The 56,727-nt window shown below is 62.4% G+C and carries 54 protein-coding genes, 1 tRNA gene and 1 other RNA gene (2 of these 56 running past the window's edge); 41 read left to right on the plus strand and 15 right to left on the minus strand.

Annotation, left to right across the window (positions count from 1 at the left end; translation table 11 throughout):
- The 3 genes from PAN31117_RS13155 to PAN31117_RS13165 form a co-directional block, all read right to left on the minus strand.
- Positions 1-728 carry the 5' portion of a phosphoethanolamine transferase gene (locus PAN31117_RS13155; protein ID WP_246189061.1) on the minus strand. It extends 922 nt beyond the left edge of the window, so the window shows 728 of its 1,650 coding nt (coding positions 1-728); the start codon lies at positions 726-728; the stop codon falls past the left edge of the window.
- Positions 729-943: 215 nt separating this feature from the next.
- Positions 944-1,309, minus strand: a complete 366-nt coding sequence (locus tag PAN31117_RS13160) for a tRNA-binding protein (protein WP_150738582.1) — start codon at positions 1,307-1,309, stop codon at positions 944-946.
- A 114-nt stretch (positions 1,310-1,423) separates the two neighbouring features.
- Positions 1,424-2,188 (minus strand): AraC family transcriptional regulator, encoded by a 765-nt coding sequence (locus PAN31117_RS13165; RefSeq protein ID WP_150738583.1) that lies wholly within the window; start codon positions 2,186-2,188, stop codon positions 1,424-1,426.
- 253 nt (positions 2,189-2,441) lie between these two features.
- Between PAN31117_RS13165 and ssuE the strand changes: the two genes are divergently transcribed.
- From ssuE to gltX, 6 genes are all read left to right on the plus strand, one after another.
- Positions 2,442-3,047: an NADPH-dependent FMN reductase gene (gene ssuE / locus PAN31117_RS13170; RefSeq protein ID WP_150738584.1), complete on the plus strand. Its 606-nt coding sequence runs from the start codon at positions 2,442-2,444 to the stop codon at positions 3,045-3,047.
- A gap of 14 nt (positions 3,048-3,061) precedes the next feature.
- Positions 3,062-4,219 carry an FMNH2-dependent alkanesulfonate monooxygenase gene (gene ssuD / locus PAN31117_RS13175; protein WP_150738585.1) on the plus strand — a complete coding sequence of 386 codons (1,158 nt, stop codon included), beginning with the start codon at positions 3,062-3,064 and terminating at the stop codon, positions 4,217-4,219.
- Between the two features lie 81 nt (positions 4,220-4,300).
- Positions 4,301-5,176 carry an aliphatic sulfonate ABC transporter permease SsuC gene (gene ssuC, locus PAN31117_RS13180; protein ID WP_150738586.1) on the plus strand — a complete coding sequence of 292 codons (876 nt, stop codon included), beginning with the start codon at positions 4,301-4,303 and terminating at the stop codon, positions 5,174-5,176.
- Positions 5,173-6,177 carry an ATP-binding cassette domain-containing protein gene (locus PAN31117_RS13185; protein WP_150738587.1) on the plus strand — a complete coding sequence of 335 codons (1,005 nt, stop codon included), beginning with the start codon at positions 5,173-5,175 and terminating at the stop codon, positions 6,175-6,177. The genes ssuC and PAN31117_RS13185 overlap by 4 nt, the downstream gene beginning before the upstream one ends.
- Before the next feature lie 75 nt (positions 6,178-6,252).
- Positions 6,253-6,468: a TOBE domain-containing protein gene (locus PAN31117_RS13190; protein ID WP_039399140.1), complete on the plus strand. Its 216-nt coding sequence runs from the start codon at positions 6,253-6,255 to the stop codon at positions 6,466-6,468.
- 229 nt (positions 6,469-6,697) lie between these two features.
- A complete protein-coding gene (gene gltX, locus PAN31117_RS13195; RefSeq protein ID WP_150738588.1) occupies positions 6,698-8,089 on the plus strand; it encodes a glutamate--tRNA ligase in 1,392 nt (463 codons plus the stop codon).
- A 138-nt stretch (positions 8,090-8,227) separates the two neighbouring features.
- Here the strand turns inward: gltX and PAN31117_RS13200 are convergent, their stop codons facing one another.
- Positions 8,228-9,091, minus strand: a complete 864-nt coding sequence (locus PAN31117_RS13200; protein WP_150738589.1) for an inositol monophosphatase family protein — start codon at positions 9,089-9,091, stop codon at positions 8,228-8,230.
- A gap of 393 nt (positions 9,092-9,484) precedes the next feature.
- Between PAN31117_RS13200 and PAN31117_RS13205 the strand changes: the two genes are divergently transcribed.
- Together PAN31117_RS13205 and cysE are read left to right on the plus strand one after the other, a co-directional pair.
- A complete protein-coding gene (locus PAN31117_RS13205; RefSeq protein WP_150738590.1) occupies positions 9,485-10,303 on the plus strand; it encodes an RNA methyltransferase in 819 nt (272 codons plus the stop codon).
- Between the two features lie 317 nt (positions 10,304-10,620).
- A complete protein-coding gene (cysE, locus tag PAN31117_RS13210) occupies positions 10,621-11,421 on the plus strand; it encodes a serine O-acetyltransferase (protein WP_150738591.1) in 801 nt (266 codons plus the stop codon).
- Positions 11,422-11,501: 80 nt separating this feature from the next.
- Here the strand turns inward: cysE and PAN31117_RS13215 are convergent, their stop codons facing one another.
- The 4 genes from PAN31117_RS13215 to PAN31117_RS13230 all read right to left on the minus strand — a co-directional run bounded on the left by PAN31117_RS13215 (position 11,502) and on the right by PAN31117_RS13230 (position 14,310).
- Positions 11,502-12,356, minus strand: a complete 855-nt coding sequence (locus PAN31117_RS13215; RefSeq protein ID WP_150738592.1) for a UDP-2,3-diacylglucosamine diphosphatase — start codon at positions 12,354-12,356, stop codon at positions 11,502-11,504.
- 27 nt (positions 12,357-12,383) lie between these two features.
- On the minus strand, positions 12,384-12,878 hold the full coding sequence (locus tag PAN31117_RS13220; protein ID WP_150738593.1) for a peptidylprolyl isomerase: 495 nt from the start codon (positions 12,876-12,878) through the stop codon (positions 12,384-12,386).
- Between the two features lie 45 nt (positions 12,879-12,923).
- Positions 12,924-13,499 (minus strand): peptidylprolyl isomerase, encoded by a 576-nt coding sequence (locus PAN31117_RS13225; RefSeq protein WP_150738695.1) that lies wholly within the window; start codon positions 13,497-13,499, stop codon positions 12,924-12,926.
- A 94-nt stretch (positions 13,500-13,593) separates the two neighbouring features.
- Positions 13,594-14,310 (minus strand): tetratricopeptide repeat protein, encoded by a 717-nt coding sequence (locus tag PAN31117_RS13230; protein WP_246189063.1) that lies wholly within the window; start codon positions 14,308-14,310, stop codon positions 13,594-13,596.
- A 256-nt stretch (positions 14,311-14,566) separates the two neighbouring features.
- Here PAN31117_RS13230 and cysS point away from each other — a divergent pair, with 256 nt between their 5' ends.
- From cysS to PAN31117_RS13270, 8 genes are all read left to right on the plus strand, one after another.
- The gene (gene cysS / locus PAN31117_RS13235) at positions 14,567-15,970 is read left to right on the plus strand and encodes a cysteine--tRNA ligase (RefSeq protein ID WP_150738595.1); all 1,404 of its coding nucleotides are present in this window, start codon (positions 14,567-14,569) and stop codon (positions 15,968-15,970) included.
- A 26-nt stretch (positions 15,971-15,996) separates the two neighbouring features.
- On the plus strand, positions 15,997-17,121 hold the full coding sequence (locus PAN31117_RS13240; protein WP_150738596.1) for an endonuclease III domain-containing protein: 1,125 nt from the start codon (positions 15,997-15,999) through the stop codon (positions 17,119-17,121).
- A gap of 177 nt (positions 17,122-17,298) precedes the next feature.
- On the plus strand, positions 17,299-18,267 hold the full coding sequence (locus PAN31117_RS13245) for an acetyl-CoA carboxylase carboxyltransferase subunit alpha (protein WP_150738597.1): 969 nt from the start codon (positions 17,299-17,301) through the stop codon (positions 18,265-18,267).
- A 49-nt stretch (positions 18,268-18,316) separates the two neighbouring features.
- A complete protein-coding gene (gene tilS / locus PAN31117_RS13250; RefSeq protein ID WP_281349173.1) occupies positions 18,317-19,831 on the plus strand; it encodes a tRNA lysidine(34) synthetase TilS in 1,515 nt (504 codons plus the stop codon).
- 429 nt (positions 19,832-20,260) lie between these two features.
- Positions 20,261-21,511: an aspartate kinase gene (locus PAN31117_RS13255; protein WP_150576832.1), complete on the plus strand. Its 1,251-nt coding sequence runs from the start codon at positions 20,261-20,263 to the stop codon at positions 21,509-21,511.
- 248 nt (positions 21,512-21,759) lie between these two features.
- Positions 21,760-21,853 (plus strand) — tRNA-Ser (locus PAN31117_RS13260).
- 121 nt (positions 21,854-21,974) lie between these two features.
- Positions 21,975-22,316 (plus strand): FKBP-type peptidyl-prolyl cis-trans isomerase, encoded by a 342-nt coding sequence (locus PAN31117_RS13265; RefSeq protein WP_039399124.1) that lies wholly within the window; start codon positions 21,975-21,977, stop codon positions 22,314-22,316.
- 193 nt (positions 22,317-22,509) lie between these two features.
- Entirely contained in the window at positions 22,510-23,721 is a 1,212-nt protein-coding gene (locus PAN31117_RS13270) for an MFS transporter (protein WP_150738599.1), read from the plus strand.
- A 121-nt stretch (positions 23,722-23,842) separates the two neighbouring features.
- Here PAN31117_RS13270 and PAN31117_RS13275 read toward each other — a convergent pair whose 3' ends face one another.
- A complete protein-coding gene (locus PAN31117_RS13275; protein ID WP_370855758.1) occupies positions 23,843-24,676 on the minus strand; it encodes an aspartyl/asparaginyl beta-hydroxylase domain-containing protein in 834 nt (277 codons plus the stop codon).
- A 279-nt stretch (positions 24,677-24,955) separates the two neighbouring features.
- Here PAN31117_RS13275 and PAN31117_RS13280 point away from each other — a divergent pair, with 279 nt between their 5' ends.
- The 5 genes from PAN31117_RS13280 to PAN31117_RS13300 all read left to right on the plus strand — a co-directional run bounded on the left by PAN31117_RS13280 (position 24,956) and on the right by PAN31117_RS13300 (position 31,807).
- A complete protein-coding gene (locus PAN31117_RS13280) occupies positions 24,956-27,037 on the plus strand; it encodes an extracellular solute-binding protein (protein ID WP_246189065.1) in 2,082 nt (693 codons plus the stop codon).
- A gap of 2 nt (positions 27,038-27,039) precedes the next feature.
- Positions 27,040-28,095, plus strand: a complete 1,056-nt coding sequence (locus PAN31117_RS13285) for a microcin C ABC transporter permease YejB (protein ID WP_046291582.1) — start codon at positions 27,040-27,042, stop codon at positions 28,093-28,095.
- Position 28,096: 1 nt separating this feature from the next.
- Positions 28,097-29,191, plus strand: a complete 1,095-nt coding sequence (locus PAN31117_RS13290; RefSeq protein ID WP_150738600.1) for an ABC transporter permease — start codon at positions 28,097-28,099, stop codon at positions 29,189-29,191.
- Positions 29,188-30,783: an ABC transporter ATP-binding protein gene (locus PAN31117_RS13295; protein WP_150738601.1), complete on the plus strand. Its 1,596-nt coding sequence runs from the start codon at positions 29,188-29,190 to the stop codon at positions 30,781-30,783. Before PAN31117_RS13290 ends, PAN31117_RS13295 begins: the two co-directional genes overlap by 4 nt.
- A gap of 322 nt (positions 30,784-31,105) precedes the next feature.
- Positions 31,106-31,807 (plus strand): C40 family peptidase, encoded by a 702-nt coding sequence (locus PAN31117_RS13300; RefSeq protein WP_150738602.1) that lies wholly within the window; start codon positions 31,106-31,108, stop codon positions 31,805-31,807.
- Positions 31,808-31,898: 91 nt separating this feature from the next.
- Here PAN31117_RS13300 and PAN31117_RS13305 read toward each other — a convergent pair whose 3' ends face one another.
- Entirely contained in the window at positions 31,899-32,951 is a 1,053-nt protein-coding gene (locus PAN31117_RS13305; RefSeq protein WP_150738698.1) for a patatin-like phospholipase family protein, read from the minus strand.
- Between the two features lie 508 nt (positions 32,952-33,459).
- Here PAN31117_RS13305 and PAN31117_RS13310 point away from each other — a divergent pair.
- Positions 33,460-34,515 carry an extracellular solute-binding protein gene (locus PAN31117_RS13310; RefSeq protein WP_150738603.1) on the plus strand — a complete coding sequence of 352 codons (1,056 nt, stop codon included), beginning with the start codon at positions 33,460-33,462 and terminating at the stop codon, positions 34,513-34,515.
- Positions 34,516-34,654: 139 nt separating this feature from the next.
- Here the strand turns inward: PAN31117_RS13310 and PAN31117_RS13315 are convergent, their stop codons facing one another.
- The 3 genes from PAN31117_RS13315 to trxA form a co-directional block, all read right to left on the minus strand.
- The gene (locus tag PAN31117_RS13315; protein WP_174990946.1) at positions 34,655-35,686 is read right to left on the minus strand and encodes a tetratricopeptide repeat protein; all 1,032 of its coding nucleotides are present in this window, start codon (positions 35,684-35,686) and stop codon (positions 34,655-34,657) included.
- A 238-nt stretch (positions 35,687-35,924) separates the two neighbouring features.
- On the minus strand, positions 35,925-37,187 hold the full coding sequence (rho, locus tag PAN31117_RS13320) for a transcription termination factor Rho (protein ID WP_039399112.1): 1,263 nt from the start codon (positions 37,185-37,187) through the stop codon (positions 35,925-35,927).
- Between the two features lie 187 nt (positions 37,188-37,374).
- The gene (gene trxA / locus PAN31117_RS13325) at positions 37,375-37,701 is read right to left on the minus strand and encodes a thioredoxin TrxA (protein ID WP_039399110.1); all 327 of its coding nucleotides are present in this window, start codon (positions 37,699-37,701) and stop codon (positions 37,375-37,377) included.
- A gap of 302 nt (positions 37,702-38,003) precedes the next feature.
- Here trxA and ffs point away from each other — a divergent pair.
- The 12 genes from ffs to PAN31117_RS13385 all read left to right on the plus strand — a co-directional run bounded on the left by ffs (position 38,004) and on the right by PAN31117_RS13385 (position 50,088).
- An RNA gene (gene ffs / locus PAN31117_RS13330) (signal recognition particle sRNA small type) lies at positions 38,004-38,102 on the plus strand.
- A gap of 298 nt (positions 38,103-38,400) precedes the next feature.
- The gene (gene dnaX / locus PAN31117_RS13335; RefSeq protein ID WP_150738605.1) at positions 38,401-40,338 is read left to right on the plus strand and encodes a DNA polymerase III subunit gamma/tau; all 1,938 of its coding nucleotides are present in this window, start codon (positions 38,401-38,403) and stop codon (positions 40,336-40,338) included.
- Between the two features lie 147 nt (positions 40,339-40,485).
- Entirely contained in the window at positions 40,486-40,812 is a 327-nt protein-coding gene (locus PAN31117_RS13340) for a YbaB/EbfC family nucleoid-associated protein (RefSeq protein WP_150738606.1), read from the plus strand.
- Positions 40,813-40,846: 34 nt separating this feature from the next.
- The gene (gene recR / locus PAN31117_RS13345) at positions 40,847-41,449 is read left to right on the plus strand and encodes a recombination mediator RecR (protein WP_150738607.1); all 603 of its coding nucleotides are present in this window, start codon (positions 40,847-40,849) and stop codon (positions 41,447-41,449) included.
- A 250-nt stretch (positions 41,450-41,699) separates the two neighbouring features.
- Positions 41,700-43,058: a sigma-54 dependent transcriptional regulator gene (locus PAN31117_RS13350; RefSeq protein ID WP_150738608.1), complete on the plus strand. Its 1,359-nt coding sequence runs from the start codon at positions 41,700-41,702 to the stop codon at positions 43,056-43,058.
- Positions 43,059-43,754: 696 nt separating this feature from the next.
- Positions 43,755-44,303 (plus strand): hypothetical protein, encoded by a 549-nt coding sequence (locus PAN31117_RS13355; RefSeq protein ID WP_150738609.1) that lies wholly within the window; start codon positions 43,755-43,757, stop codon positions 44,301-44,303.
- Between the two features lie 5 nt (positions 44,304-44,308).
- On the plus strand, positions 44,309-44,815 hold the full coding sequence (locus PAN31117_RS13360) for a FapA family amyloid fibril periplasmic chaperone (RefSeq protein ID WP_150738610.1): 507 nt from the start codon (positions 44,309-44,311) through the stop codon (positions 44,813-44,815).
- Positions 44,812-45,453 (plus strand): FapB/FapC family functional amyloid domain-containing protein, encoded by a 642-nt coding sequence (locus PAN31117_RS13365; protein WP_150738611.1) that lies wholly within the window; start codon positions 44,812-44,814, stop codon positions 45,451-45,453. Before PAN31117_RS13360 ends, PAN31117_RS13365 begins: the two co-directional genes overlap by 4 nt.
- 30 nt (positions 45,454-45,483) lie before the next feature.
- Positions 45,484-46,863, plus strand: a complete 1,380-nt coding sequence (locus tag PAN31117_RS13370) for a FapB/FapC family functional amyloid domain-containing protein (protein WP_150738612.1) — start codon at positions 45,484-45,486, stop codon at positions 46,861-46,863.
- A 54-nt stretch (positions 46,864-46,917) separates the two neighbouring features.
- Positions 46,918-47,628 (plus strand): C39 family peptidase, encoded by a 711-nt coding sequence (locus PAN31117_RS13375; protein WP_370855755.1) that lies wholly within the window; start codon positions 46,918-46,920, stop codon positions 47,626-47,628.
- 12 nt (positions 47,629-47,640) lie between these two features.
- Positions 47,641-48,390 carry a peptidase C39 gene (locus PAN31117_RS13380; RefSeq protein WP_150738613.1) on the plus strand — a complete coding sequence of 250 codons (750 nt, stop codon included), beginning with the start codon at positions 47,641-47,643 and terminating at the stop codon, positions 48,388-48,390.
- Between the two features lie 366 nt (positions 48,391-48,756).
- Complete coding sequence (locus PAN31117_RS13385) at positions 48,757-50,088, plus strand: hypothetical protein (protein WP_174990947.1); 1,332 nt, start codon at positions 48,757-48,759, stop codon at positions 50,086-50,088.
- Positions 50,089-50,109: 21 nt separating this feature from the next.
- Here PAN31117_RS13385 and PAN31117_RS13390 read toward each other — a convergent pair whose 3' ends face one another.
- Both PAN31117_RS13390 and PAN31117_RS13395 read right to left on the minus strand, forming a co-directional pair.
- Positions 50,110-50,535 carry a hypothetical protein gene (locus PAN31117_RS13390; RefSeq protein ID WP_150738614.1) on the minus strand — a complete coding sequence of 142 codons (426 nt, stop codon included), beginning with the start codon at positions 50,533-50,535 and terminating at the stop codon, positions 50,110-50,112.
- 117 nt (positions 50,536-50,652) lie between these two features.
- Complete coding sequence (locus tag PAN31117_RS13395; protein ID WP_150738615.1) at positions 50,653-50,904, minus strand: hypothetical protein; 252 nt, start codon at positions 50,902-50,904, stop codon at positions 50,653-50,655.
- On the opposite strand from PAN31117_RS13395, the gene PAN31117_RS13400 reads away from it, so the two are divergent.
- The 7 genes from PAN31117_RS13400 to surE form a co-directional block, all read left to right on the plus strand.
- Complete coding sequence (locus PAN31117_RS13400) at positions 50,903-51,628, plus strand: response regulator transcription factor (protein WP_150738616.1); 726 nt, start codon at positions 50,903-50,905, stop codon at positions 51,626-51,628. The genes PAN31117_RS13395 and PAN31117_RS13400 overlap by 2 nt on opposite strands.
- Before the next feature lie 369 nt (positions 51,629-51,997).
- On the plus strand, positions 51,998-53,200 hold the full coding sequence (locus PAN31117_RS13405; protein ID WP_150738700.1) for a CaiB/BaiF CoA transferase family protein: 1,203 nt from the start codon (positions 51,998-52,000) through the stop codon (positions 53,198-53,200).
- Positions 53,201-53,308: 108 nt separating this feature from the next.
- On the plus strand, positions 53,309-54,340 hold the full coding sequence (locus PAN31117_RS13410; RefSeq protein WP_150738617.1) for an ABC transporter substrate-binding protein: 1,032 nt from the start codon (positions 53,309-53,311) through the stop codon (positions 54,338-54,340).
- Positions 54,340-55,152 (plus strand): ABC transporter ATP-binding protein, encoded by an 813-nt coding sequence (locus tag PAN31117_RS13415; protein WP_150738701.1) that lies wholly within the window; start codon positions 54,340-54,342, stop codon positions 55,150-55,152. Before PAN31117_RS13410 ends, PAN31117_RS13415 begins: the two co-directional genes overlap by 1 nt.
- A complete protein-coding gene (locus tag PAN31117_RS27725; protein ID WP_281349174.1) occupies positions 55,153-55,281 on the plus strand; it encodes a hypothetical protein in 129 nt (42 codons plus the stop codon).
- 45 nt (positions 55,282-55,326) lie between these two features.
- The gene (locus PAN31117_RS13420; RefSeq protein ID WP_150738618.1) at positions 55,327-56,145 is read left to right on the plus strand and encodes an ABC transporter permease; all 819 of its coding nucleotides are present in this window, start codon (positions 55,327-55,329) and stop codon (positions 56,143-56,145) included.
- Between the two features lie 101 nt (positions 56,146-56,246).
- Positions 56,247-56,727: the 5' portion of a 5'/3'-nucleotidase SurE gene (gene surE, locus PAN31117_RS13425; RefSeq protein WP_039399092.1), read on the plus strand. Its footprint extends 281 nt past the window's final position; only the first 481 of its 762 coding nucleotides appear in the window; the start codon lies at positions 56,247-56,249; the stop codon falls past the right edge of the window.

Consider the following 56,727-nt stretch of genomic DNA (forward strand, 5'->3'; position numbering starts at 1 on the left):
CGTGCGTAGCCGTAGAGCGACATGTTGTTGCGGTTCGAACTCTCGCCAATCACCCACACCACCGTCTTTTGCGCCGGTCCACGATACTGCACCTTCCAGTCGGCACGCCGCGCCATGTTGCGATCGAGCTGACGCTGCAATTCGTTGGCGTGCGCCAACTGTCCCTTGTAGTCGAGGTAACGAAGCGGCCAGTAGAGCACCGGATTTTCCTTGGCCATCGTCGGGTTCAGATGCAGCGCGACGAAGCCGGTGAAGAGCGTGGCCACGGCGACCTTGCTACGGCGTCGCAGCGGACGAAGCGGACGGTGAGCCTGCGCGCGCGACAGGCGGCGCTCCAGCACGACCACTGCCGACATCAGAATCGTGAAGACGGCACTGGCTTCGACCACGTCGCGCCAGTTATGGCGAAAGAACTCGCCCGTCTCGGCAGTGTTGGTGTTGAATACCGCCTGCAAGACCAGCAGATGATTCGGACGCAAGCCGAAATAATCGCGCAGGAATCCTTTGGTCGCCGCATCGAGAAAGAACACGGCGATGACGCCCAGCGTGGTGGCGCTGAGCCATGCGGGTCTCGCTCGCAGCAGAAGACACAGGCCGCCGAGTCCCGGCACGGCCGTTGCCATGATCGCCGCACTCTTGCCGAACTCGTTCGCGCTGAGCATGCCGAGCGCCCAGAACAGGGCGAGTCCGCCGAGCCCGAGTCCGAGGCGATAAAACAGTGATTTCAAGATGGTCATCCCCTAAAGCTGCCGACACGTCACGGCGTGTCTGTCGATTGCTGCCGCAGGGGCCTTCGGTGGCCCGTCCGCTCATGGCAGCAATTGGATCGCAGCTTCGACCGCAGTTCGCGTATTTGGTGTCGTGGGGACGTTATTTTTGGGACGAATGCCGTTCGGTATTCAGGAATGGCTCGGGAACTTGTTGCGGCGAAGATCGCTGAAGGTCAGTGCAAGCGTGCGCCGTTGGGCACTTTGCGCTCCACGCTGGCCAGGACGATGGCCCCGTCGGCGTCGGCGAAGCCTGTCACCAGCACCTCGGACACGACGCCCGCGATGCGCTTTGGCCCGAAGTTGCACACGCACAGGACCTGTCGGCCGACGAGGGCCTCCGGCGTGTAGTGCACCGTGATCTGCGCGCTCGATGTCTTCACACCTAGCTCACCCAGATCGACTTCCAGCACATACGCGGGTTTTTTCGCTTTTTCGTTGATGCGTGCCGACACGACCGTACCCACGCGCAGCTCGATCTTCTCGAAGTCTTGCCATTCGATGGTGTTCTGGGTCTCGGTCTTGTGCTCGGAATCCGTCATTTGCTGCTCCGTTCGCGGTGCGATGGGGAAGGAACGGGGGAGCGTAACGCGCCGCGCGTGGGGATGGCTTGTGAAATACGGCAGACAGCGTCGGCGCAAGGGCCGTAAGGGCTGTCAGCTGGCGGTCCGGGTGCGTCGCCAGGCGGCGGGCGTCAGGCCGTAGTGCTGACGGAAGGCACGGGTGAGGGCGCTCTGGTCGTTGAAGCCGACGTCCAGCGCGATGTCGGCGAGCGGCGCGTCCTCATCGAGCAACAGAGAAGCAGCGCGGGCGAGCCGCAGGCGCATGAGATGCCGGTGAGGCGTCTCGCCGGTCATCGCCACGAAGCAGTCGTGGAAATGCCGCACGCTCATGCCCGCTTCCCGTGCGAGCGTGGCGGTGTCGAGCGGGGTGGCGAGGTCGGCTTGTAGACGCGCGTCGACTTGCGATAGATCCAGTCGCAAGGTGCGCGAGGCATGACGTGCCGGTGCCAGTCGGGGCGCGAGCGCGGCGAGCCATTCCCGCGCGACGGGGTCGTCGGCATCGAGCGGGCAGCCGTCATCCACGCTGGCGCTCACCCGATGGACCAGCGCCAGCAAACCGGCATCCAGCGCGAAGAACGCCTCCCGCGCGAAGGCGCGCGACGCGCCCGTGGCGTTGGCAATCGCAGCAGGGACATCCAGCACGATCTGCCGGTTCGGCCCGTCGCCTCGATAGCCATGCCGTACGCCCGCCGGAATGACCACGCCGTTGCGCGCGCCCACGCGGCCGTGCTGGGTGGCGTCGCCGTCGAGCGAGAGCGACATGCGTCCGGACAGTCCGATCACGACCTGATGGAAGTCGTGTGTGTCGGTGCTATCGGTGGGACGGTATTCGCGAAGCTCGAGAATCGGGGCGGACATGGCAATGGGGTGGTGCGAATATCACCGCCAGAAGGAATAAGGCGGCAAAGGTGCATGACTTCAGGTTATGAGAAAACGCGCAAAGCTATCCCGGATTGATTGGTTCGGGCGCGCGGGACGCCTCGCTACACTGGTTCACCAGTGGCCGGCGGCGCGTACTCCTCGACGTCCCGGTCTGCATCGCGGGCACCGCTCAGGTGTCTGTGGCGCGCTTCGATTCCACAGGGCCGTGGCCCGTCTTTGGCAGGGAAGTATGACATACGCCGTCACGATCTCGGGCAGCCCGTCGGCCGCCTCACGCAGCGCCCGGTTGCTGCGTTTCGTCGAATCCGATCTGGCTTCGGCCGGCATCGAGGTGCGCCGCATCGACATCCGTGCACTCTCGCCCGCAGCGCTGCTCGCTGCCGATACCTCGCACGACGATCTGCGTCATGCGCTCGCCCAAGTGGCCGGTGCGCAGGCGGTCGTCGTCGCCACCCCGGTCTACAAGGCGGCCTATAGCGGCTTGCTGAAGGCTTTCCTCGATGTGCTGCCACAAGACGGCCTCGCGGACAAACTCGTCGCCCCGTTCGCAACCGGCGGCAGCCCCGCACATCTGCTCGCGCTCGACTATGCGCTCAAGCCAGTGCTTTCGGCGCTCGGTGCGCAGCACATTCTGCGGGGCGTGTTTGCCGTCGATCTGCAAGTACCAAAGGAGGAGGGCGCAACGCTTGACGCCTCCATCGCCGAACGTCTGGGCGCGACCGTCGATCAGCTCTCGCAATGGCTGCATGAGCGCGAAGTGATCCGACAGTGGCCGGGCAAGGTCGCCGGAGGCCTCCGGAATGCACGCGTCGCCGGTGCGACGCTCGCTGCCTGAGCGCCGGAGTCCGTATGCAAGTTTTCTGGTTTATTCCGACGCATGGCGACGCCCGTTATCTCGGCACGTCCGACGGCGGGCGCGTGTTCGATTTCGACTACGCGCGACAGATCGCGAGTGCAGTCGACACGCTCGGCTACGAGGGCGTTCTGCTGCCCACGGGGCGTTCCTGCGAAGACGCTTGGGTGACGGCGTCGAGCCTGATCGGCTCGACGCGTCATCTGAAGTTTCTCGTAGCGATTCGCCCTGGCATCGCATCGCCTGCGCTTACCGCGCGTATGGCGGCGACGTTTGATCGCCTGTCGGGGGGCAGGCTGCTGATCAACGTCGTCACGGGCGGCGACGCCGGTGAACTCGAAGGCGACGGCTTCTTTGCCGACCACGCACAGCGCTACGAAGTGACGCATGAATTCCTTCGCATCTGGCGTTCGATTCTGGAGAAATCGCATCGCGGCGAGAGCGTCGATTTCGACGGCGAACATTTGCGTGCGAAGGGTGCAAAGCTACTGTATCCGCCGGTGCAGACGCCGCATCCGCCGCTGTACTTCGGCGGGTCTTCGGAGGCAGCGCGTCAGATTGCGGCCGAGCAGCTCGATGTCTATCTGACGTGGGGAGAACCGCTGGCCGACGTCGCCGAGAAGATCGCAGACGTGCGTGCGCGCGCCGCCAAACTCGGGCGCACGTTGCGCTTCGGTCTGCGCTTGCATGTGATCGTGCGCGAGACGGAAGACGAAGCATGGCGTGCCGCCGACTCGCTCATCAGCAAGCTCGACGACGAGACCATCGCGCGCGTGCAGACACAGTTCGCGAAGATGGATTCGGAAGGGCAGCGACGCATGGCCGCGTTGCATGGCGGGCGCCGCGACAAGCTTGTGGTCGCACCGAACCTGTGGGCCGGTGTGGGACTTGTGCGCGGCGGTGCGGGCACGGCACTCGTGGGCGATGGCCCGACCGTGGCGCAGCGTCTGCGCGAATACGCGGATCTTGGCATCGACACATTCATTCTGTCGGGCTATCCGCACCTCGAAGAAGCGTATCGCTTTGCTGAACTGGTGTTCCCGCATCTGCCGCGCGAGGTGCGCGAGAAGCTTGGGAACGGTCATGGTTCGTTGTCCGGGCCGATTGGCGAAGTGATGGCCAACAACATCGTGCCGCAGGCGTCGCAAAGCTGATTCGCGCACCTTACCGCCGATACACATCGACTTCATTGGATTGAACGGAATCGGGGCCGCGATGCCCCGGGGGAAATTCGCATGACCCAATCTACGCTGACGACTTCGCCCACCGACGCCACCACCGGCAGCGGCCTCTCCGCCACCGGTGCAGCGGCACCCGGCGCGTTGCAACGCTACGGACGCAGCGCGGCCCGCCGTCTCGCGCCGTGGGCGGTGCCCGTCGTTCTCGTCGCGCTCTGGCAACTCGCCGCAGAGCAGGGCTGGCTATCGACACGGGTGCTGCCCGCACCGTCCGCCGTCGTTGAAGCTGCGTGGCAACTCGCGATCACGGGGCAGATCTGGCGCGATATCGGTGTGTCGACCGGACGCGCCGTCATCGGCTTTCTTATCGGCGGCGGTCTCGGGCTCCTGCTGGGCATGCTGACGGGACTGTCGCGCGTGGCGGAAACGGCGCTCGACTCGTCGTTCCAGATGCTGCGCAACATCCCGCATCTGGCGCTGATTCCGCTGGTGATTCTGTGGTTCGGCATCGACGAGAAAGCCAAATTGTTCCTCGTCTCCATCGGGGTGTTCTTCCCGATGTATCTCAATACGTACGCGGGGATTCGTGCCGTCGATCCGGCGCTGGTCGAGATGGCGCGCAGCTACGGATTGCGCGGCTGGGCGCTGTATCGCGACGTGATTCTGCCCGGGGCGTTGCCGTCGATTCTGGTGGGCGTGCGCTTTTCGCTCGGCCTGATGTGGGTGACGCTGATCGTGGCGGAAACCATCTCGGCGCAATCGGGCATCGGCTATCTGACGATGAACGCTCGCGAATTCCTGCAAACGGACATCGTGCTCGTGGGGATTCTGCTGTACGCGCTGCTGGGCAAGCTAGCCGACGTGCTGGCCAAGGAACTGGAATTTCGCTGGTTGCGCTGGCATCCGGCCTTTCAACGAGGAGCCAACGCATGAGCGCACAACAACTGGCCCCGGTCGCGGGTGCAGACATCGAAGCCGAATGGACGGCCGAACAGCGCGCCACCGGCAATACACACCGGCTGTCGCTCGATCCGCAGGTCGATCCGTTCGGCACGCGGTTGCCGCTCGGGGCGAACGTGGCCGCGCAACGTGGCGCGGTGGGGACGAATCTTAAAGTCGTGCACCCGACGAGTGACGCGCCAACGTCTGGCGGGTTGCGTGTCGATGCCGTGGGCAAGCGCTACGGCGCACGTTCGGTGCTGTCGGACTTTTCCCTGACGATTCCGCGCGGTGGATTCGCGGCCATCGTGGGGCGTAGTGGTTGCGGCAAGTCGACGCTGCTGCGTCTGATCGCCGGGCTGGAGACGCCGGACGCCGGACGCATCACGCTCGACGGGCACGCGCTGGGCGATGCATCCGGCAAGGTGGCCACGCGCATCATGTTTCAGGACGCGCGCCTGCTGCCGTGGCGCACCGTGCTGGAGAACGTCGCCATCGGTTTGCCGAAGTCTTCGCATGCGAAAGCGCGCGACGTGCTGCGCGAAGTGGGGCTGGCCGAGCGCGCCGACGACTGGCCGAGTCAACTCTCCGGCGGTCAGCGTCAGCGGGTGGCGCTGGCGCGTGCGCTGGTGCATCAACCTGATCTGTTGCTGCTGGATGAGCCGCTCGGTGCTCTGGACGCGCTCACCCGCATCGAAATGCATGCGCTGATCGAGCGTCTGTGGCGCGCACACGGTTTTACGGCGCTGCTCGTCACGCACGACGTACAGGAGGCGGTAGCGCTGGCCGATCGCGTCGTGCTCATCGAGCAGGGGCAACTAGGGCTCGACCAAACGGTGTCGCTGGCGCGCCCGCGAGCGCGCGGCAGTGTCGAATTCGCGGGGCTCGAAGCACAGGTGCTCGCGCGCGTGCTGCAAACCGAGGTCGCGCCGTCGTCGCATGTGCCGGTCCCCGAGCCGCTGTGGCCGGCGGCGGCCGTGCGGTGGGCGATCTAGCCGCTTCTCTACACGCGTCTCAACGCGTTCATCTAAGACCACTCGATCACATCTTTTCGAACACAGGAGTTCATCATGGGTATCACCGCCATCAACGTGCGCAACCAGTTCAAGGGCCGTATTCGCGAGATTCTGCGCGGCCCGGTGCTTTCGGAAGTGGACGTCGAGACGCCGAGCGGCATCGTCACGTCGGTCATCACCACGCGCTCGATCGACGAACTGCGCCTGGATATCGGCTCCGAGGTCGTGGCACTGGTCAAGGCCACCGAGGTGTCGCTCGCCAAGCTTTGACGGGCTGTCCGTCGCGTTTTTCCTGAGTAGTCGGCCTGCATCGCGCGCGCGCGGGGGCGTCGTCCGATGCAGGTTGCAGGAAATTCCGAGTCCCGTCTCGGACTGTGCCGCGAATGCACGCACTCGGCTGATATAATGACGGCTTCCAAATGTTGGCGACCCGCCTGCGCGAATCCCTCCGCTGCGGGCGTTTTTGTTTGTCGCCGACGCGATGCACCGAAGCCAAACCATGACCACTGTCCGCACCCGCTTTGCGCCTAGCCCGACCGGTTTCATCCATCTGGGCAACATCCGTTCCGCTCTCTATCCGTGGGCCTTCGCGCGTCACAACCACGGCGCGTTCGTGTTGCGCATCGAAGACACCGACCTCGAGCGCTCCTCGCAGCAGGCCGTGGACGTCATTCTGGAAGGCATGGAATGGCTCGGCCTCGATTACGACGAAGGTCCGTTTTATCAGATGCAGCGCATGGATCGCTATCGCGAAGTGCTGGAGCAACTGAAGGCGGGCGGTCACGTCTATCCGTGCTACATGAGCATGGAAGAACTGGACGAACTGCGCGAGCAGCAACGCGTGCGTGGCGAGAAGCCGCGTTATGACGGTCGCTGGCGTCCGGAGCCGGGCAAGGTGTTGCCCGAGCCGCCGGCCGGCGTGCAGCCGGTGCTGCGCTTCAAGAACCCGCTGACCGGCAGTGTCGTGTGGGAAGACGCGGTCAAGGGCCGCATCGAAATCTCGAACGAAGAACTCGACGATCTGGTGATCGCGCGTCCCGACGGCACGCCGACGTATAACTTCTGCGTGGTGGTCGACGACATCGACATGGACATCACGCACGTGATTCGTGGCGACGACCACGTGAACAACACGCCGCGTCAGATCAACATCTTCGAAGCGCTGGGCAAGAAGTGGCCCGTGTACGCGCATTTGCCCACGGTGCTCAACGACCAGGGCGAGAAGATGTCGAAGCGCAACGGCGCGATGAGCGTCGTGCAATACCGTGAGGAAGGCTATTTGCCGGAAGCCGTGGTGAACTATCTGGCGCGTCTGGGCTGGGCGCACGGCGACGCGGAAGTGTTCTCGCGCGAGCAGTTCGTGGCGTGGTTCGATCTGGAGCATCTCGGCAAGTCGCCCGCACAGCACAACCCGGAAAAGCTTCAGTGGCTAAACAATCAGTATCTGAAGCAGGCGGACAACGACCGTTTGGCCGGGCTGACCGAGCCGTTCCTGCAAAAGGCGGGCGTGTCGATCGAGGGTGGTCCGTCGCTGGCCGGTGTCGTCGGTCTGTTCAAGGATCGCGCCAACACGATCAAGGACATCGCGGCGAGCGCCGAGATGTTCTACCGTGCACCCGCCCCGTCGGCTGAAGACATGACGCAGCACATGACCGATGCCGCACGCGCCGCCGTGAAGGATCTGGCGACCGCGCTGGCTGCGCTGCCCGAATGGAAGAAGGAAGCCATTTCGCCCGCGTTCAAGGCCACGCTCGCGCAGCACGGCATGAAGATGCCGCAACTCGCGATGCCGGTGCGTCTGCTCGTCGTAGGCACCACGCACACGCCGGCCATCGACGCCGTGCTGGAACTGCTGGGCCGCGATGCAGTTCTGGCGCGTCTGGCCGCCTGACCGGTTCGACGTCACGGCACGATCTTCCGGCGCAGCTACGGCGGTGCCGGAAACAAAAAACCCCGGGATGCGTGAGCATCACCGGGGTTTTTTACTGGGGACGCCGCGAGTGCTGCGTCCCTGATACTTTGCAAGTGCTTACGCCTGCGAGCTACCTTCCGCGGAGACGGAGAGCGTACCCGACTTGGCCGACGGGGCCGGGCGCTTCGTGAGCGAATAGCCTTCGAGCAGCTTGACCATCTGTGCGTAGATCTTCGGGTTGCCCGCGAGGATTTCGCCTTCGAACAGGAAGTCCGACTCGCCCGTGTAGTTGCCGACCAGACCACCGGCTTCGGTGATCAGCAGGCTGCCGGCGGCCATGTCCCACGGGTTCAGACCTTGCTCGAAGAAACCGTCCATACGGCCTGCGGCGACGTTGGCCAGATCCAGCGCGGCTGCGCCCGGGCGACGGATGCCAGCGCAATGCTCGGTCATCGTGCCGAACATCTTCAGGTAGTTTTCCACGCCTTGCAGATCACGGAACGGGAAGCCCGTGCCGATCAGGCCATCGGCCAGACGATCACGGCGCGAGACGCGAATACGTTTGCCATCGAGGAAAGCACCGCGGCCGCGCGAGGCGGTGAACAGTTCGTTGCGGGTCGGATCGTAGATCACGGCTTGCGAGACGACACCCTTGTGTGCGAGGGCAATCGACGTGCAGTAGTAAGGCAGGCCGTGGATGAAGTTGGTGGTGCCGTCGAGCGGATCGATGATCCACTGGAATTCCGAGTCGGAATTGCCGTGCTCTTCGCCCGATTCTTCGGCGAGGATGGCGTGGTCGGGATAGGCTTCGAGGAGGACGCTGATGATCGCTTGCTCTGCCGCTTTGTCTACTTCCGTCACGAAGTCGTTGTGCTGCTTCTTGCTGACCTGAACCTTCTCGATGTCCAGGGAGGCTCGGCTGATGATGGAGCCGGCGCGGCGCGCGGCTTTCACCGCGATATTGAGCATGGGATGCTGCATGACAGATTCCTGTTAAGGCCATCGCTGGCGTGACGCGCGACCCCCATTGGGCCGGTCGGCAAGCGTGGCAGACAAAGCGAACAAATTGAGCAAGAGCGATGCCCCGACAAGCGCCGCGCACTGTGTGGCGGCTCGTTTGCAGGGGCGAAAACGCGTATTTTAGCAAAAATGCAGCGGGTGCGCTTCGGAACCTGTACGTTCTGACCCTTTTTGCAGTTTTTGCCCCGTGCCATGCGTTGTTGGCAGCGCTGTCGGTGCGTGTTTGCCGGGCATTTCGGCGGCGTGCCGTCCGGCGTCGGCCCGCCGCCGCGCCGAATCAGGCAAAATAGCGCCGTTGTGCGCTGTCCACTGTCGTTTCCGCTCTCGCTCCCGATTCCCCTCTATCGCCGTCTCATGTCCCAGTCTGCTCCGTCCGCTACCCATTCCCCGTCGCCGTTGTTCGATCAGGTGCGTTTCGTGCTCAACGAGACGAGTCATCCGGGTAACGTCGGCTCGGCCGCGCGTGCGATCAAGACGATGGGTTTTGGCCGACTGGTGCTGGCTGCGCCGCGTGCCGGGGCTGACGTGCTGTGCGATCCGGAAGCGATCGCGCTTGCCAGCGGTGCCGACGACGTGCTCGCCAACACGCTGATCGTGCCCGATCTCGTCACGGCATTGCAGGGCGTGAGTTGGGCCGTGGCGCTCTCTGCGCGCTCACGAGAGTACGGGCCGCCGAACGCCGAGCCGCGCGAGAGTGCGGCCATCGCTGTGCAACATGCGGGGCAGGGCGAAGCGGTGGCGTTCGTGTTCGGCAGCGAGCGTACCGGTTTGTCGAATGTGGACGTGGACCGGTGTAATGCGCTCGTGCACATTCCCGCTAACCCGGTCTATAGCTCGCTCAATCTTTCGCAGGCCGTGCAGCTGATCGCCTGGGAAATGCGCATGGCGTGTCTGGCGCAGGAGCGCGGTCACGCGCCAAAGGTCGTAATGGTGGCGCCACCGGTCGCCGATGCCGCTTCGCATGACGCGCTGGCGACACGCGACGATGTCGAAGGCATGCTCACGCATCTGGAGCGCGCGCTCGTCGAACTCGATTTTCTCGACCCCGACAATCCCAAGAAGCTGATGACGCGATTGCGTCGTCTGTTCGCGAAGAGCCATCTGGAGCGCGAGGAAGTCAACATCCTGCGTGGCATCTCGAAGCACATTCTGGAGCGCAAGGTGCGCCGCTGATGGCTGCAAATATCGCGAAAACGCCCTACAATCGTGACTCATATGCTTATACGCCTTTCGCGGATATGAATCGTTTGCGCCAGCGTTGCGCCGCCTCTCTGCCTTACCACGTCCACTGTTGTTAGCCCCGCGCTGACCTGCGTGACGCGTTGCCTCGTCGGCGTGCGTCACCGCTTCGCTGCGTCGCAATGCGCCGCCTGCCACGGCCGACGCACTGCATATCGCTGCATTCCTGCACACCCGGAATCACCCGCTAATACGCGACGATCCGTCCCCAAGACGGCCGGACGCCGCACGACAGGACAGAACTCAGGCTTATGTTCACTCGTCTTCGCGAAGATATCGCCGCCATCCGGCAAAAGGACCCGGCTGCCCGTAGCAACTGGGAAGTCTTCACTTGCTATCCCGGCCTGCATGCCGTGATGTTGCATCGGGTGGCTCATCGTTGCTGGACGTCGGGTTTCAAATGGTGCGGACGCTACATCTCGCAATATGCTCGCTTTCTGACCGGCATCGAGATTCATCCGGGTGCGACGCTGGGCCGGCGCGTCTTCATCGATCACGGCATGGGCGTGGTGATCGGGGAGACGGCGGTGATCGGCGACGACTGCACGATCTATCAGGGTGTGACGCTCGGGGGCACGTCGCTCGCGCGCGGCGCGAAGCGTCATCCGACCTTGGAAGCGGGCGTGATCGTGGGGGCGGGGGCGAAGGTGCTCGGTGGCTTTACGGTGGGCGAGGGCGCGAAGATCGGTTCGAACGCGGTGGTGGTCAAGCCGGTACCGGCGGGTGGCACGGCGGTGGGCAACCCGGCGCGCGTCGTGCGTCCGGGTGCGCCGCGCGAGGGCGCAAAGGCTGGCGAAGGCGAGTGTAAGCCGAATCAGCCGAATAAGCCGGAATCGCCGGAGTTCTCGGCCTACGGCATTACGCCCAACGCCGATGACCCGGTCTCGCTTGCGATTCACGGCCTGATAGAGAACGCCACGGATCAGTCGCACAAAATCGATGTCATGGTGGCGGCGCTCAACCAACTCGGCGCGCATCTCGAAGCGCTCGGTGCGAGCAAGATCGACACTGCGGAACTGCGCAAGCTGGGCAAGGAAATTCAGGATATGTGACGCGGTGGACCCTTGTGTCGACGTCTCTGATCCAAACAAAAACGGCTCGTCAGCAACGAGCCGTTTTTACATCTCAACGCTTATGTCGCAGAGGGCGCGAGGTCGATGGCCCGCAAGCCGTGCGCGTCCCATTGCAGATAGCCGCCGCGTGGGGGATCCAAATCGAATTCCCAGTCGGGCAGGACCCAGCGTACGCGTCTCCCGTCGACGTGACGTGCCGGACGATGCGTGTGGCCGTGCACCAGCGTGCGCTCGCCTGCGGCGTCGAGCAGCGCGGCGATGGCATTGGCGTTGGCGTCGGCGTAGGCCATGCGATGTGCGCCCTTGGCGGCGCTGCGTCGGCGGATGCGATCCGCAATCCCCATGCGCATGCGCAGCGGCAACGTCAGGAAAAAGGCTTTGCCGAGCGGTGAATGCGCAACGCGGCGAAAGCGCTGATAACCCACATCGTCGGTGCACAGCTGGTCGCCGTGGCTGAGCACGAGCGCCTGGCCGAGAAACGAGAACACGCAGGGATCGTCGAGCATGACCGCGCCCGCCGCGCGCGCGAAGCGCTTGCCCAGCAGGAAGTCGCGATTGCCGCGCATCACTGCGATGGGCACGCCGCTGGCCGAGAGTGCCGCCATCGCGGCCGTCATGCGGCGCGCAAACACGCCGAGCGGTTCGCTGGCGGGCGGGGCCGAAGCGGCAGGAGCGGACGCGGGTTCGGTGTCGCGGTCGGCATCGAGCATGTCGTCGCCGATCCAGTATTCGAACAGATCGCCGAGGATGAAAAGGATGGACGCTTCACGCGCGGGGCCGCGCAGGAAGTCTTCGAAGACTTGCACCGTCTGCGGCAGGGCCGGCGAGAGGTGAAGATCGGAAATGAAAAGCGCGGGCCCGTCGCCCCGTGGTGTTACGGGGCATTGCGGGCACCGCGCAGTCGATACTGGCATCGAGTGTCGCAGTTCGCGTGAGGGCGCTTACGCGACGATCACAGCCTTCTCGATCACGACGTCCTCAACCGGCACGTCCTGATGAAAGCCCTTCGAACCGGTCTTCACGCCCTTGATGGCGTCGACCACTTCCTGGCCTTCGACGACCTTGCCGAACACGGCGTAACCCCAGCCTTGCGGCGTGGGCGAGCTGTGGTTCAGGAAGTCGTTGTCGTTCACGTTGATGAAGAACTGGGCGGTGGCCGAGTGCGGATCGTTCGTGCGGGCCATGGCCAGCGTGTACTTGTCGTTCTTCAGGCCGTTGTTGGCTTCGTTTTCGATGGTCGCTTCGGTCGGCTTTTGCTTCATGCCGGCTTCGAAACCGCCACCCTGAATCATGAAGCCGTTGATGACGCGGTGAAACACCGTGCCGTCATAGAAACCGTTCTTGACGTAATTCAGGAAGTTCTCGACCGTCTTCGGTGCCTTGGCTGCGTCGAGTTCGATGCGAATGACGCCGTGATTGGTGTGCAGTTCAACCATGATGCTTTCCTTCTAATGAAATGATCCCGGCGGGCCGGAGGATTTTCAGCGTTTGACGACGCTGGCCGATTCGATCACGACCGTCGTGGAGGGCACGTCGGAATACATGCCCTTGCGGGTCGTGGCCACACCCTTGATCTTCTCGACCGTGTCCATGCCGGACACCACCTTGCCGAATACCGTATAGCCGAAGCCATCCGGGTTGGGGTAATCCAGTGACGCATTATCCTTCACATTGATAAAGAATTGCGCGGTCGCGGAGTTCGGATCGGAGGTGCGGGCCATGGCGATGGTGCCGACGGTGTTCTTCAGGCCGTTCTTCGATTCGCTGGGAATGGGCCCGTGCGTGGGTTTCTGGTCCATGTTCGGAGTGAAACCGCCGCCCTGAATCATGAAGCCGTTGATCACGCGATGGAAGATCGTGCCGTTGTAGAAGCCATCGTTGACGTACTGAAGGAAGTTCTCGACCGTCTTCGGTGCTGCCTTCGGGTTAACTTCGACCACGAAATTGCCGAGCGACGTCTTGAATTGCACCTGCGGCTGCGCGTTCTGCGCAAAGGCGGGCAGGCTTGCGCCCGTCAGGGCCGCGGCCGCCACCACGGTGGCAACGCTGCCGAGCATGGCGCGACGCAGGCGATTCGGAAAGGACATGCGTGTCTCCCTGTATCGATGAGAAGGGGGAATGAGGAACGGAGTTCGAGTCGCTAGCCCGGGCTTAGTTGCCCGACTTGCCGATGTTTTTCACTGCGGCGTCTTCGCCGGGCTTTTGCGGCGACGGCGTCTGACTGACAGGCGCGGCGCGTTGCGGGGTCAGCATATTGGACAGCAGCTTTTCGCGGTTCGACACGCGGGCCGTCGGCGCGAGCTTCAGAGATTTCTGATAAGCCTGCTGCGCGAGCTTGGCGTAGATGTCGCCCAGATTCGAATACGCGACGGCGAAGTTCGGGTTGTTGCGAATCGCGCTTTCGAGAGCGGCACGCGCCTTGTCGTACTCCCCGGCCTGCGCGTAGAGCGCGGCCAGGTTGTTGAACGGCTCGGGCAGTTCCGGGAAGTCCTGCGTGAGCGCCGTGAAGGCGTCGATGGCTTCCGCATTACGGCCCATTTCCATCAGCACACGACCGCGCGTGAAGCGCACCTGCGCGTCGCGCGGGTATTGCTTCAGATGCTCGTCGATCTTGGTCAGGGCGTCGTTGAACTTGTCCGCATCGACCAGCTTGTTGATGGTCGATTCGCTCGCTTGCTGCGGCGTTTGCAGCGGTTTGGGCGGGGGCGGATCGGTGATGGCCTGCGCGCCGGCGGGCAGTGCGAACAGCGCGCTGGCTACGCCGAGCGTCGCGGCCGCGAGCGTGAGCGCGCGTGCGCTGCGCGAGACAGCGGCGAGCGGGCGCACATGGGAAAGAAGGCGCGAAGGAACGTGCGTCAGGGGAGACAAAAGTGACCGGCTTCGTTGCGTCATAGTGGGTGCTTGGGATACCTGAGAGGTGCGCAAGAGATGCTATACTCGGCCGCATTCTAACAAAACACCTGCGCCCGGCCCGCGCCATTTCTCGATGTGGCGGTGGAGGCGGTTCGCAGGTTCGTTTTTTCTACCGCACGGCGCGCAGCCCGCCTCGCGATATCGCTCTCGTTTCACACGGGGATATCGTCGCAGCGTCCAGCGCTGTTGCCGCCCGGTCAAGCGCATATCTATGGATTCACTCCGTGTCTACAACTCGCTCGCGCGAGATAAACAGTCGTTCACACCCCTCGTTCCCGGCGAAGTTCGCATGTATGTCTGTGGGATGACGGTGTACGACTACTGTCACATTGGTCATGCGCGCGTGATGGTGGTGTTCGACATGGTGCAGCGCTGGTTGCGCACGCTCGGCTATCGTGTGACGTACGTGCGCAACATCACGGATATCGACGACAAGATCATCAAGCGCGCAGTCGAGAACGGCGAGACCATGCGCGAGCTGACTACGCGTTTCATTGCTGCAATGCACGAAGACGCCGATGCGCTCGGCGTCCAGCGTCCCGACCATGAACCGCGTGCGACCGACTTCATTCCCCAGATGGTCGATATGATCGGCACGTTGCAACGCAACGGCTACGCCTATCAGGCCGAAGATGGCGACGTGAACTATGCCGTGCGCAAGTTCTCGACGTACGGGAAGTTGTCGGGTAAGTCCATCGAAGACCTACGTGCGGGTGAGCGCGTGGCGGCCAATACGGCGAAGCAGGATCCGCTCGACTTCGTGTTGTGGAAGCGCGCGAAGGACACCGAGCCGGACGAGTCGAAATGGGCGTCGCCGTGGGGTGCTGGCCGTCCGGGCTGGCACATCGAGTGCTCTGCCATGAGCTGCCAGCTGCTCGGCAACCATTTCGACATTCACGGCGGCGGTGCGGATCTGCAATTCCCCCATCACGAGAACGAGATCGCGCAGAGCGAAGGGGCGACGGGCGAGACGTTCGTCAATTACTGGATGCACAACGGCTTCGTGCGCGTGGACAACGAGAAGATGTCCAAGTCGCTCGGCAACTTCTTCACCATTCGTGAAGTGCTGGCGAAGTTCGACGCGGAAGTCGTGCGCTTCTTCATTCTGCGCGCCCAGTATCGCAGTCCGCTCAACTACAGCGATGCCCATCTGGACGACGCGCGCGGCGGTCTGACGCGTCTGTACACGGCGCTCAAGGATGCGGTGGGCGACGGTGCGCCGCTGGACTGGAACGAGCCGTTTGCGCAGCGATTTGCCGCCGCGATGAACGACGACTTCAACACGCCGGTCGCCATTTCGGTGTTGTTCGAGCTGGCCGGTGAAATCAACAAGCAGCGCGATCCTGTGCTGGTGCGTCAGTTGCATGGGCTGGCGGCGACGCTGGGCCTGCTCGGCCGCGATCCGCAATCGTTCCTGCAAGGGGCGACGGGCGTTGATGAGGCGGGCGATGGCGATGCACTGCGTGCGTCGGTCGAGGCGCGTATCGAAGCGCGTGCTCAGGCCAAGCGCGAGCGTAATTTTGCGGAAGCCGATCGCATTCGTGCCGAATTGCTGGCCGAGGGGATCGTGCTGGAAGACCGTCCCGGAGGCGCCACCGAATGGCGTCGTGCCTGAGCGCGACGCATCGAGGCAAAACACTCATGGTGACTCGTAAATCCGTAGCCGCGAAGGTCGCAACCGGGACCCCGGCGGCCAAGCGTTCGGCAAAAGGTTCGACGACGGCGAAACCGGTGTCGGCACCGGTCGACGGCGCGCGTCGCAGTCCGCTGAAGTCGACCGGCTCAATCGCGTCGACCGCAACGCGGACGGCGACCGTCAAGCCGACGATCAAGCCAGCAGGCAAGACGGCGGCGAGCAAGACAGCGAAGGCACCTGCGAAGTCGTCCGGCGTGGGCGCAGCCCGCAAGGCGTCGGTGTCGAAGGCCGGGCCGGTCGTCGCAAAGAAGGCGGCTTCGAAGGCGCCTGTGAAGACCCCGCGCAAGACCTCCGCGAAACCGGACGCGTCCAGCGCGGCCACCACGCGGCGCGTTATCGCCAAGCGCGACGGCGAGACGCGCATCGTCACGCCGGAGATCGAGCGTCTCGAACATGAGATGGTCGAGCAGGCGGTGACGGGCGTTGTGCCCTTGCCGGTTGCGCCGGGCGCAACGCGTCCCGACTTCTGGGATCAGGCGTGTGCCGATCTCATGAAGCGCGACCGGATTCTCAAGAAGCTGATTCCTCAGTTTGGCCCGGCGCATCTGACCGGGCGCGGCGAGCCGTTCGTCACGCTCGCGCGCTCGATCGTCGGTCAGCAGATTTCCGTGAAGGCGGCGCAGGCCGTTTGGGATCGCGTCGTGGCGATCTGCCCGAAGCTCTCGCCGTCGCAGTTCATCAAGGTGGGGCACGATGCGCTCGCCGGCTGTGGACTGTCGCGTCGCAAGGCCGAATACATTCTCGATCTGGCGACGCATTTCAAGTCGGGTGCGTTGCATGTGGATGCATGGGCGAGCATGGACGACGAGGCAGTCATTGCCGAGCTGACCGGCATCCGCGGCATCGGCCGCTGGACGGCGGAGATGTTCCTGATGTTCAACCTGCTGCGTCCCGACGTTCTACCGCTCGACGATGTCGGGCTGATCAACGCCATCAGCGTCAACTATTTCAGCGGCGAGCCCGTCACGCGAAGCGAGGCACGCGAAGTCGCTGCCAATTGGGAGCCCTGGCGCTCCGTCGCCACGTGGTACATGTGGCGAAGTCTCGAACCGGTGCCAGTCGAATATTGATCGATACCGATCATTTACGGTTTCTATAGACGCGAGGACGTATAATCCGCGTCCATTCCGTCTCATCCAGTCATTTTTGACGGCTATTGCGGATCGGCAGGCGATGAAAGTTGCCTATCTCATCCGGGTAGACGTTACCGGCGGTACAATACGCTGCCGCATTTCCGGGGAAACCTGATGAAGAACACCTTTTTGGATTTTGAACAGCCGATCGCCGAACTCGACGCGAAGATTGAAGAGTTGCGCTTCGTGCAAGACGATTCAGCCGTCGATATTTCCGAAGAGATCGAGCGCCTCTCCAAGAAGAGCCAGCAGCTCACCAAGGACATTTACGCAAACCTGTCGCCGTGGCAGGTTTCTCAGATCGCACGCCATCCGCAGCGTCCGTACACGCTCGATTACATCCGCGACATCTTCACCGATTTTCATGAGCTTCATGGCGACCGTACCTTCTCGGACGATCACGCCATTGTGGGCGGCATGGCGCGCTTTAACGGCCAGGCCTGTATGGTCATCGGTCACCAGAAGGGTCGCGACACCAAAGAGCGCGCCATGCGCAACTTCGGCATGCCGCGTCCGGAAGGCTATCGCAAGGCCTTGCGTCTGATGAAGATGGCCGAGAAGTTCGGCCTTCCGCTCTTCACGTTCGTCGACACGCCGGGTGCCTATCCGGGCATCGATGCCGAAGAGCGCGGTCAGTCGGAAGCCATCGGTCACAACCTGTACGCGATGACCGAACTCAAGACGCCGATCATCACCACGATCATCGGTGAGGGTGGTTCGGGCGGTGCGTTGGCCGTGGCTGTCGCCGATACCGTCATGATGTTGCAGTTCTCGACGTATTCGGTGATTTCGCCGGAAGGTTGCGCATCGATTCTGTGGAAGAGCGCTGCGAAGGCCCCTGAGGCTGCCGAGGCGCTGGGCCTGACGGCACATCGTCTGAAGGCACTTGGCCTGATCGACAAGATCGTCAACGAGCCGCTGGGTGGCGCGCAACGCGATCCGCTCGGTATGGCCGGTATGCTCAAGCGTGCGCTGGCCGACTCGCTGCGTCAGTTCCAGGGCATGAGCCACAAGGAGCTGCTCGAGCGTCGTTTCGAGCGCCTGATGAGCTATGGCAAATTCAAGGAAGCCGGCACGAAGTAAAGCGCATGCCGATGCGTCGTCGCCCGTCGTGGCGATGACGCCGAATCCGATGCCTCATCACGATTCCTCTGCTGCCGCGTTCGCATCTGCCCGATGCGACGCGGCAGTTGCACATGTAGACGTCGCATTACGTCTTGCATTGACGGCGCACGTCCTGCCCGGTCGCGATTCCCCTGCATCGCCCACGCCACGTCTTGCACTCGCGCTCAGTGGCGGCGTCGATTCAATGGTGCTACTCGATGCGTTGGCGCATTGGGTGCAAAAGCGCCGCGAAACCGGGGCGTTAGGCGAAGCGGACGAGCCGATGCCGCAGCCGCTGGCCATCCACATTCATCACGGGCTCTCCGAGCATGCTGACGACTGGCTCGCTGTGTGCGAGCGCGAGGCGCGTCTTCGTGGGTTCGCCTTCGAAGCGCGACGCGTGAGTGTGCCGATGGATGCGCGACAAGGTATCGAAGGCGCGGCGCGTACGGCGCGATACGAAGCGCTGGCGTCGATCTGCCTGGCGCATGACGTCGATTGGTTGCTGACGGCGCATCATGCCAACGATCAGGCAGAGACCGTGCTATTGCAGATGTTGCGCGGTGCCGGGCTGCCGGGCGTGGCCGCGATGGCGTTGGAAGGTGCGTTGCCGGTCGTTGGGCATCGCTCGGATCGTGTGCGTCTGTTGCGACCGTTGCTCGACGTTTCGCGCGAGACGGTGCGTGCGTACGCCAAGGCGCGATCGCTGACGTGGGTCGAAGATCCGTCGAACGAAGATCGTCACTATTTGCGCAATGCGTTGCGTCACGACGTAATGCCTGCGATTGCGTCGCACGTGCCTGCTTATCGCGAGACGCTGGCGCGATTTGCGCGTCATGCTGCGCAGGCGCAGACATTGCTCGATCAATTGGCGCGGCTCGATTTCGAGAGGGCGCGTGCGCCGACTGTGGGCGACGACGAGCGTTTGCAGAGAACGCATTTGCAGGGCCTCGACGCGGCACGTCTGGCGAACTTGCTGCGTTACTGGACGGCACGTCGCGGCCTGGCGACGCCGCCGGAAGCGCGTCTTGATGAGTGGGTGCGTCAGATTCGTGATGCGCAGGCGGACGCGTCGCTCGAATTGCCGCATGGCGAAGCGGTGCTGCGGTTGTATCGCGACGAATTGCAGTGGACTGCGATCTACGAGACGGCGGATCCGGACGATGTGGCGTCCGACGTCGTGCTGCGCTGGGCGGGTGAGCGCGAGTGGCATTTGCCGCAGTGGAAGGGCAGCATCGTCTTCACACCGGTGAGCGGCGATGAAGAGGCGTCGGGGAGCATCGACGAGCGGGTGTTGCGCGCATCGGCGTTAGTCGCAAAGGCGAGGGCGGGTGGCGAGCGCTGGCGAGAGCATGCGCAGGGCCATTCGCGGTCGCTGAAGCATTGGTATCAGAGTCGAGGTGTTGCGGCGTGGTTGAGAAACGTACCGATCGTGTGGCAGGCGGGGGTGATCGTCTTCGTCCCGAGGCTGGGTGTCGACGGTGTAGCGCAGCGGGAGGAGGGTGGCCCGCGATGGGCGATGGAGTGGCGCGATGAGGCGTGAGCCGTCGGCGCGACGAGGTTTGAGGTTGGATTCGGAAATTTGAGTGGCGGGGATTGGTAGCGCCCTGGCGTAGCGACTTTCAGTGGAGCCTAGTCGGGTGCTGCCAATCCCCGCTGCCCGGAAGGTTGAGAGGGCTGGACGGCAAGAGGTCGGGGCGAAAAACCTGTGTGTTCCTCGGCTCAAGGGGATTGAGCCGAGCCCAATGAACAACGAGGCACCGCCGACTAAAACTTCCGCGAAATTCAGCATAACCTGCTGCCGGATGCGGCTTCGTGGGTTCATCGCAGCGCAATGTGCGCCAAACCGACGCCAACGCGATACATTCGTGCGATAATCAAAAGTTCCGCGAATCGAAACGTCACCGATACCCATGAAGGGGTATCCGCGCAGGATTCATAAACGGTTTTAAATCAATGTGTTAGCAATGTTATGGCTCTGATCGTACACAAATACGGCGGCACGTCGATGGGCTCGGTGGAGCGCATCAAGAATGTCGCCAAGCGCGTGGCCAAGTGGCACAAGGCCGGTCACAAGATGGTGGTGGTGCCGTCGGCGATGTCCGGCGAGACCAATCGTCTGCTGGGCCTGGCCAAAGAGATTTCGGCCAATCCGGATCCGCGCGAACTCGACGCCATTGCCGCCACGGGCGAGCAAGTGAGCGTTGGCCTGCTGGCGATGGCCCTCAAAGAGGCCGGCGTCGATGCCGTGAGCTACGCCGGCTGGCAAGTACCGATCAAGACCGACAGCGCTTTCACCAAAGCTCGCATTTCGGAAATCGACGACAAGCGCGTCATGGCCGATCTCGATGCCGGCCGCGTGGTCGTCATCACCGGTTTTCAGGGGATCGATCCGAACGGCAACGTGACCACGCTCGGTCGCGGCGGCTCGGACACCTCGGCGGTAGCGGTCGCTGCCGCGCTCAAGGCTGACGAGTGCCTGATCTACACCGACGTCGATGGCGTGTACACGACGGACCCGCGTGTGGTCGACGAGGCTCGCCGCCTCGACAAGGTGACCTTCGAAGAGATGCTGGAAATGGCCAGCCTCGGTTCCAAGGTGCTGCAGATCCGCTCGGTGGAGTTCGCCGGCAAGTACCAAGTCAAGACTCGCGTGTTGTCGAGCCTGACTGACCCGATGATCGCGCTCGACGAAGAAGCGCGCTCGGGCACGCTGATTACTTTTGAGGAAGACGAACAAATGGAAAAGGCCATCATCTCGGGTATCGCATTCCAGCGCGACGAGGCCAAGATCACCGTGCGTGGCGTGCCGGATCGCCCGGGCATTGCGTACCAGATTCTCGGCCCGATCGCCGACGCGAACATCGATGTCGACATGATCATCCAGAACCTGAGCGTCGAGGGTAAGACCGACTTCACGTTCACCGTACCGCGCGGCGACTACCAACGCGCCATGACGCTGCTGCAAAGCGACGTGCAAGGCCATATCGGCGCTGCCGAAGTCATCGGTGACCCGAAGGTGTCGAAGGTGTCGATCGTTGGCGTGGGCATGCGCTCGCACGTGGGTATCGCCAGCAAAGCGTTCCGCACGCTGTCGGAAGAGGGCATCAACATCCAGCTGATCTCCACGTCCGAGATCAAGATCTCGGTGCTGATCGACGAGAAGTACATGGAGCTCGCCGTGCGCGCGCTGCATAAGGCTTTCGAACTCGATCAGGCGTAATCGATCGTAGCGGATCGCCAGCCGTCGCTTCGGACGGCAAAAAGACGTGCCGCATGTGAGCGTGATGCATGCGGCGCGTAACGGAATTTTCGGGTAGCGATGCGGGAAAATTCCCGTGTACGTGTCCGGTGCGTGACAGGTACGCAAAAAAAGTTGGGTTTCGATGCGGATAATGTTTGACGGCATCGAGAACAGCCGGTAGTATCACGGTCTCGTCGCATCACCTCCCTGGTGCGACGACAAGTTTGGGAGACGTGGCCGAGAGGTCGAAGGCACTCCCCTGCTAAGGGAGCATCTGGGCCAAAACCTGGATCGAGGGTTCGAATCCCTCCGTCTCCGCCAAGTCGCCTTGGCGGAACACCCCCGGCTCTTCGCGGAGAGCCGGGGGTTTTTTCTTTCCAGAGTTCGCGCGTTGGCGATACCTCGCGCGTCGATATCCTCTCTTCTTCGAGCGAGAACAACCATGTCGACTGTCACTACCGATTCCGGCCTGCAATACGAAGACCTGCAAGTGGGCGATGGCGCTGAAGCCACCCCGGGCAAGACCGTGACCGTGCATTACACGGGCTGGCTCACCGACGGCAAGAAATTCGATTCCAGCAAAGACCGTAACGATCCGTTCGCCTTCGTGCTTGGCGGCGGCATGGTCATTCGCGGTTGGGACGAAGGGGTTGCCGGCATGAAGGTTGGTGGCAAGCGCAAACTCATTATTCCTGCCGAACTTGGCTACGGTGCACGCGGTGCAGGCGGCGTGATCCCGCCGAACGCCACCCTGGTCTTCGAGGTCGATCTGTTGGACGTCTGAAGCATCGAAACGCCGCCCGAACTACACTGAGGCGGCACAGTCGAAGCAACAGACACCCCCGGTGCCTCGCAGGCACCGGGGGTGTTGTCTTTTGGAGTTCAATACATATGTGCCGACGTTACGAGCGTGGGTTGCACAAAGGAGCCTTTACGAGGTGTCTCACTCTGTAAGTCCGCTTTCCCCCAGGTCCCCTGTGTCGAGATTCTGGTTCCCCTTCTCGCTGGTGCTCTTCGAGTTCGCGGTCTACATCTCGAACGATATGATCATGCCTGGTATGCCGCTCGTCACGCGCGAGTTCGGCGCGTCTGCGGAAATGACTACACTGGCGCTGACCGCCGCCATGCTCGGCAATGCGAGTCTGCAGTGGTTGCTCGGCCCGCTCGCCGACCGCTTCGGTCGCCGTCGTGTGCTGCTCTCCGGCCTCGTCATGTTCATCGTCGCATGTCTCGCGGTGCACTACGTGCAGACGATGCCGCAATTCATTGCGCTGCGCTTTCTGCAAGGCATGGGCTGCTGCTTCGTGCTGACGGTGGGGTACCCGACGGTGCATGAGGCGTTCGAGGAAAAGACTGCCGTGCGTGTGATGGCGCTCATGGCGAACGTGTCGTTGCTCTCGCCGCTGTTCGGGCCACTCGCCGGTGCTGCTGTTGTGTCGTTCTGGCCGTGGCGCAGCATCTTCTGGCTGATTGCCATCGTCGCGGTGTTCTCGTTCGTCGGGTTGTATCGCACGATGCCGGAGCTGTCGCGTCACGATCGTAATGCGCTGAATGCCAAGCAACTTTGGGCGGGGTACAAGCTGCCGCTTTCCAGTGGACGATTCTGGCGCGGCGCGGTGCTCACGGGGCTGGCAGTGACGCCATTGCTCACGTGGATCGCACTGGGGCCGGTGTTCCTGATCGAGCGCGCAGGGCTGTCGCAGATGCAGTACGCCATGCTGCAAGTGCCGGTGTTCGCTGCGCTGATTCTCGGCAATGTGCTGCTCGCGCGTCAGGTGGGGCGCTGGTCGAACGGGCGTCTGCTGGCGACCGGCGTGGCGGCCATGCTGATCGGCGCGGCGGTGTCGCTCGTCGGCACTGCCATCTTCGCGCCTGGCTATCCGGCGCTGCTCATCGGCACGACGCTACACGCGTTCGGCATGGGTATGTGTTACGGCGTGGTGTATCGCCAGTCGCTGTTCGCCGTCGATAGTCCCAACAGGGCAACGGTCGCAGGCATGCTCAGCATGATCACCATCGTTGTGGCCGTGGCCGTGATCGAAGCGATGAAGTTCGCTTACCTGCATTTCGGTGATGCCGCGCTTGGCATCGGTGCGATGCTGGCGGCGGCGCTCGTGGCCGTGCTCGCGGCGAATTTCGTCCCGCCGCCCACGCAGGACGCGCTCGCGCAGCCCGCGCGAAAGGCGTAGTGCCGACGTAGTGTCGACGGTTCCATTCGTCACAATGAAAAACGCCAGCGAACACGATTCGCTGGCGTTTTTTTATAGGTGACGGATTTGTCGTCAAGGCACGCGATCAACCATGCGCGCGTTAGTCGGCCACCGTTTCCGCATGCGTGTCCGTCGCTGCGCCGCTCTGGGTCGGTGCGTTCGCGGATGGCATGCCCGACGGCGGCACGGCCGTCGACGCCAGTGCCGAAGGCTTGGGCGTCGCATAGTAGTCGCGCTCCCACTTCTCGTGATTGGTCTTGGCTTGCTGCAACTCGGGTGTGAGTGGGGCAAACGACAGCAGCAGCTTGTTGAGCCACGACACGGGCGCTTTGCAAGGACGCTCGAAGTCGACGAACAGCACCACGCGCGTCTCGTCGGTGTCGTTGTGTACCTGATGCTCGTAGGCGTCGTCGAAGATCACAGCGCGATTCGCTTGCCAGACGTAGCGTTGTCCATCGACCTCGATCCAGCATTTCTCGCGCTCGCGCGGCACTTTCAATGCCAGATGCAGCCGCAGCACGCCGTTATACGGGCCGCGATGCAGGGGAATCTTCTTGCCCGGCGACAGAATCGAGAAGAAAGCCGTGCGAAGGCCCGGAATGCCATCGAGGGCGGCGGCAGTCGCCGGACAGCGGGCGAGGTTGCGCTCGGCACGCATGCCGTAACCGAGGAAGACGAATGTCTGCCACTGATGGTCTTGCGTGATGGTGGCGACGTCGGGAGAGATCTCGTGGAACGCGGGCAGACGTCCCGGTGTGGCGAGTACGGCTTCGAGTTCGCGGGCGATGGCCGGTGCCTGCGCCTCGATCGCTTCGACCCAGGGGAACTGGGCTTTATCGAAAATGGGCTTGTCGCCAACCAGCGAGTGACGGGCAATACTGCGTTGCGCCGCTTCCACACACTGAAAGAAAAATTTGGCCAGCCAGCGGGGCAGGGTACGGTTGGGGTTCTGCACGGGCGATCGTGTGGCACTCAACGTCGGGCTCCAGGGCGGAAATGAGGGAACCGGGCCGGCGAGCCAGTGTCTTTCAGTGCGGTGAACGCCGGGCTTTTGGGTACAATTGTCGCGCGGTCCGGCCGTGACGCCAAGCCTCATGCGGGAAATGTGCGTGAGGGAGTGGTTACGGGATGTTTCGGGCGGATCGAAGGGGTGGGGGCTGGATGCGTCCGGACCCCGGGCAGGCTGGCGCTGGCCGACCAACACAGGAGACGCATGAACGCGCGCACAACACGGCATCCACACACGACCCGGGGCTCGCTCCGCAGTTTCGTGACCTCTCTGGCGTCAGCGCTTGTCCCGACGCCGCGCGCCGATCTCGCTGTCTCTTCCGTTCGTGTCGTACGCTTTGGCTTCCGGCGCATTTCCCGAGTACTCACGGCGTCGCGTACCGCGCCCGTCGCGGCAGCACTGGCCGCCGGTCTGCTGGCGACGTCCCCGGCGCACGCGAAATACGCCATCGCCCAGTACGGCGAGCCGAAGTATCCGCAGGGCTTCACCCACTTCGATTACGTCAATCCCGATGCGCCGCGCGGCGGCACGTTGACGCTCGCGAACCCCGATCGCCGCACCAGCTTCGATAAATTCAATCCATTCACGTTGCGAGGCACGTCCGCGCCGGGGGTGTCGGGTCTCATGTTCGAGACGCTCGGCATCGGCAGTGCCGACGAGCCCGCGACCGTCTATGGTCTACTCGCCGACGACATCGCCGTCGCGCCCGACGGCACCTCCGTCACGTTCCACCTCAACCCGGCGGCGCGCTTCAACAACGGCGACCCGGTCACGGCGCAGGACGTCAAATATTCCTTCGACACGCTGATGAGCCCGCAGTCGGCGCCCGGCTTCAAAGTGATGCTTGCTGACGTGAAGGGCGTGAGCGTGCTCGACAACCGTCGCGTGCGGTTCGATTTCAAACGTGTGAGCCCCGATCTGCCGTTGCTCGTGGCGTCGGTGCCTGTCTTCTCGCCCAAGTGGAACTTGGGGGCGGACGGTAAGAAGAAGGCGTTCGATGCGTTGACCTTCGAGCGTCCAGTGGCGAGTGGTCCCTATCTGATCGAATCGTACGACGGCGGGCGTCGCATCACCTTCCGGCGCGATCCGAAGTACTGGGGCAACGACCTGCCGGTGCGACGTGGCACGTACAACTTCGAGCGCATCGTCTACAAGCTGTACTCCGACGACATCGTGCGGCTCGAAGGCTTCAAGGCGGGCGAGTTCGACGCGATCACCGAATACCGTGCCCGGAGTTGGGTGCGCAGTTACGTCGGCAAGCGCTTCAAAGATGGTGAGCTGATCAAGCGTGAGTTCTCGCACCACAACGCGGCGGGTATGCAGGGCTTCATCGTGAATACGCGCCGCGACTTGTTCAAAGATGTGCGCGTGCGAAAGGCGCTCGATCTCGCGCTCGACTATCAGTGGCTTAACCGTCAACTGTTCTACAACCAGTATCAGCGCATCTACAGCTACTTCACGAACAGCGACCTCGCTGCACGCGGCGTGCCCAGCGAGGCGGAGTTGAAGCTGCTCGAACCGCTGCGCAAGAAGCTCGACCCGGCGGTGTTCGGGCCGATGGTCGTGCAACCGACGACGACGCCGCCCGCGAGCCTGCGCGATAACCTGCGCGAGGCACGAGAACTGCTGGCGCAGGCGGGCTGGACGTATCGCGACGGCGCGCTGCGTAACGCGAAGGGCGAGCCGTTCGTCTTCGAATTTCTCGACGATGGCGGGGCGATGGGGCCGGTGGCGTCGGCGTATGCCCGCAATCTCGCGAAGCTCGGCATCACACTCAATTTCCGCCAGAGCGATTTCGCGCTCTATCAAAAGCGCATCGAGACGTTCGACTTCGACATGATCTCGCTGCGTTATCCCGATTCGCAGATCCCCGGCACCGAACTGCTTGACCGCTTCGGCAGCCAGTCGGCGAACGTGGATGGGTCGGACAACGTGATCGGCCTGAAGGATCCGGCGGTCGATTCGCTGCTTGGTAGCCTCGTGCGCGCGCATGACTACGACGATCTCGTCGCCGCGGCACGTGCGCTCGACCGGGTGCTGATGCATGGTTATTACATCGTGCCGCACTGGTTCTCGTCGACGCATCGCATGGCGTACAAACGCAATCTGCAATTCCCGGAAAAATTGCCGTTGTACTTCACCGCTGAAGGCTGGCTCGTCTCGATGTGGTGGGATGGCGGCGCGAAGGCGGCAAAGGGTGAGGCGCAAGGCGCGCCGACCCCGGCAACTTCAGCAGACTCGGCAGCCTCAGCAGCTTCAGCAGCTTCGAAAGGAGTGACCCGTTAATTATGTGGTCCTACATTCTCAAACGACTGCTGATCATGATTCCGACGTTGCTCGGCGTGATTACGCTGACCTTCGCGGTGATTCAATTCGTGCCCGGCGGCCCCGTCGAGCAGGTGATGCTCGAACTCAAGGGGCGTGGCGGCGGTGGCGAGGCGAGCGGGGGCGGAGGCGGCAGCGACTATCGCGGACGTCGAGGCATCGATGCCCAGCAGCTCGCCCAGATCAAGGCACTCTACGGCTTCGACAAAACGCCGATGGAGCGTTATTGGCTCATGCTCAAACGCTTCGCGCGCTTCGATCTCGGGCAGAGCTATTTCCATCATCAGAGCGTATGGTCGCTGATCGTCTCGAAGCTGCCGGTGTCGATTTCGCTGGGGCTATGGACATTCTTCCTCACTTACCTGATATCGGTGCCGTTGGGTATCGCCAAGGCGGTGCGCAACGGATCTCGCTTCGACACGCTCACGAGTCTGGTCGTGCTGGTGGGCTATGCCATCCCCGGTTTCGTGCTCGGCGTGTTGCTGCTGGTGCTGTTCGGCGGCGGTACCTTCTGGCAGTTGTTCCCGTTGCGCGAACTCGTCTCGGACAACTGGAGCGATCTGTCGTGGCCAGCGAAGATCATGGACTATCTGTGGCACATCACGTTGCCGGTGACGGCGTCCGTGGTCGGTAGCTTTGCCGTCATCACCATGCTGACGAAGAACGCATTCCTTGACGAAATCCGCCGTCAGTACGTGCTGACGGCGCGTGCCAAAGGATTGTCCGAGCGCAAGGTGCTGTTCAAGCACGTGTTCCGCAATGCGCTGATTCCGCTCATCACCGGTTTTCCGGCGGCGTTCATCGGCGCGTTCTTCGCGGGCAGCCTGTTGATCGAGACGTTGTTCTCGCTCGACGGACTCGGCCGCCTGTCGTACGAATCGGTACAGCGCCGCGACTATCCGGTCGTGCTCGGTTCGCTGTATCTGTTCACGCTCATCGGGCTGGTGACCAAGCTCATCTCCGACCTCTGCTACGTGCTGGTCGATCCGCGTATTCAATTCGATCGAGTGGAGCACTGACGTGACCCGATCCGCCACGCCATCGCAACGCCCGACGTCCTATACCGCATCGCGCTCGCCGCGCTGGCGTGTCTGGCGGCGCTTTCGCAGCCACCGACTCGGTTACTGGAGCCTTGTCGCCTTCGTCGTGCTGTTCGGCATCAGCCTGTTTGCCGAAGTCATCGCCAACGACAAGCCGTGGGTCGTGCGCTATGAGGGGCAGTGGTACTTTCCGCTGGTGAAGACGTATCCCGAAGCGACCTTTGGCGGCGACTTTCCGACGCCGACGGACTATCTCGATCCGTTCATCGAGGACCGCATTCGCGCGGGCGATAACTTCGCGATCTATCCGCCGGTGCGCTACAGCTACGACACCATCAACTATTTTGCGAAGGTGCCGAACCCGGCGCCGCCGTCGTCCGAAAACTGGCTGGGGACGGACGACCGCGGCCGCGACGTCTTCGCGCGGCTGCTCTACGGATTCCGGCTGTCGGTGATCTTTGCGCTGGCGCTCACAGTCTCGGGCACACTGCTCGGCATGCTCGCCGGTGCGGTGCAGGGTTTTTACGGCGGACGCATCGACCTCACGTTGCAGCGGCTGATCGAAATCTGGGGATCCTTGCCCGAGCTGTATCTGCTCATCATCTTCGCGTCGATCTTCGAGCCGCATTTGTGGTTGTTGTTCGTGCTGCTGTCGCTTTTCGGCTGGATCGGCCTGTCCGATTACGTGCGGGCCGAATTCCTGCGTAATCGTCAGTTGGATTACGTGCGCGCGGCGCGGGCGATGGGGCTGTCGAACTGGCAGATCATTCGACGTCACGTATTGCCTAACAGCATGACGCCGGTGATCACGTTCCTGCCGTTCCGCATGAGTGGGGCGATTCTGGCGCTCACCAGTCTCGACTTCCTCGGGCTCGGCGTGCCGCCGCCGACCCCGAGCCTTGGCGAACTGCTCAATCAGGGCAAGGCGAACCTCGATGCGTGGTGGATTTCGCTGGCGACGTTCGTCGTGCTCGTGCTCACGTTGATGTTGCTCACGTTTATGGGAGACGCCTTGCGCAATGCGCTCGACACGCGTGTCGCGGATAAGCAGGCCGCGGCCGGGGGGGCGATGTGAACGCGCCGCTCCTGAGTATCGAAAATCTCTCGGTGCGCTTCGGCGACACCGAGGCCGTGAAGGATGTGAGCCTCGCCATTGAGCGCGGCGAGCGGGTCGCGCTCGTCGGCGAATCTGGCTCGGGCAAGAGCGTGACGGCGCTTGCTATTCTGCGCCTTTTGCAGGACGCACAGATTCAGGGGCGCATTCTGCTCGACGGCGTGGATCTCGCTTCGGTGAGCGAGCGCGAAATGCGCGGGCTGCGCGGCAACGACGTCGCCATGATCTTCCAGGAGCCGATGACGGCGCTCAACCCGCTCTATCCGATCGGTGAGCAGATCGCCGAGGCGCTGGAGCTGCACGAAGGGCTGTCCAAGAAGGACGCCAGGTCGCGCGCCATCGAACTGCTGCGCCGCACGGGCATTCCCGAGCCGGAGCGGCGCGTGTCGCATTTCCCGCATGAGCTGTCGGGCGGTCAGCGTCAGCGCGCCATGATCGCCATGGCGCTTGCCTGCCGTCCCAAGCTGTTACTGGCGGACGAGCCGACCACGGCGCTCGACGTCACCATCCGCGCGCAGATCATCGAATTGCTCCTGGAGTTGCAGCGCGATGCCGCCGAGAAGCGCGGTATGGCGGTGCTGCTCATTACGCACGATCTGAATCTGGTGCGACGCTTCGCGCAGCGCGTGGCGGTGATGGAGAAGGGCGTGCTGGTCGAGTGCGCCGACACCGAGACGTTGTTCACGAATCCGCAGCATCCGTACACGCGCAAGCTCATCGACAGCCGTCCGCAGCGGGAGATTCATCCGGTGCTGCCGATTGCGCCGGTGTTGCTTGAAGGGAGGGGCGTGACCGTGGACTACGCGACGGCGCAGCCGGGTGTGCGCGGCTGGTTCCGGCGCGGTCGCTTCCGCGCGGTGCATCCGGTCGATCTATCACTGCGTCAGGGCGAGACGCTCGGGGTGGTCGGTGAGTCGGGGTCGGGCAAGACGACGTTGGCGATGGCGATGCTCGGTCTTCAGCACGCAAGCGCGGGGCAGATCGAGTTCCAGGGCGAACCGCTGGCATCATATCGAGGCACGAAACAACGCACCTTGCGCTCCCGCATGCAGATCGTGTTTCAGGACCCGTTCGGCTCGTTGTCGCCGCGTATGACGATCGAAGAAATCGTGGGCGAGGGGTTGGCGTTACATCGCCCGCAGATGAGCGAGGACGAGCGGCGGACCAAGGTGGCGGAAACGCTGCGCGAGGTCGGCATCGACGCGCGCGCCATGTCGCGCTACCCACATGAGTTTTCCGGCGGTCAACGGCAACGGATTGCCATTGCCCGGGCGCTCATCGTCGATCCGCAAATTCTCGTGCTCGATGAGCCGACGAGCGCGCTCGACGTGTCGATTCAGCAGCAGGTGCTCCATCTGCTGGCCCAATTGCAGATCAAGTACAACCTGAGTTACCTCTTCATCAGCCACGATCTGGCGGTCATGCGGGCGATGGCGCACCGTGTTCTGGTGTTCAAGGACGGGCATCTGGTAGAGCAGGGCGATACGGAATCGGTATTTTTTGATCCGCAGAACGCTTACACGCGGGAGCTGGTCGCGGCGGCCATGCTGTAGGTCCGTGACATTGCCGTGAAACGTCATATAACGTCGCGGAACATCGGCCAAATCGCAAATGATTGATTGTTAATGAAAATTTCCTGATTGCGCTGATTGTTTTTTTCTATTACCTTTTGACATCATGTGACGTTCACATTACTATCGCGTACCAATTAAGTTGATTATTCAACGAGTTAACCGGTCTCGTCAGAGGTCGGGTAAGACAACAAGTTCGGCGGTGGGTCAGCCGGGCGTGACTCGAAGGTTTTCAACACTGCAGCATCCTGTTGCAACTGACGAGCTACTCATCGGCCATCCGACTCAACCAACCCGGCGACCAATGCAGACGAAACCTCCGCGCACCCGCAAGACACTCCTTCTCGCGTTCACTGCCGCCGGCCTCGTCACCGCCTCGTTGACGGCGAAGGCTGACGACTATAACAATGGTCCGACCGCCGCAGCCCGCGCTGCCGCAGCGGCCATTCAAGCCAGCAACGCTTCCTCGAACACCGCAAACGTCACCACCGTGGCCACCGACGCCGCTCAGCCGGTCGTCGAAGAGTCGCGTGTGCAACGTGCGCAGAAGCTGCTGTCGAATGTGACGGACAAGGCGTCGGACGTCGTACTTGGCGCGCTGAATTACATCGGCGTTCGTTACAAGTACGGTGGCAACACGCCGGACAGCGGTCTGGATTGCAGCGGCTTCGTGCGCTATGTGTTCCAGGACACGCTCAATTTCATGCTGCCGCGCCGCTCGGAAGAAATGAGCCAGGTGGGCGAGCGCATTGCCAAGACCGATCTGAAGCCGGGTGATCTGGTGTTCTTCAACACCATGCGTCGCAGCTTCTCCCACGTCGGTATCTATATTGGCGGCGACAAGTTCGTGCACGCCCCGGCAACGGGCGGCAAGATCCGCGTAGAAGACCTGCGCGAATCGTACTGGTCGGCCCGCTACAACGGCGCTCGCCGTGTCGAGACGCTCAAGGCCAGCGCCGAACTCACGCGCGTCGAGCAGTTGTTCAAGAACGACCACCCGATGTAAGTCGTCGATTCCCGCGAGCTATGCGGGCGTCGATGCAAACAAAATGCCGCCCATTGGGCGGCATTTTTGTTTGGGGGCGCGGCGCACCGGCTTAGCGTGAGGCCTGCGGCATGCCTTTAGCCGCTTCCGACTGGGCGTCCGCCAGTTTGCGCTGGATCTCCGGCCACATCTTGGCGACCGCTTCCTCGCCCGCGAGAATCGCGCGGTTGCGCCCCTGGAAGTCCGAGGCCCCCATCTTCGCCAGCGACGGACGAATCACGACGTCCGCATTCTTCTCCAACTCGTACTGCTTGATCGACTGTCCCATGATCGTGAACGTCTGCATCAGGATGTCGAACTGGCCTTGCGTGGCCTGCGCCGTCGGATTGGCTGAGATGTCGACGGCGATGACAAAGTCCGCCCCCATCTGACGCGCATACTCCGCGGGTACCGGTGCGACCAGGCCGCCGTCGACGTAATCGCGACTGCCGATGTGCACAGGCTCAAACACGCCCGGCACGCTGCTCGACGCACGCACGGCCTGCCCGGTATTGCCGCGTCGGAACAGAATCGGTGCGCCGCTCTGCAAATCGGTGGCGACGATGCCCAGCTGACGCGGCATCTGCTCGATTGTGCGGTCCTTGAGCACCTTATTGACGTACGATTGGAGCGCCTCGCCGCGCAACATGCCGCGCGAGCGGAACGGCATCGTCCAGTCGCTGATCGAGGCCTCGTCCATCGTCGATGCCAGACGGTTCAGCTGGAAGCCGTTCAGGCCGGAGGCGTACATCGCCCCCACGACGCTCCCGGCGCTGGTGCCGACCACGATGTCGGCATGAATCCCGCGGGCTTCGAGCGCCTTGATGACGCCAACGTGCGCAAACCCGCGTGCGGCGCCACCGCCGAGTGCCAGACCGATCTTCAGCGGACGGATGACCTTGGGCGGCGTGAGGGGTGTGACCGGTGTCGTCGGCGTCTGGGCGACCGGCGGGACCGTCGTGGTCGGTGCCGACGAGGACGTGCCTTGCGAAACGCTCGGAGGTGCGCTGGCACACCCGGCAATCACGACAGTCACGGCGAGCGCGGCGAACGACATGCGCGCGGTTCGTGCGGCACCTGAATTACGTGAGCCGCAGGCCTGACGGGCGGGCGAGGGGGCGGGCACCGACACAACGGGGGCAGCGGCGGCTGTGGACTTCACGGCGCGACGCAAATTAGAGATCAACGACAACAAGGGGAAACTCCGGCAGGGCAGGACAAACGCACGCGGCACCTTGAATCGTTGTGATGGGGTGGCCGGTGCATCGACGCGCAATTTTACGGCGATTGGAGCGTCGAGGGCACTCATCAGTTCACTTTTCGAGGGTGTCATCAATGGAAGGTGACCTGACGCGGAACCTTTGGCGAAGTGCCCCGTCTTATCTGCCGTTACCCGCGTGGCCGGTCAAGTCCCGTCCGGTCACGTCCTCGCTGGTGCGTCGGCCACGCCGAACTTAATGCCGGTGACATCGTTTCTCGTCTCTTCGCCGTTCGGCATCTTTCCTCCCTCCCGTGATTTTCCGTCCTCGATAGTGAATATGTGAATTTATGAGAATGGGAATCATTTGTGTTAATGATGATTTTTCATTATCCTGTTCCTCTCTGTAAAACCATGACTGCGAGGGGAATATCCCATGAAGGCGAAGACGATCGGCAAACTGGCGCGATTGACGGTGCTCGGCACCGCAATGGCCGCGGCATTCGGCGCGCAAGCGGACACCCAAGGGGTGCTGAATCTTTACTCGGCGCGTCACTACCAGACCGACGAGCAGCTTTATGGCGCGTTCACCAAGCAGACCGGCATCAAGATCAATCGCATCGAGGCGGACGACGCGGCGCTGCTGGAGCGTCTGAAGAGTGAAGGGGCGAAGAGCCCGGCGGACGTCATTCTCATGGTCGACGCGGCACGTCTGGCGAAGGCGGACGAAGCCGGTCTGTTCCAGCCGACCAAGTCGGCCACGCTCGACGCGCGTATTCCGGCCAAGCTGCATGCCGCGAGTTCGAAGGCGGGCACGGATTGGTACGGCTTCTCCACGCGTGCGCGCGTGATCGTCTACAACAAGGACAAGGTCGATCCGAAGACGGTGCAGACGTACGCATCGCTGGCCGATCCGTCGCATAAGGGGCAGGTTTGCACGCGCTCGGGATCGCACCCGTACATGCTCTCGCTGGTAGGCGCGCTGGTTGCACGTGAAGGCGCTCAGGCCACACAGAAGTGGGCGGAAGGCATGGTGGCGAACTTCGCTCGCGCGCCGCGCGGTGGCGACACCGATCAGATCAAGGCAGTGGCGACGGGCGAGTGCGGCGTAGCGCTCGCCAACTCCTACTACTACGTGCGCATGGCGCGCTCGGACAAGCCGGAAGACAAGGCGCTCATGTCGAAGGTCGGTTTCATCTGGCCGGATCAGGCAGGCAAGGGCACGCACGTGAACGTCGCGGGGGCGGGCGTTGCCAAGCACGCGCCGAATCATGCGAATGCGGTCAAGTTCCTCGAATATCTGGCGAGCGACGAAGCGCAGCAATACTTCTCCAATGGCAACAACGAGTGGCCGGCCGTGCCGACGACGAAGGTCGACAACGCGGCGCTCGCCGCCCTCGGCGAGTTCAAGGCGGAAGACGTGCCCATCGGCACGATCGCCAAGAATCTGCCGGAAGCACAACGCATTCTGGATCGTGCGGGCTATAAGTGATGAAGTGATGGGAAGGGCGTCGTGAAGTGATGACGTCCTGAAGAAAACGGGCGCCGGAGAGATTCCGGCGCCCGTTTTCGTTTGCGGCGTTGCTCGCTCATGATGTCGATCGTGCGATGCGCGACGACGTCATGCTGCCTCACTCTTCCAGCAAGTCACCTTCTTCGCCCGGCTGATACATGTGGTAATCGCCGGTGGCGTAGACGCCCTTGTAGGCCGTCGACGAGGCGGCTTCGGCATCTTCGTCGTTATCGGTCTCGATGGGGTGCGTCTCGGCAATGCGAAGCGACTCGCGTACCTGCGGTGGCTCGCATTCGGTGATCAGACGCAGCGCTTCGGCTTCGTCATCCGCCACGACGTCGTAGGTGGTCACGAACTCAGGGGCGGGGCCATCCGGATCTTCGTCTTCCAGCGGCTCGTACCATTGACCTTCCACGATCAGATGCATCGCGCGGGCGGTGTCCGACTGTTCGTCGCGGGCGGCGCGCAGAGCCCACAGGGCGGCGTCGCTCCACTTATAGAGTTGCACGGCTTCCAGTGCGGTCGCGAGCGCCTTGTCGTGGTCGCCGGACTGCTTGTAAGCGTGCGAGAGCTCGGCCAGCACGTCGGCCATCGAGACGTTGCTGCCTTCTTCGTCGTGCTCCTGTGTGCGCAGCGCTTCGTAAGTGGCGATGGCCGCCTTCGGCTCGCCCTGTACGTTGAACAGGTGCATGCGAAGTGCGATGGCGTTCTCGATGAAGGCGCGTCCGGTTTGGGCGAGATGCGGGCTTTCGAGCGTGCGGTCGAGGCGCGTTTGTGCGGCCGCGAAATCACCCTGGCGCGTGAGGGCATTGGCGTGATTGAAGTCGACGATGACGAGGTCTTCGTCCGGCGCGCAATTGCCTGCGGCCTCGTAGGCTTCGATGGCGGCGGGGAAGCGTCCGAGATCGGAGCGATAGTTGCCGAGCAACTGCCAGAGCAGCCAGACGCCGGGCGCATGGGCGACACCGGCTTCGAGTACGGTCACCGCCTGTTCCATTTCGTCCATGTCGGCGTAGGCCATCGCCTGCACCTCATAGGCGCCCGAGTACTGCATCGACTCAAGCCGTTTGCCGATCTCCAGGGCCGTTTCGGGATCACCGGCTTCCAGGTGGGCGAAGGCTTCCGCCATCAATTCGTCTTTCTCGGACATTGCAATTTCTCCTTCGGGAACCGCTTTGGGGGAAGGCGTACCGGCGGCAGGCGCGCGGTATCGTCCCATCATATAACAGGCATCGTGACAGCCAGCATCGTCGCAGCGCGAGGCAATGCGTGGGCAGCACGGTGGGGTGTGCGGGGCAGGGGAGGCACGCGCCGTAGCGGTGCAATGAAAAAGCCGCGACGGGGTGTCGCGGCTTTTTTCGTGATGCGCGGGAGTGGGATCGTAACGATCAGCCGCCGCGGCGCATCAGGTCGAAGAACTCGGCGTTGTTCTTCGTCTGCTTGATCTTGCCAAGCAGGAATTCCATCGCTTCGGCTTCGTCCATATCGTAGATGAGCTTGCGCAGCACCCAGATCTTTTGCAGGATTTCCGGCTTGATCAGCAACTCTTCACGACGCGTACCCGACTTGTTCAGGTTGATCGACGGATAGACACGCTTTTCCGCCAGACGACGCTCAAGGTGCACTTCCATGTTGCCGGTGCCCTTGAATTCTTCGTAGATCACGTCGTCCATGCGGCTGCCGGTCTCGATCAGCGCCGTGGCGATGATCGTGAGCGAGCCACCTTCTTCGACGTTACGCGCCGCACCGAAGAAGCGCTTCGGGCGTTGCAGGGCGTTGGCATCCACACCGCCGGTCAGCACCTTGCCCGATGCCGGGATCACGGTGTTGTAGGCACGGGCCAGACGCGTGATCGAATCCAGCAGAATCACCACGTCTTCTTTCATTTCGATCAGGCGCTTGGCCTTCTCGATGACCATTTCCGCCACCTGAACGTGGCGCGTGGCCGGTTCGTCGAACGTCGACGCGATCACCTCGCCGCGCACCGAGCGCTGCATTTCCGTCACTTCTTCCGGGCGCTCGTCGATGAGCAGCACGAATAGCTTGGCTTCCGGATGGTTGGCCGTGATCGCGTGAGCGATGTGCTGGAGCATCACGGTCTTACCGGACTTCGGCGAAGCGACCAGCAGACCACGCTGGCCCTTGCCGATCGGGGCGATCATGTCGATGATGCGGCCCGTGACGTTCTCTTCGCCGCGAATGTCGCGCTCAAGCAGCAGCGGCTTGTTCGGGTGCAGCGGCGTGAGGTTCTCGAACATGATCTTATGTTTCGAGGCCTCGGGCGGGTGACCGTTGACTTTGTCGACCTTCACCAGCGCGAAATAACGCTCGCCGTCTTTTGGCGTACGCACTTCCCCTTCGATCGTGTCGCCGGTATGCAGGTTGAAGCGACGGATCTGCGACGGGCTGATATAGATATCGTCCGTGCTGGCCAGATACGACGTCTCGGGCGAGCGCAGGAAACCGAAGCCGTCCGGCAGCACCTCGAGCGTACCGTCGCCAAAGATGGTTTCGCCGGACTTTGCGCGCTTCTTAAGAATGGCGAACATCAGCTCCTGCTTGCGAAGGCGGTTGGCGTTCTCGATTTCGAGACCGTTCGCCATTTCTAGCAGCTCGGAGACGTGCTGGGACTTTAGTTCGGATAAATGCATACGGAGGTGCCGTCCGTTGGACGACAAGTGGATGATCAGGGAAAAGTGAGCGAACGCTCGAAGAACTTTGAGATGCTTTTGGGCGGATTATATAGCAAGCAGCGTCAGGTGCAAGCACTGTGCCGCTTGGCTGGTGCCGGGATGTCGCACTGTGGCGACAAAGGCCCCGGCACTTGCCGTCGACGATTTACAGATTGCCGTCGAGGAACGAGGTCAGCTGCGACTTCGACAGGGCACCGACCTTCTGGGCAGCGACAGCGCCGTTCTTGAACAGAATCAGCGTCGGGATGCCGCGAATGCCGAACTTGGCCGGCACGCCCTGGTGCTCGTCCACGTTGATCTTGGCGATCTGCACCTTGTCGCCGTATTCCTTCGACACTTCGTCGAGGATCGGGGCGATCATCTTGCAGGGGCCGCACCATTCTGCCCAGAAGTCGAGCAGCACCGGCTTGTCGGATTTCAAAACGTCCGCGTCGAAGCTGGCGTCGGTGATGTGCTTGATAGTTTCGCTCATGAGTATTGTTGCCTCGTCTGACTATTCGGAAACGTCCGATGAAAATGGCGCCATACGCCGTTTGTTTTCACCGACGCTGGAGATGTCACCCAGCTTTCGCGGGCGTGCATTCTCCATATGGAGGCTGCAATCGCGGGCTTCAATAGCGTTCGCCAATGCAGTTTGTGCTCATCTTAGCGGAAATTGCCGAGCCTTGCGCGCGCTGCTCCCACGCGCGTCGACGCGCCCGCGAGCGGCTTCCGTCCCACTTTCTTGCGCGTTGGGCTTCTGTTGACGCGTCGACTCTGGTAGAATCTGTTCCTGACGGGCCTCCTCGCATGGTGGCGCGGCCAATCTGGTCAGGTCGGGAACGAAGCAGCCACAGCCGTTTTCTACCAGTGCCGAGGGTCAGGCTCGTCACCTACTTCCTTGTTTTATCGATGTTCCTTGCGCGTTCTGCGCACTCCAAATTCCCCATGAAGCCTCATCGCGTTGCCCTCATTGTCGATGGGCAGGATGCGTTCGTCGTCTGAGTTGCCCTTGCTTGTGATGACGGCGTTCGTCTTGTCCCGCGTCTCGCGTGGTCTCGACGGGCTTGGTAGAATCGCCCAACATTTTTTTCTATCGCCCCGATAGCCTGCCGAATCTGGCAGGAAAATCGCGTCCGATCGGGCGTTGACATCGGTGCGGAAGCCCAACGCCGAACTGTTACAATTTGGCATGACCTATCAAGTACTCGCGCGCAAATGGCGCCCCAAAGGCTTCTCGACCCTGGTGGGCCAGGAGCATGTCGTGCGTGCGTTGACGCACGCGCTCGAGCAACAGCGCCTGCATCACGCCTATCTGTTTACCGGCACGCGCGGCGTCGGCAAGACGACGCTTTCGCGCATTCTGGCCAAGGCGCTCAATTGCGAGACGGGGATTACGGCGGAACCTTGCGGCGTCTGTAAGGCGTGCAAGGCCATCGACGAAGGGCGCTTCGTCGACTACGTCGAAATGGACGCGGCCTCGAACCGTGGCGTCGACGAAATGACGTCGCTGCTCGAAAAGGCGGTCTACGCACCGGCGGACGCGCGCTTCAAGGTCTACATGATCGACGAGGTGCACATGCTCACCGGGCACGCCTTCAACGCGATGCTCAAGACGCTCGAAGAGCCGCCTGCGCACGTCAAATTCATTCTTGCGACGACCGATCCGCAGAAGATTCCGGTCACCGTGCTTTCCCGCTGTCTGCAATTCAATCTGAAGCAGATGCCGGCAGGGCATATCGTGTCGCACTTGACGAACATCCTCGGCGAAGAAGGGATCGAGAACGAACCGCAAGCATTGCGTCTGCTCGCCAAGGCGGCGGGGGGCAGCATGCGCGATGCGCTATCGCTCACCGATCAGGCCATCGCGTACGCTGCCGGACCGCTCACCGAGACGGCCGTGCGCGGCATGCTCGGCGCAATCGATCAGAGCGTGCTGGTGCGTTTGCTCGACGCGCTCAAAGACGAGTCGCGTACCGATCTGCTCGCGATCGCGGACGAAATGGCCGAGCGCAGCTTCTCGTTCGCATCAGGGCTGCAGGATCTCGGCAGCCTGCTCCACAAGATCGCACTCGCGCAATATGCGCCGCAGGCCGTGTCCGACGACTGGCCCGAGGCGGCAGACGTGCGACGTCTGGCCGAAGCGCTGTCGCCCGAAGCGGTTCAGCTCTATTACCAGATCGCCACGCGTGCGCGCGGCGAACTCGGTCTCGCGCCCGACGAATACACCGGTTTCTCGATGGCGCTGTTGCGCATGGCGGCGTTCACGCCACTGCTCGCGGGCGGCACGCTCGCCGAGCCGCCGACGCCGCAGGTCGCAGGCGCTGCGCGAGCGATGCCTGCCACCGCGTCGGCCGTGCCTGCACCGTCGCGCACCGCGATGGGAGGCGAGCCGACGCCGCGTGCATCGACCGCGCCGTCCGCACCTGCAGCCACGTCGGCGGCACCGGCAGCACAGCCGGAAGCGCGCCGCGCACCGGCCGCACGCAGCAGCGCGCCGACCGACGGTGCACCGATGTCGCCTGCACGTGCCGCGCTTGCCGCGTTGAACGCGGGACGCAAGGGCACTGCAGGGCGCGCCGGTGGCAGCACCAACGCCAATCGCGCTGGCACGGCACGCGCGTCGGACGAAGCACCGGCCGGTGCCGATCCGGAGCCCGAGCCTGCGGCATCTGCTGGGGCGTCAGCCGCAGCACCCACCCCGGCGGCAGCACCGCGCGCCTGCGTCTATCGCGAAGCCGACGGAGTCGCCCCGGTCTTTACGGGTGAATGGCCGGCACTGGCCGCAGAAATCCCGGCGCGGGGTCTCGCACAGCAATTGGCCTTCCAGAGCGAACTGACGGAAGTGGCGGGGCGCGCCTTGCACTTGCGCGTACCGCTGCGCCAACTGGCGGATGCGGCGACCACCGACAAGCTGCGTCAGGTGCTCGCGGAGCACTTCGGCGCCGACGTGCAACTGCACGTCGAACTGGGGCAGGTCGGCACTACCGCTGCTTCGCTGGCAGCGGAAGCCGCTGCGGCGCGGCAACGGGCGGCCGAACAGGCGATTGCCGACGATCCGCTCATGCGTGAGCTGATCGAGGAATTCGACGCCCAGATCCTTCCGGGAAGCATTCGCCCGGTACAATAAGCAAGTTCGCTTTCGTAAATGGACGACGGATTTTCGAATCCTTATCCCTAAACGCACGTTTGGTGTCTTCCTGTCGACCTGACAGACCATGAACGCGCTGCGTGAAAGCACCCAACAGGCACCCCACACGATTTACTAGGAGTCAAGATGCTGAAAGGAAACATCGCGGGTCTGATGAAACAGGCTCAGCAAATGCAGGAAAACATGAAGAAGGCGCAAGAACAGCTGGCTCAGATCGAAGTTGAGGGTCAGTCGGGCGCGGGTCTGGTGAAGATCGTGATGACCTGTGCGAACGAAGCGCGTCGCGTGACCATTGATCCGAGCCTGCTGGCCGACGACAAGGACATGCTGGAAGATCTCGTGACTGCGGCGATCAACGACGCCACTCGCAAGGCTAAAGCAACGGCTGAGGAAAAGATGGGCGGCCTGACCGCCGGTCTGCCGCTGCCGCCGGGCTTCAAGATGCCGTTCTGAGCCTGACCGGTCAGCTTCCATAGAAAGACGACGCATGCCCCAGCTCCAGCTCTCGAGCCTTCAGGAACTCGTCGACGCCTTGCGCGCGTTGCCGGGCGTCGGCCCGAAGTCCGCCCAACGTATCGCCTACCATCTGTTGCAACGCGACCGCAAAGGCGCGGTGCGGCTGGGCGAGGCGCTGGTGCATGCCTCCGAGCAGATCCGCCATTGCGCGCGCTGCAATACCTTTACCGAAGTGGAAATCTGCGAGACGTGCCTCGATCCCGAGCGCGACACAAGCTTGTTGTGCGTGGTGGAAACGCCCGCCGATCAGAACATGCTTGAGCAGACAATGACCTTCAAGGGGTTGTATTTCGTCCTGATGGGCCATCTCTCGCCGCTCGACGGCGTGGGGCCGGGCGAGATCCATTTCGAGCAACTAATTCGCCGCGCCACCGATGGCCTGGTTAAAGAAGTGGTGCTCGCCACCAACTTCACCAACGAAGGTGAAGCCACCGCTCATTACATCGGACAGACGCTCAAGGCGCGCGGTTTGCGCGTCAGCCGGCTCGCGCGAGGCGTGCCGGTGGGAGGCGAACTGGAGTATGTGGACGCCGGCACGATCGCCCGTGCAGTCCTCGACAGACATACGCTCTGAGCATGACGCGGACGTGACGCTGTCCGCTTTTGCGCGTAAGTACTCGTACTCTCATCCAATCGGATTAGCTGTTATTCGCTATATCTGGTCATACCCCCGTCCTCTAGACTGAACCTGCCGACTTGGGGACCCAACAATACGGGGAATACCATAACTCCCGGGCGGCGTGGGGCCGTTTAACCTGTCGCGCATATCCCGGTCTGAGACCTAATAACTGTGCGCAGGCACTGCTTAGGCAGGGAGTTAAGGTATGGCTAACGATACCGGGCGCACCCTGATTTACGCTTCCCGAAAGCACAACGACGGATTGCTGTCGTTTTTGGGAGAGCAAGGCTGGCAAGTCGTGCCGGCCAAGAGCGCCAGCGACGTCGGTCGCATTCTCAATCCGGGGGTCACCAGCGCAGCACTCATCGACCTGGCGAGCGGTTATAGCGACCGCGAGATGGGCGCGTTCGAGTCCTGCATGCAACCGGCAACGGTCGGCTGGGTTGCCGCGACAAATCCTGAACAACTCTCGACGACGTCGATCCGTCGCCTCATTCGCGACTATTGTTTCGACTACGTCAACGTGCCCTGCACGAACGATCAACTCGCGCATTCGATCGGGCATGCATGGGGTATGGCATCGCTCTGTGAAGTGCCGATCATCACGCCGCAAGTCGGCGGCGATCAGGAAATGGTCGGCACGTGTGAAGCGATGCAGCAACTCTTTCGCACCATCCGCAAGGTGGCCAATACCGATGCCCCGGTCTTCATCTCGGGCGAGTCGGGCACGGGCAAGGAACTGAGCGCGGTGGCGATCCACGAACGCTCGCTGAGCGCGAAGGGACCGTTCGTGGCCATCAACTGTGGTGCGATTCCGCCACATCTGATGCAGTCCGAACTATTTGGATACGAGCGTGGGGCCTTTACCGGCGCGAACGCACGTAAAGTCGGTCGCGTCGAGTCCGCCAACGGCGGCACGCTGTTCCTCGACGAAATCGGCGATCTGCCCATCGAGAGTCAGGCGAGTCTGCTGCGCTTCCTGCAACAGGGCGCGATCGAGCGTCTGGGCGGCCACGAAGTCATTCCGGTCAATGTGCGCATCATTTCGGCGACACACGTCGATCTGGAGACGGCCGTGAAAGAAGGGCGTTTCCGGATGGATCTGTTCCATCGTCTGTGCGTGCTGCGCGTGGACGAACCGCCGCTGCGCGCGCGCGGGCAGGACATCGAAATTCTTGCCCATCACGTGCTCCAGCGTTTCAAAGGCGACAACCATCGCAAGATCCGCGGCTTCACGCAGTGCGCGGTGCAGGCGATGTACGAATATCATTGGCCGGGCAACGTGCGCGAGTTGATCAACCGCGTACGCCGGGCGATCGTGATGGCCGATAGCCGTATGATTTCGGCCAAGGATCTCGACCTTCTGCCGTGGGTGCCGACGCTGGTGCGCACGCTTGAGGAAATTCGCGCGGAGGCCGAACGAACGGCCATCGAGCAAGCGTTGCTGCGCCACTGTCACCGTCTGACGGATGTGGCTGCAGAGTTGGGAATCTCGCGCATTACGCTGTACCGCCTCATGTGCCGGTACGGATTGCGCGGCGACGAATCGGGCGTGCCGGCCTGATATCTTCTGGCGAAGAGAGGGCGACCGTCCTGCGATGAGCAGGGCGGTCGTTTCTTTTTGGGATCCTGAATATTACGCAGTCGATGCGCTGTGCAATGTACTGGGCGATGCATCGACCGATGCGTCCGAAAGGCGTGAAAACATCGCGCGTCAAACGCATTTCCCCCACCCGTTTTGCGCCGTCGTCGCATTTTGCGACTGCTGCCATCGCCAATAACGACGGGCGATTCCGGGCATTCCCATGATGTCTTTCAACGCCGCCATTTCATACGCTTTGCGTTGCCTCAAGTTTCGAAATATCGCGTGCGAGGGTTGTCCCGAACACACATCAAAGATGAAACATCCGGGGTGAAAAGCGCGCCGTCGAAAAAATCGGGCGACTGTGACGGACCTGTGTCGTTTCGTTTCGGCCCCCACAATCTGCCGCAAATTTGTCACGCGAGACCCTTGCAAACAGGGCGTTTGCGGCATGCGTCGCTGCTCGCGCCGATATCGTTCGTAGTTCGGAATGTTTGAGATGTGCGTCGATGACGTGACAAACGCCGTCTGGCCCCCCTCACGTATCAATGCTGAAACGTTTTCGGCCACTCGTCCTGGCGTGCCAGCAGGGCCGAAAATTTAACGTCAATGTTTTCAAGTACTTAAGTAGGGTGGCACGGAAGTCGCTTTATTGGTCCGGGCAAGGAGGACACAGCGATGCGAATTCTCACCACCGAAATGCAGTACCGCGTACGACACGGCGCAGGCGCACTGAGTGCTGCCATCGTTGTGGCGCTCGGACTGTGTGCTGCACCGGCGCAAGCGCAGGACAACATCTCGCGCTCGCCGCTCATGCAGCTGGCAATGCTTACCGGCTCGATGGTGCCGGCATCGTTCACGACGCCGTCGATGCCCGCCGCCCCGATTTCCGATGCGGATGCCGCCATCGCGGCGCCAGTCGCCGACGCCACCTCTGTGGCGCCGGAGCAAGTCCCCGCAGTGGCCGGCAACGACGACAGTCAGACCATCGGCGCGTCGAATATGCCGCTCGCCGCCGCCCGTATCGACGACGAACAACTGGGAAGCCAGCGCGGCCGCAATTTGCAGGGCGCCGCGATGGTCAAGTCGCCCGGCATGGCACTCGCCAATGGTGTGACGTTGTGGGACGAACTGCCCGGCGGTGTGACGCCGACGCCGCGTCCGCAGCAACTGTCGAACGGCGTGGGCAATGTCCAGGTGACGCGTGTGACCTACACCACGCGGTGATCGACATGACCCAACTTTCATTCTCGCCTGCTGTGTTCGCCACGTTGCTCGTGGCGCTCACACCGGCGGTGCTTCCCGGCCACGCCAAGGCCGAACCGGCGACGCCGGGCGATCTGGTGATCGAGCGCAACATCGGCCCGGAAATCGCCTATCGCGGCCTGCCGCGTGTGGAGAACCCGATCGGCATCGCCGTTCCGGCTTTCCCGACCGGACCGTTCAATACGGCGATGGGCGCGGTCAATCAGGTGACTGACAGCGAACTGACGGGACGCGGTAATGCCGGTCTTATCACCAGTTCCGTGCAGTCGGGCATCAATCCGGTGATGGGCGTGCTTGTCGGCAACGCCCGCGGCGGCAACGCGCTGAACACGTCCAACGGTGTCGGCGGCGGCTTCGGGGCGGGTGCAGGCGGTGGCGGCGGTATCGGCGGCATCGGTACGCTCGTCCCGTCGGTGATCAGTTCGGCGCTTGCACCGCTCACGTCGATCGGTGCAGCAGGAGCGGCGAAATGAGCGCACAACGCAATTCTCTGCGCGCCATCGCGCTGGCCGCTTCGACCGCTTTGACCGTCATCAGCGGCGTGTCGCACGCACAGGACATCTGGATCACGAACGGTGAGCTGACCGGCACGCACGCCACCATCGAGAACGGCGCTGCGGTCGGTGTGACCGGCGCGCTCGGTGTGAATCAGGCTGCGGGCGTGAATAACGCACAGGCCAACAGCACCGTAATTTCCAACGGCGGGGGCCTTACGGCCGGCACATCGAGCACGAATCAGCAGGCACTCGTCACGACGACGACGGGTGCGGCAAGCGCCGCAATTCAGGGCAATGCATTTTCAGGCACCTCGGGGGTGACGCAAGTCAACCAGGCGAGCGGTGCCGGCAATCTTCAACGCAACGCGACCGTCATTGTGACTGGCGATGCGTCTGGAGTGGCGAGCGTATCGGATACGGCACTATCCGCTGCGATCTCCAAGGGTGGCCCGACTGGCCACAACAACCTCAACGATCAGTTCCGCACGGCGTCGATTTCCGGTGATGCCTTCCGCGGGGTGAGCGGTGTGTTGCAAGTGAACCAGTCGGCTGGGATAGGCAATGTAACCGCAAATGTTTTTGTGCTCCGTCCCCCGGCGGGCACATCTTTTTAACTGGGTAACTCTCTCGTCAAGGAGATGGTCATGAAAACGAAAGCAATTGCAGCGGCTGCACTGCTGGTAGCAACGGGAACCGCTATGGCTTCCCCCAATCACCAGCAATATAGCTTCTCGTTCATCGGCAACGAGACCAACGTTCTGAACCTGGTCGGCATTTTCGGTCTGGTCGGCATTCGCGGCTGCGTCACGGTGGACAACACCGGCAACGCCGTCGTGCAAAGCAACCAGAGCGTCGATGTACACGGCGTGAACCTTAAGGGACCGCTGATGGGCACTTATGTCACGGGGCATGTGACGACGGGTGTCGATTCGAAGACCACCACGGTTTCGAACACGGGCGGCGCTTACCTGATCGGCGGCGCGACCACCACGTCGTATAACAACACGACGTCGTGGGTCAATGCAGAAGCCAACGGTCACCTGAACACCAGCCAGTCCTTCCAGGCCGGTGCCGGGTATGTGGCAGGTCAGTCCAGCTCCGGCTCGGGCGGCTTCATCGCCGGTGGCGGCTATCAGTATTCGAACATCGCAGCGGCTGGTGGCATTATCGGTGGCGGCATCATTCCGCTGCCGGGTGGCCTGGCACTGTATGGCGGATACATCGTCGGCAACGCTGGCGCCGGTCAGGGTTCTGCATGGGGTGGCTACGCCTACGGTCAGCAGTCGCAATCGGCCGCAGGGTTCCTCGCCGGTGGCTTCCTGAACACGCAGAAGAGCTTCGACGCAGCGTTCCATGGCCTGTTCAACGAAGGTCAGGCGTCGGTCTCGAGCGAGTCGATTGCCGCAGGCGCACTGTGGGGCTTCTCCGATACGTACACGAAGTCGACTGCATGGCAGAAGGGCGCCATCACGGTGCACTTCAACACGGCTACGTATCAGACGATGGGCGCAACGCTCGGCAACGGTGCATTGGCTAACGCCAACGGCAACGTCGGTGTGAACGTGGCGGCCGGTGCAGATAACGCACAGGCCAACAACGTCGCGATCGCTTCGCTCAACGCACAGCCGGTGTATGCCTCGGCTCAGGTGTTTGCGAACCAGTCGTCGAAGGGTTCGGCCAGCCTGTCGCAGTTCATGGTCAACGCCAGCGTGGGTGACAACGCCCTTGCAGGTGCGACGGGTAACGTCGGTGTGAACGTGGCCTCGGGTATCGGCAACGTGCAGGGCAACAGCCTGGCAGCAGCAGTCTCGCAAGGCGCGACCGGCTGGTACAAGGGCGGTGCAGCTAACTCGACGGCGCAAACCGACCAGACGGCCAGCATGAAGGCCTCGGGTGACTTCGTGGCCAACGCAGCACTTGGCACCGGCGCACTCGCCTGGGCTAGCGGCAACGTGGGTGTGAACGTGGCAGCCGGTATCGGCAACGTTCAGGCCAACAACCTCGCCATCTCGGCAATCAAGTGATGTAGCTAACCGGTCCGGGAGTTTTCCCGGACCGGTTTTTTCATGAGGTGTGTCATGAATGATGCGCGTCGTGCCGTTGTGAGGATCGCTACTGTTTGCGCTCTGGCGTGCGCAAGCGTGGCCGGGCACGCGCAGTATGCATCGGTGAACCTGGAATCTTCGACTGGTGTACCGGCGGTCAAGAAGATGCGCTCGTTCAAATCGATGCACTACGTGAATCTGGTCCAGCAGGAATACGACTTCAGTTGTGGTTCCGCAGCACTGGCAACGCTGCTGCGTTATGGCTACGGGATCAACATTCCCGAGACCGAAATGATTCAGCGAATGATGGCGTTCTCCAACCCGGACACCGTCATCAAGAACGGGTTTTCGATGCTCGACATGAAGAAATTCGTGGAGACGCTCGGACTCGAGGGGCGCGGATTCAAAGTCGACGTGAGTGCGCTTTACGACCTGAAGATCCCGGTCATCGCGCTCATCGACGTCAACGGCTATCAGCACTTTGTGGTCGTCAAGGCAGCGAAGGACGGACGTGTCTTCGTGTCCGACCCGGCGCTGGGCAATCGAATTATCGAGCAAGCCGATTTTGCCAAGCAGTGGAATGGCTTGGTGCTGGCGGTCATCGGCAAGCCGTTCCTGGAGGACTCACCGCTGCTCAAAGGAAACGAATCCCTGGCTGCCAAGTTGCGCGATGGAGCGCTGGCGACCGGGACGTCACCGACCCCGATGGTGGACTTCGGCATCATCCGGGCGGACCTGTTTTGAGACCAGACCATCATGAATCGATACGTCCCGATGCTGGCCATCCCGTTGTTTGCAGGCGCCGTGCCGGCGTTCGCATCCAACGTGATGCCTGAGGGCTGGACGCCTGTGAGCGATGAAGTGCTCTCGCACGCGACCGGCAAGTACGCAGAACAGAACATGATCACGGGCTTTCAGCTCGTGATGCAGTCGCAGTGGCAGATGCCCAACGGCGCGAGCCTGCTCGCCACCGGTGTGCTTGGTGTGAATCAGGGCCAGGTGCAAACCGGCTCGTCGACGGCCATCATCCCGGGCGTCGTGAATGCTGTCGCCCCGACCACGCAAGCGGTGACCGGCGCCGCCAACGCACTGGTCAACGGGGTCGCACAGATTACGCAGGTTGCGGGCGATGCCAACAACGCGCTGAACAAGGCCATCATCCAGTACGGTCCGGGCGTGTCGCTCGCGCTGCTGGTGCCGATCAGCAACAAGTCGACGAGCAACTCGAGCACCACGGTCGGTAACCTGAGCGCGAGCGTGGCGATCAGTTCGGCCGGTATGCAGCTCTCGCTCAACACCCCGAACGGCAATCTTGGACAAAGCGTTGCCGGCGGTGCGGGGGGAGCCATGAACCAGATCATGCAGGTCGTTCAGGTGGCAGGGAACGCGCAGCAGGTGATGAACACCATGCAACTGAGCCTGCAGACAAGCGCGCTGACGTCGGGCGGACTGCGTCAGCTCGGCATTCAGAACGCGATGGCGAATATGGTCGCCATTCGGCATTGATGGCACTGAGCGCGCGTGAACGCATTTCAAGTGAAGTCAAGTGAAAGGTAGGGCGCAGCAAGCGAAGTGACGGCGTCGTGGTCGATGCATTCGGCGCGACGCCGGCAGCAACGTCCGGCAGGTCTTTGCCGGACGCCATGACAACTAGACGTGGGGCGCCGCCGCAAAACACTCGCGGCGCACAAGAAGGTGATGTCGGCAGGGCCCGGGCAGGGTGCATCGGCGATGCTGTTGACGCTTTCGATCTCTGTCTCGTGTTCCGTACGCATCACCCCGCAGTCGAGCAGCAAGGACAACCGTTGTTTGCAACACGTGTTTGTTGGATTGCGCGCGGACACCCGTCCGCTTTTTCACCCGGGGGGGATCATGAACACTCACCGCTTTTTTCCCGTTGCCGCTATTCCGTTGGGGGTACTGCTTTTCACGCTATCGGCCCAGGCTCAGGAGCATACGGACCCATCGCCGGATAACCGTCTCCAGATGTTGATGGACATGGTTGACCGGCAGCAGCGGGAAATTTCTTCTTTGAAGCAGCGCCTCACGGATATCGAGATGGCGCAACGCGGTCGCGGTCTGACCGCGTGGGATACCGCGCAGATTGCGCAAGTCTCGCCGGGCGACGGCTCGGCCGCCGGCTCCGCAGGCACGCCCGGTGGCGGCGCTGCCGGGGCGGCCGGACCGACCTCGGCCACGCCCATTGGCGAGACGCAGCAGATGCAGAAGAGCGAGAACGACTCGCAGCGCACGCCTGCCGAAGAAGCCGTCGTTCAGGCGCAGCACGCGCCGTTGTTCGATCGCAAGCTCACCATCGATGCGGGTATCAGCTACAGCTACTACGACCGGCGCCAACTGGTGCTGAGCGGCTTTCTCGCCCTCGACGCCATCTTCCTCGGTCAGTTGAACCTCGGCCAGACCAAGGCCAATGTGTGGACGTTCGACGTCAACACGCGTTACGGGGTAACCGACCGGTTGAGCGTGGCGTTCGACGTGCCCTACCTGTACCGCAACTCGGACTTCATCTCCGGCGGGGTGGGCGGTGCGGCGTCGTCGATCAGCGACATCAGCAAGAACTCGGCGAATATCGGCGACGTGAATGCGTCGTTGTATTACCAGCTCATGAAGGAAAACGCCAACTGGCCCGATATCGTGGCGTCGTTGCGCGTGACCGCACCGACCGGCACATCGCCGTTCGGCATCAAGCTGGGTACGCCCGATCCGACGAACAACAACCTGACTACGCCGTCGCGGTTGCCAACGGGTAACGGCATCTGGGCCATTACGGCCGGTCTGTCGTTCCTGCGCACCTACGACCCGATCGTGTTGTTCGCGAACGTGGCGTACACGTACAACGTGGCGAAGACGTTCGACGACATTTCCACGATCGAAGGCACGACGCAGCCGGCCAAGGTCAAGCTTGGCGACATCGTGCAGGTGGGGGCTGGGATGGCACTGGCGCTCAACGACAAGACGGCGCTGTCGATCTCGTATTCGACGGCGATCTCGCGTGCAACGAAGACGGCCACGCCGGGCGGACCGTGGACGACAGTGGCAGGAAGTACGACCAACGCGGCGTCGCTCAACTTCGGCATCAACTACGCCATCAACAAGCACTGGACGGTCAACGGTTACGTCAATGCTGGCATGTCGCCGGACGCACCGAACTACGTGATCGGGGTTCGTTTCCCGTACACGTTCTGAGGCTTGATCGGATAGGAGAAATCAGCGAGCGGCCGCAGATCCCATGCGGCCGCTTGCGTTGACCTTGAGGTTCGTGGCCATCATGCCGGTCGTCGTCTGCGACATTGAGGAAACGGCAATCGTCGTGCGCGGCTGCGCGGTGGCAGGTAGCGAGGCCTGAGTCGGTTTGGGCGACGGGGCGGGCGGAATCACTTCGTCCCAGAGACGGACATTATTGGCAACGGTCGTCGAATTGACGGGGGCGATGGTAGTCGGACCGGCGTTGCCGATGCTGGTGACCAGACTTCGCGATATGTTTGCGGCATGGGTGCTGGCGAGCAAGGCATCGCTCACTGTCGCCGGCATACCGCCGACGCCGACGACGTCGGCCTGCGCGGTACTCGCAAAGCACGCGGCGGCAAGACAAAACACCGCACTGCGCGTCGTGCTGACGGAAATTTTGAACATGGCGTGCCCCCCGGCCTCCGCAGACTGTCCTCTCAGACTTTTTGTATTTTATTGCGTCAGGTGAGAAAAGAAAGGGGAAAAAGTAATAGCGGAATTTCCGAAATTTGAGTAAATAATTTACGCAAATTGCGGATTGTCGCGCTGAGGCAACAGGGATAAGGCTCCGCGAGAAACGGATTCGCCGCCACGCGGGCTTAGCGCATAAACTGCCTTGAAAGCAAGATGACGCCTTATGCGTAAACCGTGACAAGCGCTGGAGGATTTCTTCGGTTTTTGTCCTGTTAAGAACAATGCCAAAGGCGCGGTTCGTTCGAAAAAAAAGCGGGGCGGCGGCATGGGGATGCCGACCGGAATGACAGGGGAAATCATGCGTGTGCTGGTCCTAGGTGAGGCTGCCGCCTGGCTGAGCGGCCTCCAGGTCGCGTTGCAAACCGAAGCGAACGCGACGCCACCGGTCTTGCGTCACGTCGAAAGCGTGGCGACGCAGGACTGGGTATGGCTGCGCGAGTTGCCTTCGCGTCGCGTGCTCGTACTCGATGAGTCCGTGGCGCGAACGCCCGCGCTCGACACCTTGTGCTCGGCGGCCGCCGAGTGCGTTCCCCCTGTGCCGGTCATCGTGGTCGGTGATGCGGGTTTTCCCGATGAGATCATTCGCTGGCTGCAAGCCGGCGTGACGGCGTGTCTGCCTTGGCCGAACTCGGTGGCGCGTATTCGTTCGGTGTTCGACCTGGCGTTCTCCGGTGGGCGTTTCGTGCCGGAAGAGGCGCTCTCGGCGTTGCTGGTGCTGTGGCGTCAGGAGGCTTTGGGCGAGGCGCTGCCGCTTTCCCGTCTGCCGGTGTTTCCGCTCGGCGGGGACAAGGCGACGCAACTCGCCGAGTCTGCGTTGCTCGGCATCTCCCAGCGGCAATACGAAATTCTGGCGCTGCTCTCCCGAGGCCTGTCCATCAAGACCATTTGCCAGCAACTCGTGATCTCGGAAGGCACGGCGAAGACGCACGTCTCGGCGCTTTACCGGCGTCTTGGGGCGCGCAATCGTGGCGAGGCCATCTATATTGCAGCGCAACGTGGCGCGCGTCATCTGTTCGAGACGTGATCGATCGCTCACGCGCATCCCCCGTTGTATCGACGCTGAGTCGGCGCAATCTTCGGAATCGACGACGAACTGCATCGGAATCGTCCGGGATTGCCCTTGAGACTATTGGCCGATCGCCGACTGCCGAATTACTATACGAACTTCATTTGCCACCCATATGCACGGATGCGGCCTTCATGGCAGCGTCCCGAACTCGACGGTGATGGCCGTCGACGAGGCTCAGGAGTCCAAGCGTTGTCCAAGTCGTCTACGCCGTTCGCATCCACTTCGCCACAGGGCGCCAATGCGTCTGCGGCACCCGCCCATCAGTCTTCCGACGCGTCCCGTCAAATTTCCGAATCGGCCAATGCGGCAAAGCCGTCAACCGGTATGCCCGGCTTTGGCGCGCTCGCTGGCGTGAAGGTGCTCGAACTTGGCACGCTCATCGCCGGTCCGTTCGCCGCGCGCATGCTGGGCGAATTCGGCGCGGAGGTCATCAAGATCGAAGATCCGCAGCACGGCGATCCGTTGCGCAAATGGCGCAAGTTGCACCCCGACGCGGGCGGCACGTCGCTGTGGTGGGCCGTGCAGGCGCGTAACAAGAAGTCGGTGACGATCAACCTGAAGTCGTCGGAAGGTCAGGCCATTGTGCGCAAGCTGGCTGCACAGGCGGACATCGTCGTCGAGAATTTCCGCCCCGGATTGCTGGAGCGTTTCGGATTGGGCTACGAACAGTTGTCTGCCGACAATCCCGGGCTGGTGATGGTGCGCCTGTCCGGTTACGGTCAGACCGGCCCGTATCGCGACCGGCCGGGGTTCGGCGCGATTGCCGAGTCGATGGGGGGATTGCGGCATATCACGGGCTATCCGGAGCTGCCACCGCCGCGCATCGGCATTTCCATCGGCGACTCGATTGCCGCACTGCACGGGGTGATCGGCGCGATGATGGCGCTGCATCACCGCAACGTGAATGGCGGCCGAGGGCAGGTTGTCGACGTTGCGCTTTACGAAGCCGTCTTTAACCTGATGGAGAGCGTGGTGCCCGAGTACAGCGTCGCAGGGATGGTGCGCGAGCGCACCGGGGCGTCGCTGCCGGGGATCGTGCCGTCGAACACCTATCCGTGCGCTGACGGCATGATCGTGGTGGGCGGTAACAGCGATCCGATTTTCAAGCGGCTGATGCATGCCATTGGCCGTGCCGATCTCGCCGAGGATCCGGGCCTCGCGCATAACGACGGTCGCGTGCCGCGCACGCAGGAGATCGACGACGCCATCGGCAACTGGACGCAAATGCGTCCCATCGACGAAGCGCTGGCGGTGCTGCAGGGCGCGGACGTGCCCGCGAGCCGGATCTACACCGTGGCCGACATGTTCAAGGATCCGCAGTTCATCGCGCGCCAGATGATCCAGCGCCATACCTTCCCGGATGGCACGCCGATCGATCTGCCGAACATCTCGCCGAAGCTCTCGGAGACCCCCGGACAGACCCAGTGGCTCGGCCCGGAACTCGGCGCGCATACGGACGAAGTGCTTGGGCAACTGGGTTATGATGCCGGGCAAATCAAAGCATTGCGTGAGAGCGGCGTCATCTGACACAGCACTACGCGCAAAGCGCCACGGCCGCGGCAACGACCGCGTCCCGTCATAAAGCACGTCGAATTTACAAAGAAAGAACGCTGCAACCACGGAGACAACAACACCATGCAAAGACGTCAATTCGTCACGGCACTGGCCGCGACTGGCCTGATCGGCGCAGGCATTCGCCCCGGCTTCGCGCAAAACAGGCTTGAGAAGACCAAGGTCGCGATTGCGGTCGGCGGCAAGAACCTGTTTTATTACCTGCCGCTCACGATTGCCGAACGCCTGAACTATTTCAAGGATGAAGGCCTCGACGTCGAAATCTCGGACTTTGCCGGTGGCTCCAAAGCGCTGCAGGCGCTGGTCGGCGGCAGCGCCGATGTAGTGTCGGGGGCTTACGAGCACACGATCTTGTTGCAGGCGAAGAACCAGTACATCCGTGCATTCGTGCTGCAAGGCCGCGCGCCGCAGATCGTGTTCGGCGTGTCGAACAAGACGATGCCGAACTACAAGTCGATTGCCGACTTGCGCGGCAAGAAGATCGGTGTGACCGCACCGGGGTCGTCGACCAACATCATGGCGAATTTCGTGCTGGCCAAGGGCGGCATCAAGCCCAATGAGGTCGCGTTCGTCGGTGTGGGGGCGTCGTCCGGTGCGCTTGCCGCGATTCGTTCGGGCAACATCGACGCCATCGTCAACCTCGACCCGGTCATCACCATGCTGGAGCGCGACAAGGAGATCCGCGTGATCTCGGATACGCGCACGCTCAAGGAGACGGTCTCGGTGTTCGGCGGCAATATGCCCGCCGGTTGTCTCTACACCAACGAGTCGTTCATCCAGAAGAATCCGAATACGACGCAGGCCCTGACCAACGCGATGGTGCGTGCGTTGCGCTGGCTTCAGACTGCCGGACAGGCCGACCTGATCAAGACGGTGCCCGAAGCGTATCTGCTGGGCGACCGCGCGTTGTATCTCGATGCCTGGAGTCGCGTGAAAGAGGCGATCTCTCCCGACGGTCTGATTCCGGCAGATGGTCCGGCGACGGCGCTGCGCACGTTGCAGGCGTTCGACGAGACGGTCAAGGGCAAGACGATCGATCTGTCGAAGACGTTCACGAACGAGTTCACGAAGAAGGCCGACGCCAAGTACAAATGATGACTGCGCCGGCTCTGAGTTTCGACAGTATTACGTGCACCTTTGTCGCCCGCGACGATCGCTCGAAGCGTTATACGGCCGTGGCCGACACATCGCTCGACATTGCACCTGGCGAGTTCGTTTCGGTCGTCGGGCCGACCGGGTGCGGCAAATCCACGTTGCTCAATGTGGCCGCGGGTTTGCTCACTCCGTCGTCCGGATCGATCAAGGTCTTTGGTGAGCCGCTCAAGGGCATCAATTCGCGTGCGGGATACATGTTCCAGGCTGAAGCGCTAATGCCCTGGCGCAACGCGATCGACAACGTGACCGCGGGACTGGAGTTTCGCGGTGTCGCGCCGGAGGAAGCGAAGGCGCGTGGACATGAATGGCTCAAGCGCGTGGGCCTGGGCGGTTTCGGTGATCGATATCCGCATCAGCTCTCCGGCGGCATGCGCAAGCGTGTGGCCATGGCACAGACGCTGATTCTCGATCCCGACATCATTCTGATGGACGAGCCGTTCTCGGCACTCGACATCCAGACGCGTCAGCTCATGGAAAACGAGTTGCTGGAGTTGTGGGCCGCAAAACGTCGTGCGGTGCTGTTCATCACGCACGACCTCGATGAGGCGATCGCGTTGTCCGACCGCGTGGTGGTGCTGGCCGCAGGGCCGGGGACGCACCCGATCGGGGAGTTCCGGATCGATCTGCCGCGTCCGCGCGACGTGGCGGAAATTCGTAACCATCCGCGCTTCACCGAGTTGCACGCTCAGATATGGGACGTGCTTCGCGAGGAAGTCCTCAAGGGCTACGCACAACAGTTAAAGGCGGTCTGAGTGGTCGCGTGGCAAATCGGCGGCATTCTCACGGTCTCGCTGAACTGGCTGAACTGGCCGGGGTGGCTCGACTGGATGGACTGGTTCGATTTGCCGGACGGCTTTGGCCTGTTCGACTGGCTGGTCTGATGACCGGTCCGGCCGCACGTCTGATATTCCCGGAATTCGTTCGTCATGCGTAATCGTTCCATCATGCGGTACCTGCGCCTGTGGCAATGGCTGCTGCTGGTCGTGGCATTTCTCGTCTGGTATGTCCTCACCAGCCCGACGCTGCTGCCCGCGTTCTATTTCGATAGCCCCGACAAGGCGGCTTTCTTCTTTGGCGAGCCGCAGAAGGTGCTGCTTCAGGTCTGGCAGTGGTTCGCCAGCGGGGAGATCTATCTGCATCTGGGCGTCACGTTGCTCGAGACGGTGCTGGCGTTCGCCATCGGTACCGTGTTCGGACTCGGCGTGGGGCTCTGGCTGGCGCTTTCGCCGAGCGCAGGGGCCTTGCTCGACCCGTACATCAAGGCGGCCAATTCGATGCCCCGGGTGATTCTCGCGCCGATCTTCGGCGTGTGGTTCGGGCTCGGTATCTGGTCGAAGGTGGCGCTAGGGGTGACGCTTGTGTTCTTCATCGTCTTCTTTAACGTCTATCAGGGCGTGAAGGAAGTCAGCCCGGTGGTGCTTGCCAATGCTCGGATGCTGGGTGCCAATCAACGTCAGTTGTTGCGCCGTGTGTATTTGCCCAGTGCAACCAGTTGGGTGTTCTCCAGTCTCCATAACTCGGTCGGACTCGCGTTCGTCGGTGCGGTGGTTGGCGAGTATCTGGGGTCGTCGCGTGGCGTCGGCTACCTGATCTTGCAGGCCGAAGGCACGTTCGATATCAATGCGGTGATCGCCGGGGTGCTGATTCTCACAGCCTTTGCGCTGGTGCTCGATGGGCTCGTCGGCGTCGTGGAGCGGCGCCTCTTGGTCTGGCAACCGCAAGCCGGAGAGACCGAAAAAATGTAACCGAATGTGACGGAATGACGCCATGGAGCGCGGGGGGTGGAACGCCACCGATGCCTTGATGGCGTCATATCCGAGCACCTTTCCTCGGTTACAATTGCCGCATGCGAATCCTGCTCAGCAACGACGATGGGTATCAGGCGCCAGGCCTGGCCGCGCTCTACGAAGCGTTGGCGCCGCTTGGCGACATTACCGTGGTGGCGCCCGAACAGAACTGTAGCGGTGCGTCCAATTCTCTGACCCTGCAACGGCCGCTCTCTGTCTTCAAAGCGCCCAATGATTTCACTTTCATCAACGGCACGCCGACCGATTGCGTTCACGTGGCGTTGACCGGGCTACTCGACGAGCGGCCCGATATCGTGGTCTCCGGTATCAACAACGGGCAGAACATGGGCGAAGATACGCTGTACTCCGGTACGGTGGCAGCGGCGACCGAGGGTTTCCTGTTCGGAATCCCTTCGTTCGCCTTCTCGCAAGTCAATAAAGGCTGGGATCACCTCGACAGCGCGGCCCGTGTGGCGCGCGAGGTGGTCGAGCGCTATATGGAGCGGCCGCTGGGCGCGCCCTTCTTGTTGAACGTCAACA

This window comes from Pandoraea anapnoica, assembly GCF_902459765.1.
GTDB classification, from domain to species: domain Bacteria; phylum Pseudomonadota; class Gammaproteobacteria; order Burkholderiales; family Burkholderiaceae; genus Pandoraea; species Pandoraea anapnoica.

What these genes read in the sequence shown, in the direction of transcription:
- PAN31117_RS13340 (WP_150738606.1), top strand. Translation starts at nt 40,486, where the DNA reads ATGCTGAAAGGAAACATCGCGGGTCTGATGAAACAGGCTCAGCAAATG.
- PAN31117_RS13395 (WP_150738615.1), bottom strand. Translation starts at nt 50,904, where the DNA reads ATGATTTCCCCTGTCATTCCGGTCGGCATCCCCATGCCGCCGCCCCGC.
- PAN31117_RS13370 (WP_150738612.1), top strand. Translation starts at nt 45,484, where the DNA reads ATGAAAACGAAAGCAATTGCAGCGGCTGCACTGCTGGTAGCAACGGGA.
- PAN31117_RS13415 (WP_150738701.1), top strand. Translation starts at nt 54,340, where the DNA reads ATGACTGCGCCGGCTCTGAGTTTCGACAGTATTACGTGCACCTTTGTC.
- PAN31117_RS13300 (WP_150738602.1), top strand. Translation starts at nt 31,106, where the DNA reads ATGCAGACGAAACCTCCGCGCACCCGCAAGACACTCCTTCTCGCGTTC.
- PAN31117_RS13240 (WP_150738596.1), top strand. Translation starts at nt 15,997, where the DNA reads ATGGTGACTCGTAAATCCGTAGCCGCGAAGGTCGCAACCGGGACCCCG.
- PAN31117_RS13375 (WP_370855755.1), top strand. Translation starts at nt 46,918, where the DNA reads ATGAATGATGCGCGTCGTGCCGTTGTGAGGATCGCTACTGTTTGCGCT.
- ssuC (WP_150738586.1), top strand. Translation starts at nt 4,301, where the DNA reads ATGACCCAATCTACGCTGACGACTTCGCCCACCGACGCCACCACCGGC.
- PAN31117_RS13225 (WP_150738695.1), bottom strand. Translation starts at nt 13,499, where the DNA reads ATGCTCGGCAGCGTTGCCACCGTGGTGGCGGCCGCGGCCCTGACGGGC.
- PAN31117_RS13310 (WP_150738603.1), top strand. Translation starts at nt 33,460, where the DNA reads ATGAAGGCGAAGACGATCGGCAAACTGGCGCGATTGACGGTGCTCGGC.
- rho (WP_039399112.1), bottom strand. Translation starts at nt 37,187, where the DNA reads ATGCATTTATCCGAACTAAAGTCCCAGCACGTCTCCGAGCTGCTAGAA.
- gltX (WP_150738588.1), top strand. Translation starts at nt 6,698, where the DNA reads ATGACCACTGTCCGCACCCGCTTTGCGCCTAGCCCGACCGGTTTCATC.
- ssuD (WP_150738585.1), top strand. Translation starts at nt 3,062, where the DNA reads ATGCAAGTTTTCTGGTTTATTCCGACGCATGGCGACGCCCGTTATCTC.
- ssuE (WP_150738584.1), top strand. Translation starts at nt 2,442, where the DNA reads ATGACATACGCCGTCACGATCTCGGGCAGCCCGTCGGCCGCCTCACGC.
- PAN31117_RS13420 (WP_150738618.1), top strand. Translation starts at nt 55,327, where the DNA reads ATGCGTAATCGTTCCATCATGCGGTACCTGCGCCTGTGGCAATGGCTG.
- tilS (WP_281349173.1), top strand. Translation starts at nt 18,317, where the DNA reads ATGCCTCATCACGATTCCTCTGCTGCCGCGTTCGCATCTGCCCGATGC.
- dnaX (WP_150738605.1), top strand. Translation starts at nt 38,401, where the DNA reads ATGACCTATCAAGTACTCGCGCGCAAATGGCGCCCCAAAGGCTTCTCG.
- PAN31117_RS13315 (WP_174990946.1), bottom strand. Translation starts at nt 35,686, where the DNA reads ATGTCCGAGAAAGACGAATTGATGGCGGAAGCCTTCGCCCACCTGGAA.
- PAN31117_RS13205 (WP_150738590.1), top strand. Translation starts at nt 9,485, where the DNA reads ATGTCCCAGTCTGCTCCGTCCGCTACCCATTCCCCGTCGCCGTTGTTC.
- PAN31117_RS13285 (WP_046291582.1), top strand. Translation starts at nt 27,040, where the DNA reads ATGTGGTCCTACATTCTCAAACGACTGCTGATCATGATTCCGACGTTG.
- PAN31117_RS13215 (WP_150738592.1), bottom strand. Translation starts at nt 12,356, where the DNA reads ATGCCAGTATCGACTGCGCGGTGCCCGCAATGCCCCGTAACACCACGG.
- PAN31117_RS13255 (WP_150576832.1), top strand. Translation starts at nt 20,261, where the DNA reads ATGGCTCTGATCGTACACAAATACGGCGGCACGTCGATGGGCTCGGTG.
- trxA (WP_039399110.1), bottom strand. Translation starts at nt 37,701, where the DNA reads ATGAGCGAAACTATCAAGCACATCACCGACGCCAGCTTCGACGCGGAC.
- PAN31117_RS13410 (WP_150738617.1), top strand. Translation starts at nt 53,309, where the DNA reads ATGCAAAGACGTCAATTCGTCACGGCACTGGCCGCGACTGGCCTGATC.
- recR (WP_150738607.1), top strand. Translation starts at nt 40,847, where the DNA reads ATGCCCCAGCTCCAGCTCTCGAGCCTTCAGGAACTCGTCGACGCCTTG.
- PAN31117_RS13190 (WP_039399140.1), top strand. Translation starts at nt 6,253, where the DNA reads ATGGGTATCACCGCCATCAACGTGCGCAACCAGTTCAAGGGCCGTATT.
- PAN31117_RS13165 (WP_150738583.1), bottom strand. Translation starts at nt 2,188, where the DNA reads ATGTCCGCCCCGATTCTCGAGCTTCGCGAATACCGTCCCACCGATAGC.
- PAN31117_RS13265 (WP_039399124.1), top strand. Translation starts at nt 21,975, where the DNA reads ATGTCGACTGTCACTACCGATTCCGGCCTGCAATACGAAGACCTGCAA.
- PAN31117_RS13245 (WP_150738597.1), top strand. Translation starts at nt 17,299, where the DNA reads ATGAAGAACACCTTTTTGGATTTTGAACAGCCGATCGCCGAACTCGAC.
- cysS (WP_150738595.1), top strand. Translation starts at nt 14,567, where the DNA reads ATGGATTCACTCCGTGTCTACAACTCGCTCGCGCGAGATAAACAGTCG.
- PAN31117_RS13355 (WP_150738609.1), top strand. Translation starts at nt 43,755, where the DNA reads ATGCGAATTCTCACCACCGAAATGCAGTACCGCGTACGACACGGCGCA.
- PAN31117_RS13220 (WP_150738593.1), bottom strand. Translation starts at nt 12,878, where the DNA reads ATGGTTGAACTGCACACCAATCACGGCGTCATTCGCATCGAACTCGAC.
- cysE (WP_150738591.1), top strand. Translation starts at nt 10,621, where the DNA reads ATGTTCACTCGTCTTCGCGAAGATATCGCCGCCATCCGGCAAAAGGAC.
- PAN31117_RS13405 (WP_150738700.1), top strand. Translation starts at nt 51,998, where the DNA reads ATGCCCGGCTTTGGCGCGCTCGCTGGCGTGAAGGTGCTCGAACTTGGC.
- PAN31117_RS13380 (WP_150738613.1), top strand. Translation starts at nt 47,641, where the DNA reads ATGAATCGATACGTCCCGATGCTGGCCATCCCGTTGTTTGCAGGCGCC.
- PAN31117_RS13365 (WP_150738611.1), top strand. Translation starts at nt 44,812, where the DNA reads ATGAGCGCACAACGCAATTCTCTGCGCGCCATCGCGCTGGCCGCTTCG.
- PAN31117_RS13390 (WP_150738614.1), bottom strand. Translation starts at nt 50,535, where the DNA reads ATGTTCAAAATTTCCGTCAGCACGACGCGCAGTGCGGTGTTTTGTCTT.
- PAN31117_RS13200 (WP_150738589.1), bottom strand. Translation starts at nt 9,091, where the DNA reads ATGCAGCATCCCATGCTCAATATCGCGGTGAAAGCCGCGCGCCGCGCC.
- PAN31117_RS13350 (WP_150738608.1), top strand. Translation starts at nt 41,700, where the DNA reads ATGGCTAACGATACCGGGCGCACCCTGATTTACGCTTCCCGAAAGCAC.
- PAN31117_RS13400 (WP_150738616.1), top strand. Translation starts at nt 50,903, where the DNA reads ATGCGTGTGCTGGTCCTAGGTGAGGCTGCCGCCTGGCTGAGCGGCCTC.
- PAN31117_RS13360 (WP_150738610.1), top strand. Translation starts at nt 44,309, where the DNA reads ATGACCCAACTTTCATTCTCGCCTGCTGTGTTCGCCACGTTGCTCGTG.
- PAN31117_RS13385 (WP_174990947.1), top strand. Translation starts at nt 48,757, where the DNA reads ATGAACACTCACCGCTTTTTTCCCGTTGCCGCTATTCCGTTGGGGGTA.
- PAN31117_RS13160 (WP_150738582.1), bottom strand. Translation starts at nt 1,309, where the DNA reads ATGACGGATTCCGAGCACAAGACCGAGACCCAGAACACCATCGAATGG.
- PAN31117_RS13280 (WP_246189065.1), top strand. Translation starts at nt 24,956, where the DNA reads ATGAACGCGCGCACAACACGGCATCCACACACGACCCGGGGCTCGCTC.
- PAN31117_RS13185 (WP_150738587.1), top strand. Translation starts at nt 5,173, where the DNA reads ATGAGCGCACAACAACTGGCCCCGGTCGCGGGTGCAGACATCGAAGCC.